Annotated in this window: 36 protein-coding genes and 3 pseudogenes; 34 read left to right on the top strand and 5 right to left on the bottom strand. The window is 38.2% G+C overall.

Annotation, left to right across the window (positions count from 1 at the left end):
- The 18 genes and pseudogenes from ACPC58_RS06975 to ACPC58_RS07060 all read left to right on the top strand — a co-directional run.
- Positions 1-621 (top strand): DNA cytosine methyltransferase (locus tag ACPC58_RS06975; protein WP_434065615.1); only part of this gene is annotated, 621 nt, incomplete at its 5' end.
- Positions 605-1033, top strand: a complete 429-nt coding sequence (locus tag ACPC58_RS06980) for a hypothetical protein (protein WP_265644178.1) — start codon at positions 605-607, stop codon at positions 1031-1033. The genes ACPC58_RS06975 and ACPC58_RS06980, both read left to right, overlap by 17 nt.
- Positions 1034-1042: 9 nt before the next feature.
- Positions 1043-1426 carry a hypothetical protein gene (locus ACPC58_RS06985; RefSeq protein WP_265644179.1) on the top strand — a complete coding sequence of 128 codons (384 nt, stop codon included), beginning with the start codon at positions 1043-1045 and terminating at the stop codon, positions 1424-1426.
- A 9-nt stretch (positions 1427-1435) separates the two neighbouring features.
- Positions 1436-1669, top strand: a complete 234-nt coding sequence (locus ACPC58_RS06990) for a transcriptional regulator (RefSeq protein WP_265644181.1) — start codon at positions 1436-1438, stop codon at positions 1667-1669.
- Positions 1670-1671: 2 nt separating this feature from the next.
- The gene (locus ACPC58_RS06995) at positions 1672-2253 is read left to right on the top strand and encodes a CPBP family intramembrane glutamic endopeptidase (RefSeq protein ID WP_265644182.1); all 582 of its coding nucleotides are present in this window, start codon (positions 1672-1674) and stop codon (positions 2251-2253) included.
- A gap of 76 nt (positions 2254-2329) precedes the next feature.
- Complete coding sequence (locus ACPC58_RS07000; protein WP_265644183.1) at positions 2330-2818, top strand: hypothetical protein; 489 nt, start codon at positions 2330-2332, stop codon at positions 2816-2818.
- Complete coding sequence (locus ACPC58_RS07005) at positions 2818-4638, top strand: VirD4-like conjugal transfer protein, CD1115 family (RefSeq protein ID WP_434065616.1); 1821 nt, start codon at positions 2818-2820, stop codon at positions 4636-4638. Before ACPC58_RS07000 ends, ACPC58_RS07005 begins: the two co-directional genes overlap by 1 nt.
- Before the next feature lie 17 nt (positions 4639-4655).
- On the top strand, positions 4656-4898 hold the full coding sequence (locus ACPC58_RS07010; protein ID WP_001072129.1) for a hypothetical protein: 243 nt from the start codon (positions 4656-4658) through the stop codon (positions 4896-4898).
- Positions 4899-4914: 16 nt separating this feature from the next.
- Positions 4915-5769, top strand: a complete 855-nt coding sequence (locus tag ACPC58_RS07015; protein WP_434065617.1) for a type IV secretion system protein — start codon at positions 4915-4917, stop codon at positions 5767-5769.
- Between the two features lie 61 nt (positions 5770-5830).
- Positions 5831-6184, top strand: a complete 354-nt coding sequence (locus ACPC58_RS07020; RefSeq protein WP_434065618.1) for a PrgI family protein — start codon at positions 5831-5833, stop codon at positions 6182-6184.
- On the top strand, positions 6141-8492 hold the full coding sequence (locus tag ACPC58_RS07025; RefSeq protein ID WP_434065619.1) for a VirB4-like conjugal transfer ATPase, CD1110 family: 2352 nt from the start codon (positions 6141-6143) through the stop codon (positions 8490-8492). Before ACPC58_RS07020 ends, ACPC58_RS07025 begins: the two co-directional genes overlap by 44 nt.
- Positions 8489-11293: a phage tail tip lysozyme gene (locus ACPC58_RS07030; protein WP_434065620.1), complete on the top strand. Its 2805-nt coding sequence runs from the start codon at positions 8489-8491 to the stop codon at positions 11291-11293. The genes ACPC58_RS07025 and ACPC58_RS07030 overlap by 4 nt, the downstream gene beginning before the upstream one ends.
- A 244-nt stretch (positions 11294-11537) precedes the next feature.
- Positions 11538-12131 carry a PBECR4 domain-containing protein gene (locus ACPC58_RS07035; RefSeq protein ID WP_434065634.1) on the top strand — a complete coding sequence of 198 codons (594 nt, stop codon included), beginning with the start codon at positions 11538-11540 and terminating at the stop codon, positions 12129-12131.
- 242 nt (positions 12132-12373) lie between these two features.
- Positions 12374-17278: an SspB-related isopeptide-forming adhesin gene (locus ACPC58_RS07040; protein ID WP_434065621.1), complete on the top strand. Its 4905-nt coding sequence runs from the start codon at positions 12374-12376 to the stop codon at positions 17276-17278.
- Positions 17279-17470 carry a thrombospondin type 3 repeat-containing protein gene (locus tag ACPC58_RS07045; protein WP_411297667.1) on the top strand — a complete coding sequence of 64 codons (192 nt, stop codon included), beginning with the start codon at positions 17279-17281 and terminating at the stop codon, positions 17468-17470.
- Entirely contained in the window at positions 17454-18005 is a 552-nt protein-coding gene (locus tag ACPC58_RS07050) for a hypothetical protein (protein ID WP_411297666.1), read from the top strand. Before ACPC58_RS07045 ends, ACPC58_RS07050 begins: the two co-directional genes overlap by 17 nt.
- A gap of 50 nt (positions 18006-18055) precedes the next feature.
- Positions 18056-18569, top strand: a pseudogene (locus tag ACPC58_RS07055) (hypothetical protein); the annotation flags it as partial.
- Between the two features lie 68 nt (positions 18570-18637).
- A pseudogene (locus ACPC58_RS07060) lies at positions 18638-24874 on the top strand (DEAD/DEAH box helicase family protein); the annotation flags it as partial.
- Between the two features lie 58 nt (positions 24875-24932).
- Here the strand turns inward: ACPC58_RS07060 and ACPC58_RS07065 are convergent.
- From ACPC58_RS07065 to ACPC58_RS07075, 3 genes are read right to left on the bottom strand one after another with little or no spacing between them, the layout of a single operon-like run.
- Entirely contained in the window at positions 24933-25802 is an 870-nt protein-coding gene (locus ACPC58_RS07065) for a DMT family transporter (protein ID WP_155997217.1), read from the bottom strand.
- Positions 25803-25825: 23 nt separating this feature from the next.
- On the bottom strand, positions 25826-26677 hold the full coding sequence (locus ACPC58_RS07070; protein WP_434065622.1) for a serine O-acetyltransferase: 852 nt from the start codon (positions 26675-26677) through the stop codon (positions 25826-25828).
- A 20-nt stretch (positions 26678-26697) separates the two neighbouring features.
- Entirely contained in the window at positions 26698-27597 is a 900-nt protein-coding gene (locus ACPC58_RS07075; RefSeq protein WP_434065623.1) for a PLP-dependent cysteine synthase family protein, read from the bottom strand.
- 96 nt (positions 27598-27693) lie between these two features.
- Between ACPC58_RS07075 and ACPC58_RS07080 the strand changes: the two genes are divergently transcribed.
- Genes ACPC58_RS07080 through ACPC58_RS07090 form a run of 3 tightly spaced genes read left to right on the top strand, consistent with a single transcriptional unit; the run spans position 27694 to position 29789 of the window.
- Positions 27694-29127, top strand: a complete 1434-nt coding sequence (locus ACPC58_RS07080; protein ID WP_434065624.1) for a PLP-dependent aminotransferase family protein — start codon at positions 27694-27696, stop codon at positions 29125-29127.
- Between the two features lie 57 nt (positions 29128-29184).
- On the top strand, positions 29185-29484 hold the full coding sequence (locus ACPC58_RS07085; RefSeq protein WP_277943552.1) for a DUF5962 family protein: 300 nt from the start codon (positions 29185-29187) through the stop codon (positions 29482-29484).
- A gap of 14 nt (positions 29485-29498) precedes the next feature.
- Positions 29499-29789, top strand: coding sequence for a DUF5966 family protein (locus tag ACPC58_RS07090; protein ID WP_024382152.1), 291 nt, complete (start codon positions 29499-29501; stop codon positions 29787-29789).
- Positions 29790-29936: 147 nt separating this feature from the next.
- On the opposite strand, the gene ACPC58_RS07095 is transcribed toward ACPC58_RS07090, so the two are convergent.
- The gene (locus ACPC58_RS07095) at positions 29937-30824 is read right to left on the bottom strand and encodes a tyrosine-type recombinase/integrase (RefSeq protein ID WP_277943554.1); all 888 of its coding nucleotides are present in this window, start codon (positions 30822-30824) and stop codon (positions 29937-29939) included.
- Between the two features lie 93 nt (positions 30825-30917).
- On the opposite strand from ACPC58_RS07095, the gene ACPC58_RS07100 reads away from it, so the two are divergent.
- Genes ACPC58_RS07100 through ACPC58_RS07110 form a run of 3 tightly spaced genes read left to right on the top strand, consistent with a single transcriptional unit; the run spans position 30918 to position 32902 of the window.
- Complete coding sequence (locus ACPC58_RS07100; protein ID WP_001060373.1) at positions 30918-31481, top strand: hypothetical protein; 564 nt, start codon at positions 30918-30920, stop codon at positions 31479-31481.
- A 52-nt stretch (positions 31482-31533) separates the two neighbouring features.
- Complete coding sequence (locus tag ACPC58_RS07105; RefSeq protein WP_434065625.1) at positions 31534-31911, top strand: TIR domain-containing protein; 378 nt, start codon at positions 31534-31536, stop codon at positions 31909-31911.
- Positions 31912-31921: 10 nt separating this feature from the next.
- The gene (locus ACPC58_RS07110) at positions 31922-32902 is read left to right on the top strand and encodes a caspase family protein (RefSeq protein WP_434065626.1); all 981 of its coding nucleotides are present in this window, start codon (positions 31922-31924) and stop codon (positions 32900-32902) included.
- Positions 32903-32923: 21 nt separating this feature from the next.
- On the opposite strand, the gene ACPC58_RS07115 is transcribed toward ACPC58_RS07110, so the two are convergent.
- On the bottom strand, positions 32924-34165 hold the full coding sequence (locus ACPC58_RS07115; protein WP_434065627.1) for a hypothetical protein: 1242 nt from the start codon (positions 34163-34165) through the stop codon (positions 32924-32926).
- Positions 34166-34297: 132 nt separating this feature from the next.
- Here ACPC58_RS07115 and ACPC58_RS07120 point away from each other — a divergent pair, with 132 nt between their 5' ends.
- The 10 genes and pseudogenes from ACPC58_RS07120 (at position 34298) to ACPC58_RS07165 (ending at position 41821) form a co-directional block, all read left to right on the top strand.
- Positions 34298-34936: a hypothetical protein gene (locus tag ACPC58_RS07120; protein WP_017370838.1), complete on the top strand. Its 639-nt coding sequence runs from the start codon at positions 34298-34300 to the stop codon at positions 34934-34936.
- A 39-nt stretch (positions 34937-34975) separates the two neighbouring features.
- Positions 34976-36052 carry a DNA primase gene (locus ACPC58_RS07125; RefSeq protein WP_434065628.1) on the top strand — a complete coding sequence of 359 codons (1077 nt, stop codon included), beginning with the start codon at positions 34976-34978 and terminating at the stop codon, positions 36050-36052.
- Positions 36053-36105: 53 nt separating this feature from the next.
- Positions 36106-36333 (top strand): DUF5965 family protein, encoded by a 228-nt coding sequence (locus ACPC58_RS07130; RefSeq protein ID WP_434065629.1) that lies wholly within the window; start codon positions 36106-36108, stop codon positions 36331-36333.
- The gene (locus tag ACPC58_RS07135) at positions 36330-36719 is read left to right on the top strand and encodes a DUF5945 family protein (RefSeq protein WP_367007456.1); all 390 of its coding nucleotides are present in this window, start codon (positions 36330-36332) and stop codon (positions 36717-36719) included. The genes ACPC58_RS07130 and ACPC58_RS07135 overlap by 4 nt, the downstream gene beginning before the upstream one ends.
- Positions 36720-36768: 49 nt before the next feature.
- Positions 36769-37050, top strand: a pseudogene (locus ACPC58_RS07140) (hypothetical protein); the annotation flags it as partial.
- 79 nt (positions 37051-37129) lie between these two features.
- Positions 37130-37606, top strand: coding sequence for a type II toxin-antitoxin system antitoxin PezA (gene pezA / locus ACPC58_RS07145; RefSeq protein ID WP_434065630.1), 477 nt, complete (start codon positions 37130-37132; stop codon positions 37604-37606).
- The gene (gene pezT, locus ACPC58_RS07150; protein WP_434065631.1) at positions 37606-38394 is read left to right on the top strand and encodes a type II toxin-antitoxin system toxin PezT; all 789 of its coding nucleotides are present in this window, start codon (positions 37606-37608) and stop codon (positions 38392-38394) included. The genes pezA and pezT overlap by 1 nt, the downstream gene beginning before the upstream one ends.
- The gene (locus ACPC58_RS07155; RefSeq protein ID WP_428714074.1) at positions 38384-40138 is read left to right on the top strand and encodes an ATP-dependent nuclease; all 1755 of its coding nucleotides are present in this window, start codon (positions 38384-38386) and stop codon (positions 40136-40138) included. Before pezT ends, ACPC58_RS07155 begins: the two co-directional genes overlap by 11 nt.
- Positions 40131-41672 carry a UvrD-helicase domain-containing protein gene (locus ACPC58_RS07160; protein WP_434065632.1) on the top strand — a complete coding sequence of 514 codons (1542 nt, stop codon included), beginning with the start codon at positions 40131-40133 and terminating at the stop codon, positions 41670-41672. Before ACPC58_RS07155 ends, ACPC58_RS07160 begins: the two co-directional genes overlap by 8 nt.
- Positions 41669-41821: a hypothetical protein gene (locus ACPC58_RS07165; protein ID WP_434065633.1), complete on the top strand. Its 153-nt coding sequence runs from the start codon at positions 41669-41671 to the stop codon at positions 41819-41821. The genes ACPC58_RS07160 and ACPC58_RS07165 overlap by 4 nt, the downstream gene beginning before the upstream one ends.
- Positions 41822-41861: the final 40 nt, after the last annotated feature.

Here is a 41861-nt window from a genome sequence, read left to right on the forward strand (position 1 = left end):
GGGAACGATGATCCGATGTTTACTTTAACTAGCCAAGATCGGCATGGTGTAGTTGTCGCAGGAACTTTACCAACTTCTTTTATCCAAACTGGACGAGTCTATGACCTTTCAGGGCTTTCTCCAACACTGACCACGATGCAAGGAGGGGATAAAGTTCCTAAGATTCTTTGCCGTGAAGAAGCGCCACATTTGAAAATTAGGGAAGCGACCAAACTAGGCTATGCCAAGGCAATAGTGGGAGATTCTGTCAACCTTGCTTACCCAGAGTCTACCAAACGTAGAGGTCGAGTGGGAAAAGGAATTTCAAATACTTTAACCACTTCTGACAATATGGGAGTGGTTGTTGCTGCTTTGGAATACCGTAAGGACAAGTGGTATGAAGTGACTGGAATAATCCTAGATGGAAAACTGTATCGTTTGAGAATCAGACGCCTAACCCCAAGAGAGTGTTTTAGGTTACAAGGATTTCCTGACTGGGCTTTTGAGAGGGCAGAAAGTGTTTCAAGTAAAAGTCAGTTGTATAAACAAGCAGGCAATAGCGTAACCGTCACTGTTATCGAGGCTATTGCTAGAGAATTTAGAAAGATTGAAGAGGAAGAAAAACATGAAATTATTACATAGTAAAAGTATTAGGAACTGCACGGAGCTAGAAGAAGCCATACATCAAGCAGAAGTGGAGAGATTTTCAGAGATGATTGCTTCTTTACCCAATTATGATTGTGACATTGATGTCACTTTTGAAGATGACTACCACAAAGAAATGAATTATCCGTTAGCTTATGAGTCCAACTTACATCGTATTTTTGAGTTTATTGAAACACAAGATATTAAAAATGGTGTTGATACCTATCTAACTGATGAGAATGACCTCGCTTTTAGGGCATATGGGCAAGGCTATTCTTGGAATGATAAGAATGATGTCGTCACCACATTAATAACAGTGAAGTGCTTTGGTGAAGGCAGGTCACCCATCGATATGAGTAAGGTGTTTACGCCACCAACTCAAGCATTAGAGAAGGATTTATCCATGTAGGAGAATGAGATGTTAGAAATCTATTTAAGTCGAAATAACAGTCGGAATCAAAAACTTCTGTCTTTTTGTGACTCACATGGTATTTCCTACACCTGTAAAGAAGTGAGTCATCTATCACGTGAAGACTTATTGGGCTTGTTTACCAAAAGCAGTGATTGTTTTACGCTCTTATCCTCCTCGCTACAACGATTTAAAGGTCATAGAGAGATGAAATTGAGTGAGTTAGTGACGTTAGTTCTACGGAAACCTGACCAGAATCTTCGTCTCCCAATTGTGGTTTGTGAGGACAACGTGTATCCCGATATGAGTTTAGAAGAAGCGAGGACCTTTCTTCCGAGAAGTCAAAAAGAGGTTTCCTTTCGTGAACATCTTTTTAAGGATCTGGTGACATAAGGAGGAGTTATGAACGATCGTTTTTGGGAAAATTTAGAAATTATCGTTATGGAAAAAGGACTGTCATGGGCTGACCTTGCTCGACAGATGTTTAAGGGCCAATACGTCTACCCTAGTGAGTTTAAGCGCCTCTACCAAACCTTTCGCCACTACAAATCTCATCGTCTCATGCCACAAAGCAAATGGGTGGAGAAAATAGTGAGCATCTTAGAGATTGACTATGAAGACTTGTTTAGGAGATAGCGATGAAACGACTAGTAGTGATGTACGGAGCCATTCATGTCAATGTCCTCCTTGTGAGTTTGTACCTAGTTGGTTGGCTAAATGGGGCATGGTTACCTGTTTTACAAGTGACGTTTCTAGCCCTGATATTGTGGAGCTGGAAAAGGTACCAGATACCTAAAAGAAACCTATCCTTGAAGGAGAGAGGGCTTTGGTTACTTGGTAGTCTAGGTGTCATGGTAAGTATTGCACTTATTATGAGTGCTCTATTTTCAGGAAGCGAACCAAACCAAGAAACGTTAGTGACTGTTCAAGACCGGATTCCTGTTCTGTCCTTTATTCTTTTTCTCCTTAATGCCAGTGTTGTGGAAGAAGCCTTTTATAGAGAGGTGTTGTGGGGAGTCTTGTCTCAACCAGTGGTTCAAGTTTTGTTAACGAGTTCCCTTTTTGCTTTAGCTCATCACCCATCCAGTCTATTCACTTGGGTGCTTTATGGGAGTTTAGGACTCACACTTGGTGTGGTTAGAAGGCAAACAGACTGCTTGACGTCCACACTTATTCACCTGTCTTGGAATGGAATCGTCTTTTTCCTATCTTTATTGTGATACCAAAATCAAGGGTGCTTTCGTATCATGAAAGCACCCTATTATTTTGATGGGGAATCACATGAAGGAGGGAATGATGTCATCCGAACAACAGGAACGCCAAGCGATTCAATATGCAGAACGTAGTACCATGTTTACGGTAAAGGTGCTTCTCAAACTCTTAGAGTGGTCAGCCAGACACGCCCTAGTACAAGACTCGGCTTATAAAATTGGGGTTCAAAAGTTAGAAGAACTCCTTCAAAGTCCTTATGCCATTGAGTCGCTGAATATCTCAAAAGACATTTTGGATAAACCCGTTGATGTCGAGAAATTCAAGGAATTGGTGGAATCAGAAAACCTTCCTATTGCCATTAGTTGGCAAGGAGATTACCTGCATTTCTATGCTAAGGATAAGTCGCTCTTAGACAAGCACTTAGATGAGTTGCTTCAGAAGTTGGTTTCCAATCCAGAAAAACTGAAAGGGCTAACTATGGATAAACCCCTTGATGAGGAAATCGCACAAGCCAAGGAACAGATTGTGATGTCAGAACCCTCTGCTGTGAAAACAAAGGAGGTCATTCTCTAATGGTCTCAGGGAAAAAAGTTTTTATCTTTGGTATTTTAGGGCTTGCTCTTGGCTATTTCTGCCATCGACTAGTCTTGCTTTACGATAGTCTTCCTAATCAACCGCCCTTGGAACGCCTTGCCTATCTCTTAGGCGAAGGACAGAATCAGGTCTTAAATCCCTTGTGGAATGGCAACTTTACAGGTAAATCAGTTTTGGGCTTTTGCTTTGGATTTGTGACGATGGGCCTAGTCTATCTTTATGTCTCAACTGGTCAAAAGGTTTACCGAGAAGGGGCTGAGTATGGCTCTGCACGTTTTGGAAACAGTCACGAACGCAAAGCCTTTCTCAGTAAGAATCCTTTCAATGACACCATTTTGTCACGTAATGTTAGGCTAACCCTGTTAGAAAAGAAAGCTCCTCAATTTGACCGAAACAAGAACCTTGTGGTCATCGGTGGGTCTGGTAGCGGGAAGACCTTTCGGTTTGTCAAACCCAATCTGATTCAGCTCAACTGTTCCAATATTGTCGTTGACCCTAAGGATCACTTAGCTGAAAAGACAGGGAAGCTCTTTTTAGAGCATGGCTATCAGGTCAAGGTCTTAGACCTCGTAAACATGACCAACTCAGATGGTTTTAATCCTTTTCGCTATGTGGAAACGGAGAATGATTTGAACCGTATGCTTACGGTCTATTTCAATAATACCAAAGGCAATGGCAGTCGCAGTGATCCCTTTTGGGATGAGGCGTCCATGACCTTAGTCCGTGCGATTTCCTCTTACTTGGTGGATTTTTACAATCCTCCAGGTAGTACAAAGGAGGAAGCAGACAGTCGCCGTAAGCGTGGGCGTTACCCCTCTTTTTCTGAAATCGGAAAACTCATCAAGCTCTTATCCAAAGGAGAAAATCAAGATAAGAGTGTCTTAGAAGTGATGTTTGAGACTTATGCCAAGACAAATGGTACAGAAAACTTCACCATGCGTAACTGGGCAGACTTCCAAAACTACAAGGATAAGACCTTGGATTCGGTGATTGCCGTCACAACAGCTAAGTTTGCCCTCTTTAATATCCAATCTGTCATTGATTTAACCAAACGTGACACCTTGGACTTAAAAACATGGGGAACGCAGAAAACCATGGTCTATCTCGTTATTCCAGATAATGACACCACCTTTCGCTTTCTCTCAGCCCTCTTTTTCTCCACTGTCTTTTCAACTTTAACGAGACAAGCTGATGTGGACTTTAAGGGACAACTACCTATCCACGTCAGAAGTTATTTAGATGAATTTGCGAATGTCGGTGAAATTCCAGACTTTGCGGAACAAACCTCAACAGTTCGCTCACGGAACATGAGTCTCGTACCCATTCTTCAAAACATTGCCCAACTTCAAGGGCTCTATAAGGAGAAGGAGGCTTGGAAAACCATTCTAGGAAACTGTGACAGTTTGCTTTATCTTGGAGGTAATGATGAAGAGACCTTTAAGTTTATGAGTGGTCTCTTAGGCAAACAAACCATTGATGTGAGAAGTACCAGTCGGTCGTATGGCCAAACAGGGTCTGGGTCAACGTCCCATCAAAAAATCGCAAGGGATCTCATGACTCCTGATGAAGTTGGAAACATGAAACGTGATGAGTGCTTGGTGAGAATTGCAGGGGTTCCAGTCTTTAAGGAAAAAAAGTATTTCCCCTTGAAACACAAGAACTGGAAATACTTAGCGGACAAGGAGTCAGATGAACGTTGGTGGCATTACCACATTGACCCCCTCAAAACAGAGGAAGTTCCGTTTGAACCCTATGACCACAAGGTTAGGGATTTAAGCACAGAAAGCACACTACACTAATAGAAAAGAGGAATCGTATGAACCAAAAATTTACAGGCTTTGTTTATGGCGTGGACGCCAGTTCCATGTTTGCCCAAGCCATGGCGCTTTTACAAAAAGGAATGGTTGCGACAGGTGCCTTTCTTGTCGTCATGGGCATTATTAACCTGTCAACCAATATCAAAGATGGTGGACCTGGTGTCCGCAATGCCATCTTAGAAATTGTGGGTGGTGTTATGGTAGGTGCCGCTGGTGCCTTTATCACTCAAATTACCATTTAGGAGGGCTAAGTATGACATGATAAACACATTACCTTCAGCTTTTGTCTTTCTAGCCTCGGAGAAAATTTCGAGCGATAGCCTTTTTGAAGGCTTTAACGTTGACTTGGAATCGATGGCCAACTTGGTCAAATCCCTTGCGGATTATAACCCAACCGTGTGGTCTTATATGTCAGCGATCACAAAAGGAGTGATGCAGCCGTTGGGAGTGGCTATTTTAGCCGTTGTGTTAGTCCTTGAGTTTTCTAAGATGGCTAAGAAAATCGCCAACTCAGGTGGTGCCATGACCTTTGAAGCTATTGCCCCTATGATTGTCTCTTATATCATGGTGGCAGTAGTGATTACAAACACCACTGTTATTGTAGAAGCCATCTTAGCTGTTGCTTCTCACATCATTGAAGGTGTAGCTGGTGTCGTTTCTCATGGAGGAACGACTTATGAGACCGTTTCAGGACTTAAAGGGTCAGGAATTATTGGAAAACTCATTGTTGGCTTTTTTGCCATTCTGATATGGTTAGTGCGGTTGGTGAGTGTGATGGTGGTGAATATCCTCATTACCATTCGCTTTATCCAACTTTACCTCATGATTCCATTTGCGCCTTTAACGATTCCGACTTTCCTTAGTGATGACTGGCGAAGTGTTGGGATTGGCTACCTGAAAAACATCATGGTCTATGCCCTTCAAGGGGTCTTGATTTTCTTAATCATCTCCCTTGTTCCCCTCTTTGAATCAGCTGGGAAATTGGCTCTCTCAAATGGTGCGGGAGTGATGGAGACGCTAGCGACTGCCTTTGGTGGTTTAGTTCAGGCTATTTTATTGATCATTGCCTTGGTGGGCAGTCAACGGACTGCCAGAAGTATCCTAGGCATGTAAGGAGGATTGGGAAGGACGTTCCTCCCAATCTTTTTTCATATTCATCTTAGATTGGAGTCTTATGAGTACACGTGTTTTTAAGGACATCACAAAAGTCCAACATAGGGCTTGGCTAGGCTTTACCACACGACAAGTTATTTTTGTCTTACCAGCCGTTGCTATTACCATCCTGATTTTATGGTTAAACCTCTTTTATTGGCAATTTGGGGATTGGTTTGTCTATGGTCTTATCTTTACCTTTACCATCCCCCTCATGTTATTTGGGGTCTATCGCCCTAATGACTTACCATTTGAAACGTATCTTAATTATAGATGGCATTATGAAATGACCATACCAGACCGTACACTAACTGGACAGAAAGGAATACAACGTGAAAAAAACAAATCGCTCAATGAAACCAAAGACCTCTTCTAAACACAAGAAGACACGTAAACCAAAAGAAGAAGTGCTGCCAACAACTGTTAATACGCTTCTTTACCAAGGCCTTTTTCCTAATGGTCTCATGCAGGTTACCCCAGGTTATTTTTCCCAGTCCTATCTTTTAGGAGATGTCAATTACCAAACGGTTGGTTTGGAGGATAAGGGAGCCATTATGGAAACCTATTCGGACTTGATTAACAGTTTGGATGACAAGACCAATTTCCAACTCACTATTTTTAACCAAAGGGTCAACTTGGATAAATTTAGAAAGGGTGTCTTGTATCCTTTTCATGAGGATGGGTATGATACCTATCGTGAAGAACTCAATCGTATCATGGAGAATAACTTAGAAGCTGGTGAAAATAACTTTTCAGCGGTTAAGCTCATTTCTTTTGGGAAGTCAGACCAAAATCCGAAACTCGCTTATCGATCCCTGTCTCAGATTGGGGAATACTTCAAGAGTGGTTTTTCTGAAATTGATGCGAACTTTACCCTCCTCAGTGGAGAAAGCCGTGTGAATCACTTGGCTGATATGTTGCGAGGGGAAAATCATTTGCCCTTTACTTATCAAGACCTGGTGCGTTCAGGACAAACAACCAAGCACTTTATTGCCCCAACCAGTTTATCTTTCAAACATAAGAATTATGTAGAGATTGACGATAGACTGCTTCAGATTGTCTATGTTCGTGACTATGGAATGGAGTTGGGAGATAAGTTCTTACGAGAACTCATGCAGTCGGATTTGGAAGTGATGATTAGTCTCCATGCCAAAGGGTCAGCCAAGTCAGAAGCCATGACCAAGCTCCGCACCAAGAAGACTTTGATGGAATCGCAAAAAATTGGGGAACAACAAAAGATGGCACGATCTGGCGTTTATCTTGAAAAGGTTAGTCAGGTCCTAGAAAGTAACATCGATGAAGCCGATGAGCTGATTAAAACCATGACGCAAACAGGCGACAAGCTCTTTGACACCCTCTTTGTGATTGGGGTCATTGCGGATAACGAAGACCAATTGAAGCACTCCCTTGATATTATCAAACAAGTTGCAGGTTCTAATGACCTTGTGATTGATAATCTGACCTATATGCAAGAAGCTGCCTTTAATAGCTTATTGCCATTTGGGAAGAACTACCTTGAGGGTGTGTCTCGGTCTCTTTTGACCTCAAACATTGCCGTCAACTCCCCATGGACCTCTGTTGACCTACAAGATAAGGGCGGGAAGTTTTATGGGATAAACCAGATTTCAAGTAATATCATCACCATTGACCGTGGGAAACTCAATACCCCATCAGGATTGATTCTAGGGACATCAGGTGCTGGTAAAGGGATGGCGACTAAGCATGAAATCATCTCAACCAAGTTAAAAGAAGAAGAGAGTGATACCGAAATCATCATTGTAGACCCTGAAAATGAGTACAGTATCATTGGTCAAGCCTTTGGTGGGGAGAGCATTGATATTGCGCCTGACTCTACTACTTTCTTAAACGTTTTAGACTTATCCGATGACAATATGGATGAAGACCCTATTAAGGTCAAATCTGAATTTCTACTTTCTTGGATTGGGAAACTCTTAGACCGGAAAATGGACGGTCGAGAAAAGTCCCTAATTGACCGTGTAACTCGGTTAACCTATAAGCATTTTGAGACACCATCTCTCGTGGAATGGGTCTTTGTTCTCTCTAAACAACCTGAACAAGAAGCCAAGGACTTAGCACTTGACATGGAGCTTTATGTGGAAGGCTCACTCGATATTTTCTCACACCGAACCAACATCAAAACGGATAGCCATTTTCTCATTTACAATGTCAAAAAGTTAGGGGATGAGTTGAAGCAGATTGCCCTCATGGTCATCTTTGACCAGATTTGGAATCGTGTGGTTAAAAACCAAAAACGTGGCAAGAAGACCTGGATTTACTTTGATGAAATGCAGCTTCTGTTGTTGGATAAGTACGCTTCTGATTTCTTCTTCAAATTATGGAGCCGTGTCCGTAAGTATGGGGCCATTCCAACAGGCATTACTCAAAACGTAGAAACCTTACTTCTTGATGCCAATGGTAGACGCATTATCGCTAATAGCGAGTTTATGATACTTCTAAAACAAGCTAAAAGTGACCGAGAAGAATTGGTTCATCTTTTGGGCTTATCTAAAGAACTTGAGAAATACTTGGTCAATCCTGAAAAGGGAGCTGGGTTGATTAAGGCAGGCTCAACGGTTGTTCCCTTTAGAAATAAAATCCCACTTCAAACCCAACTCTTTGACATCATGAGTACCGATCCAGAAAAGATGAGGGGTGAATCATGACAAGAGAGCAACAGAAGGTCAAGGTTGCCCGTAAAACCTTTCAGAGTAGTTTAAAGGCTAGTCGTATCCATTATCGCAGGGAGAAGAAGGGGTTAAAACGCTCACTTCCTAAGCGACGCTTTATCATGCGCCGAGCTGAGAAAGCTGAAACAAGGGAACAAGGTCAGGCTCTGAAGCAAACCTATCAGGAGGAGAAAGACCTAGCGACAGATACCTTTAAGGAAGCGATCGCCTATGTGTCTCCCAGATGGGTAAAGGATAGGGAAATTAAGAAGTATCGGCTTCCTCAAGCTAGACAGCGCCTAGCAGTAGCAAGAAAACACTTGGCAGAGGTCAAGATGGCCGAAAAAGAGGAGAAAGCCACTTCTAAGTTTACCGATCAGAAAAAGCCAACAGAATCAAAAACGTTACGGTTTCAGTTTCAAAAAGAAAAACCTCTTGAACGCCTTCAGGCAGAAAAAGAGGTCAAATCAGCTAAGCGTGACGTGAAACAACTGAAAAAAGCACATCAGTTTAAGAACCCCTCGACTAAGGTCAAACGAGGATTACGCTATGTCACTTCAGAATCACTGGATGTAGTCGCTCAAGATGATGACTTGGAGGGAATTAGAACCCTAAAAGAGTCTGTGATTAAAGGAAGACGCTATGGGAGATTTACTTATCAGTCAGGAAAACTCCTTGTCAAAAGTGGGCAGACAGGTCTTCGGTTTACTAAGACGAAAGCCGCTCATAGTAAGGAGCGGTATCAGAACTTTAAAAAGGGAAAAGGGTTCACCCGACAGAAGCCCTTAAAGCCCAAAAGGCGATACCACACCTTTCTCAAGCAAGCTAAAAGGCACAGTGTGTCAGGAATAACAGGGGTTATTCAAGCGATTAAGAATAGCCTGACCTTATTTTCATCGATTGCCCTTAATCCTATGACTTGGGTCGTGTCAGGCCTCTTGTTTTTCTTGCTTTTGATGATGAGTTTTGTTATAGGAATTTCAGGAACCACTCTCATTCAACAGGATGAGAGTGAACTGACAAAAGCCTATACGCACATGACGTGGGAAGATGCGGAAAACACCCGGACCAACCCCACTGGCATTACCTACTACACTAAGATTGATGACGTCATGGGCTTTATGAATCTCAAGTATCAAGATTATGCTTTAGAAGAAATCATGGAAGAAGGGGATAAAACCTATCAAGCCTATTTGAGTCAACTTTGGCAGGACTTAAACGGTGGGGATTCTTTAAAATCCATGCTTGAGTTAAGTAAGGAGCCTGCCTATAAGCTCTTTGATGACGATAGAGAAGATTTAAAGGAATTAAGTGAGGAAGGCACCTACCTTGCCCTCCAAGAATTGGATAATCCATTTCAGGGACAGACTGAAGACGATGCGCTTACCATGACAGTCCGCTATGGCTATGAGGTGATTGATGACAAGCCAACGCTTCATCATCATATCATTTTAGAAGCTAAAGAAAATCAAGTGATTGTGGCTCCCATGAATGGTAAGGTTTCCCTAGATGGAGAGAACATTATCATCACGTCAGGTAAGGGACTAAACAAGTCTCAATTGACCTTGTTTAATATCCATACTGGTCGAGTGAGCGATGGCCAAAAAGTCCAAGCAGGAGAAGTGATTGGTCAAACCAAGGATGGATCTGGTCTAAAAGTGACCTATCAAAAGGTTGACGATGATTCAGAGAAACTGGTTTACGCCAATCCAGCCTTTTACTTTCCTAAAGTCATTCAACTCCAAACGACGATTCTCCCTACCATTGGTCAATTTGGAGGCGATGAGTTTGCGAGAGCCAAAGCTATCTATGAGTATTTGAAAAGCCAGGGAGCAACCAATCAAGCCATTGCGGCTATTTTAGGAAACTGGTCAGTAGAATCATCAATTAATCCTAAACGGGCAGAAGGTGATTACTTATCACCTCCTGTTGGGGCAAGTGCCAGTTCTTGGGACGATGAGGGCTGGTTGTCTCTAAATGGTCCAGCTATCTATAATGGCAGGTACCCGAATATTCTAAGACGTGGCTTAGGCTTAGGGCAGTGGACAGATACAGCAGATGGGTCACGCAGACATACCTTATTATTAGAGTATGCCAAAGGGAAAAATCAGAAGTGGTATGACTTAGGCTTACAACTGGATTTTATGCTCCATGGGGACAATCCTTACTATACCAACTGGTTAAAAGACTTTTTCAAAAATTCAGGTAGCCCAGCCAGTCTTGCCCAAGTCTTTCTCATTTATTGGGAGGGAAATAGTGGTGATAAACTCCTAGAACGTCAAACGAGAGCTACAGAGTGGTATTACCAAATTGAGAAAGGCTTTAGCCAACCAAATGGTGGAACTGCTCAAAGTGATCCAAAAGCGCTGGAAGCAGTTCGAGGAGACCTTTATGACAACTCCATTCCAGGTGGAGGTGACGGTATGGGCTATGCCTATGGGCAATGTACGTGGGGAGTAGCTGCTCGTATCAACCAATTGGGATTGAAACTCAAAGGCCGAAACGGTGAGAAAATCCCAATCATCAGTACCATGGGTAATGGTCAAGATTGGGTGGCAACAGCAGCACGTCTTGGTGGAGATACAGGCAAGCAACCAAAAGCAGGAGCGATTATTTCCTTTGCGGGAGGAGGTCATGGATCGCCAACAGAATACGGTCATGTCGCCTTTGTCGAGAAGGTTTACCCTGATGGTTCTTTCCTCATCTCAGAGACCAATGTTAATGGTAATCCTAACTATACCTTCCGTAAATTATCAGGAGTCGATAGTACAATTAGCTTTGCCTATACAACGAAATAAATTTTTTGGAAGAATACATCTTTAGATAAATCTTTATATGATGTTTTAATTGACATTAGGAAGTAGTTAGGTTATACTATATGTGTAGATAACAAGAGTATTTACTAAGCGTTAAGCATTATTGGTCGGTTGGTTTGACTGGTAGTGTTTGCTTTAGTAGGGTTGTGTGTGAACACCTCGAGCCAACAATGAAAACACTCGATGAAAGGATTCGTATGAATCCTTTTTTCGTAGAAAGATTACTATCAATGGTGACTTATTAAAATTAGCAGCAAAAAATTTTGAACCTTTATTAAATAAGAAAATTACAATTGAACTTGGTAGAAAAGGACAGAAAACGGTTTTAGATATTCTGTTTTCAAAAGACCATTTCTTTCACTTAGCTGGACTTCATAAACTAAACGATATACATTTTAGCCATAAAAAATCTTCTCTAGTTTTTGATGATATTTTAGACGACCGGATTAACTCTGACTTATTAGAATCTTCGTTGTATTATGATAAAAAAGGGGTTAGGTCACGTTTAGAAATTTTGTCGTATTTATATGATGGCTTTACAAAGCCTAATCTTGTCGTTAGAAAAGCAAAGAATTTCCCCATCAAAGGTAGTAAATTAAGATGGAGTTATTTGGTGGAATTTTACATTGATGACATCCGTCTAGGTGAGTTTTTTATTGATAACTATCGAAGTGGTCATTCTAATGAATTTATTGGTGTTAGTATTTTTGAAAAATCTGAAAAAGATTATACTGTGAATCAAACAAAGTTTACAATACTTTCAATTTATGAAACAGATATTGTGTCAGGAAATGTAGAGGTTCTTTTCACTAGAATGTAGTTCTCTTAGTTATATATAATATCATGTTGTTATCGAATTGGGGCGTGCTAATCACATCTGGGAGGGTCTTATGCGTCAGGCCCCCTTTTTTTATAAGCAATTTTCAGAGGTTATCGGTAGTCCTACCGATAGCTTTTTTCTTTGTCCTTCTTTGATGTGATACCAAAATCAAGTCGTCTTTTTTATGATGAGGAGAGAGTGACAGATTGTTACTACTTATCAAAAGAAAAGAAGGACTTTTTATGACCAAACAATGTCATCATCACTTTTTAGTCAATCAGGAAAAAGCAGAAAAGCATGTCTTCCGTAAAAGTAAGAAGTACCGTACGCTCTGTTCGGTAGCTCTTGGAACCATGGTGACAGCTGTTGTCGCTTGGGGTGGCCAAGTAGCACAAGCTGACGAAGTGGTAACACCTTCCCAAGGTAAAACCGTTCAGCTAACAGAAAATCCTGCTACCAACTTACCAGAAGCTCAGCCAACTCCAGTTGCTGAACAAACGAATAGTCTTGCCTCAACGGGTCAATCAGATGGGGCTATTACAGTCACCGTTCCTCATGATGTTGTGACACAAGCTGTCAATCAAGCAACTGCTGAAGGGGTTACGACCATTCAGGATAAACCTATGGATTTAGGAAACACAACCTCTGCGAGTGAGACCAGTAAGCAATTAGATACCGCTGAGGCGGATGCTGCTAGGCAGGCTGAAGCCATCACTCAGGTGACCAATACCTATAAAGCTGACAAAGCGACTTATGAACAAGATAAAACACGTGTTGAACAGGGGAATGCTGCGTTGGCTGCTAGTCATAAAGAAGCCACTCAAGCAGGAAAGGCCTTGAATAGTTTAGTAGATAGCACAGCTTCAAAAATCAAAGACCAAGATCCGTCGGCTAATGTGACCGTCACAACTCAAACCGTAACATCAGGAGATGGTTCAACGGTTTCAGGCTATCAGGATTATACCTCTGCGGTAGCTGCTATTGATAAGCAAAATAAGGACAATCTATCTGAATACGAATCAAAGAAAAAAGATGCAGATGCTATTGTCGCAAAGAATCTCTTAATCCAAAAGGCAAATGAGGACGGGGTTGCCAAAGCAAAGGATGATAATGAAGCAATTGATAAACGCAATCAAGCCGGACAAAAAGCAGTGGATGATGAAAACAAGGCAGGTCAAGCTGCTGTTGATGCCTATAATAAAGACCAACAGAAATTAGTCACAGACCGTGAAGCTGAGATTGCTTCTATCACGAAACGCAATAAGGAAAAAGAAGAAGCCGCCAAGAAAGAAAATGACGCCATTGATGCCTATAACACCAAGGAAATGGAGCGCTATAAACGTGATTTAGCTGAGATTTCAAAAGGGGAAGAAGGCTATATCTCTCAAGCTCTTGCTCAGGCTCTCAATTTGAATAATGGAGAACCCCAAGCCCGTCATTCAGCTGATACCAGAAATCCTAATCGTATCGTTGCTAGGGGTGACGCTATGCTTGGTGGGTATTCTAAAATCCTAGATTCTACTGGTTTCTTCGTCTACGACACCTTTAAAACAGGAGAAACCCTTTCCTTTACCTATCAAAATCTTCAAAATGCTCGCTTTGATGGTAAGAAAATCACAAAAGTAGCCTATGACATTACTAACCTTGTTTCTCCAGCTGGAACTAATGCCGTGCAGTTAGTCGTACCAAATGACCCAACAGAAGGCTTTATCGCCTACCGTAATGATGGGACAGGCAATTGGCGAACAGACAAGATGGAGTTTCGTGTCAAGGCCAAGTATTTCTTAGAAGATGGCTCTCAAGTCAGCTTCACCAAGGAAAAACCAGGTGTCTTTACTCATTCCTCACTCAACCACAATCACATCGGTTTAGAGTATGTAAAAGACACATCAGGTAAGTTTGTTCCTATCAATGGCTCAACCATTCAAGTGACTAACGAAGGTTTGGCTCGTTCACTTGGGTCAAACCGTGCCAGTGATTTGAAGCTTCCTGAAGAATGGGATACTTCTTACAGTAAGTATGCCTATAAAGGAGCAATTGTCTCAACGGTTACATCAGGCAACACCTATACAGTGACCTTTGGTCAAGGGGATATGCCCCAAAATGTTGGTCTCTCTTATTGGTTTGCCTTAAACACCCTACCAGTTGCACGGACGGTTAAACCTTATAGTCCAAAACCACATGTGACACCAAAGTTAGAGCCAGTTCCAGAACCAGTTAAAGTCGTGCCAAAAACCTTTACCCCAAAGACCTTTACGCCAGAGCCACCTGTGAGCTTTAAGGAAAAACCATTAGAGAAAGTCACTCAGCCTAGTTTGACACTCACCAAGGTGACCTTGCCTAAAGAACCTAAACCAGAACCGTTACCAAAAGCACCACAAGTGCCAACGGTTCATTATCACGACTATCGTCTGACAACGACTCCTGAAATTGTTAAGGAAGTTATCAATACCGACCAAGTGAACCTTCATGACAAAACGGTCGCAAAAGATTCAACGGTCATTTACCCTTTAACCGTAGACGCTTTTTCTCCAAATCGAGCCAAAACCACAAGCCTCACCTTTGAAGATTACCTTCCAGCAGGCTACGCTTTTGACAAGGAAAAAACGCAGGCAGAAAATGGAAATTATACCCTTAGCTTTGATGCTGCTAAGAACTTTGTGACCTTGACCGCCAAGGAAGCCTTGCTTCAAGAGGTCAACGAAGACCTCACCAAGTCTTACCAACTGATGGCTCCGAAACTTTACGGTAGCCTTCAAAATGATGGAGCAACCTATTCCAACAGTTATAAGCTCCTCATCAATAAGGGGACCCCAAATGCCTATACAGTGACTTCTAATGTTGTGACAGTGCGTACGCCTGGTGATGGGACAACCACTAGCCGTATTGACCCTCAAAAACGCAATGAAAATGAAGACGGTGTGGTTATTAACGATACGGTAGCGGCTTTAGGAACAACTAATCATTACCGTTTGACCTGGGATTTAGATCAATATAAAGGCGATAGGTCTTCTAAAGAGACAATTGCTCGTGGTTTCTTCTTTGTAGATGACTACCCAGAAGAAGTTCTTGACTTGGTAGACAAGGGAACAAGTATCACCACTCCTGATGGCAAAGCCGTATCAGGGATTACTGTCAAGGCTTATGAGTCGCTGTCAGAAGCGCCTAAAGACCTTCAAGATAAACTCGCTCATGCCAAGATTTCTCTTAAAGGGGCTTTCCAAGTCTTTATGCCTAATGACAATCAAGACTTTTATGACCAGTATGTCAAAACAGGCACCTCTTTGAACCTTCTCACCAAAATGACCGTCAAAGACAGCCTTTATGGTCAGACGAAGACTTATCGAAACAAAGCCTACCAAGTGGATTTTGGGAATGGCTATGAAACCGATGAGGTGACGAATACCCTTGTTAGCCCAACACCTAAAAAACAAAACCTTAATAAGGATAAGGTGGACATCAATGGAAAACCGATGGTAGTCGGTTCACAGAACCACTATACCTTGTCATGGGACTTAGACCAATACCGAGGAATTAAGGCCGATAAGGCTCAGATTGCACAAGGGTTTTACTTTGTGGATGACTATCCCGAAGAAGCTCTATTACCAGATGAAACAGCGATTCAACTTGTGACATCTGATGGTAAAGCTGTCACAGGAGTTACAGTAAAAACTTATTCGAGCCTATCAGAAGTTCCTGAAACCTTAAAAGCAGCCTTTTCGAAACGCAAGATTGTACCTAAAGGAGCTTTCCAAGTCTTTATGGCAGAAAATCCACAAGCCTTCTATGATTCTTATGTAACGAAAGGTCAAAACATCACCATCGTCACTCCTATGACTGTCCGTGAGTCTATGCTTAATTCAGGAAAGTCTTATGACAATGTGGCTTATCAGGTAGACTTTGGACAAGCCTACGAAACCAATACGGTAACGAATCACGTGCCAAAAGTAACACCACATAAAACTAATACTAATAAAGAAGGCGTGTCTATTGATGGCAAGACCGTTCTTCCAAATACCGTTAATTACTACAAAATTATTCTGGATTACAGTCAGTACAAGGATTTGGTGGTGACAGATGATGTCTTTGCCAAAGGTTTTTACATGGTGGATGATTACCCTGAAGAAGCGCTTAGCGTAAATGCAGATGGTGTCCAAGTGATGGATAAGGCTGGAAATCTTGTCAAAGGGATTTCGGTGAAAGCCTATGCCTCATTGTCAGAAGCGCCTAAAGTGGTTCAAGACGCTATGGCCAAACGCCAGTTCACACCCAAAGGAGCCATTCAAGTTTTAAGTGCTGAAGATCCAAAAGCGTTCTACGAGGCTTATGTTAAAACTGGTCAAACCTTAGTGGTGACCCTTCCAATGACCATTAAGAATGAGCTGACAAAGACTGGTGGGAAGTATGAAAACACCGCTTATCAGATTGACTTTGGTTTGGCTTATGTGACTGAGACAGTGGTCAATAATGTGCCAAAACTAGACCCACAAAAAGATGTGGTGATTGATTTATCACAAAATGAGAAAAGCCTTGATGGAAAAGAAGTTGCCTTGAATCAGGTCTTTAACTACCGTTTGGTGGGAGCACTCATTCCTGGTAATCGTGCGACACCACTCATCGAATACCGCTTTGACGATGATTACGATGAAAGCCATGATGACTATAATGGTGTTTACAAGTCTTATACTGTAGTAGATGTCACTCTAAAAGATGGAACGGTTTTACCAAAAGGGACAGAAGTTACCAAGTACACGCTACAACACGTAGACACGTCAAAAGGAACGGTTACCATCAGTTTTGATCAGGAATTCCTTGAAAAACTAGCAGAAGAATCCGAGTTTCAAGCAGATGTTTACTTGCAAATGAAACGAATCGCTTCAGGTGAAGTAGAAAATACGGTATTACATACTGTCATTGGCTACACCATCAGTTCAAATACAGTTAAAACGACTACCCCTGAACCAGAGTCACCAACTCCGAATCAACCAACCCCACCACAACCACCTATCCCAACACAAGAACCACCAGTTCCAGCAAGTGTCTTACCAAATACAGGAGAGAGTCAATCCCTCTTGGCGCTTGTCGGTGGAGGACTTCTTCTTGGCTTTGCTTACGGACTTTCTAAACGCAAAATGGAGGACAACTAAATGGAACCCAAAAACATTTACACAATGGATTCAGACCAAGATGGCTTAACGGATGCTCAAGAGTTAGCTCTAGGCACCAACCCTTTTAGCAGTGATTCGGATAGTGACGGACTGTCAGACCTTGAAGAAGTCCAACAAGGCTTGAATCCAATTCAACAGCGTAAGGAGAGCAGTTATGGCTTGGAATTATGACACGATTTCAAAAACTCTCTCTGATATGGCACGAGAAAACTATGAAGACATGGTTAAAGCCTTTTTAGCCATGGAGTTGAGTATCAAAAACAAGTCACTTCTTGATACGCTCTATCAAGACTTTATGGGCATTGATGACTTGTCTTTAGTTAGTGATGACCTGCGCCTAAGAGCAGACGGTTATCAGGAACAGCTTCAAGAAGAAGTGACGGACCTCTTGGATAAACTCTATCGAACAGGTGAGGGAGCTAGTTTCATTATGGAAGTGATTGTGTCCAACAATATTTCTGAGTCCCTTGCTCAGTATGAGGCTTTGAATGAGGAGGATTACTCGTCTCTCACCTTAGAGACCTTGCAGGACATTATCCAAAAGGAGTTGTCTTTAACGAGTCAAGATTATTTTGGAGATGTGACCTATCTCGCCTTGCAGAAGGATTTGTTAGACCAGAAAAGCCATTTCTTACAACAGTATGTGACAACTTTGATGGATAAGTTGCCACAAGAAAAAGACCAAAGAGACTTGGTCCTAGACTAAAGCAGTGGGCTGAGAATACCTCTCAGCTCCTTTTTTAATTGGAGGAACATATGACTCAAGAACAATTACTTGAGATGTTGCGGGCGAGATTGCCACGTGACCAGATTCTTTTGGAATCCTTTTTACGCTATCAAGCAGTCCATTTTGATGAGGATTGGGATAGCCTTATCCAAAATTTTACAACTCAAAGAGGAGTAGTCACCTCACCTGTTCAAGTGGTTCGCTTTGAAACAGAGGTTTCTGCTTTTGTCAAGGCGAGCCCTTTTAATGAAGCGACAGACCTGAGCAGCTACACACAGACCTTTGGTCAAGCTGGATTAAAGAAGTTACCTCAATTAAACAGTGATGAGAAAGCCTTGGTGATTGAAGTAGCCCTCTTTAACCTAGCCACTCGCTTTCAGCTCTTAGACCAAGAAGGCGCCTATCAATCCATTTCGGTAGCTTCTCTTTTGGATAAAAGCAAAGCTGCTAATTTGGTTAATGTCTACCGAGTGGCCAATAATTTGTCTGACCGTATTAGCCGTGATATTGAACAGTTTCTTCTCACTTATGAACCTGAACTAATAAGCACCCAGGAAACGTTGGAGGAAAGAGAGGGTGCAGCTGAAGAAAAAATAGTTCCAGAACCTCCTCAAGACATCACCTTTCGTGAAGAAGGGGGTATCGTCATTGCAAGTCTTGAAGAAGATTTATCACAACTAGATTTACGAACAGGGCAAACAGAACATTTACCAGCCTATGAACATCTAAACTTGTCCCAAAAATTTGAGATATTAAGTCACTTTGACCAAGTGCGAAATAGCCGTCCAAAACTACCAAACTTGAGACGTGGGGAGTTTGACCATGAAATGGAAATGATACCAATCTATGAGGACAATGAGCTATTAAGCTATTTAGAAGCTGATGGGACAGTCTATGACATGCAACGTCCCCTAACACCTCAAGAAGAAGTGATCTTAACTGAAATGGGTCAAACCATTTTGGCTGAAAATACCGAAAAACTGACTCGTTTAGAGATAAACTTAGATGACTTGGATGAGCAACAACGTGGGATACTGATAGATGCTGCAGGGCGTTTTCATTTGAAGAATGCGGACCTAGCCTTATTAGGGGGCTATCCTAAAGCAACCGTTACTCAATTAGCCCTTGCGACAGAATTGCTTCAGATGGGATTAACGCATGACAAGACAGAATTTTTCTTGACCAGTCTGCTAGACTTAGAAGAAGCAAGACCCATTGCCTATGCCTTCTTGCATGAAGAACTCACTCTTGAAGAAGCTAGAACCTTTGAAAGGGACAAACAGTCCCAACCTGACCTATCCATTAGGGAATGGCGAGAACACATCTCACAAACAAAACCTGAAATCATGACTCAATCACTACCTCAAAATCCTATCGTAGAGGAAGCCCTTAAACGCTATCCGATTGCTTCGATTGTGACTTATAAGGGGCAAGAGTTTCAGGTAATGGCCATTTAGGAGTCAGGCGTTAATAACCTGATTCGGATTGAACTACAAAATGATTTCACCGATGTGATTGAACAAAATCCAGTTCTTTTCTTACGGACACTAGAAGACATCACTCAAGCTCTTCATGTTCCTTCTGTCGAAGAAAAAGAGGAAGTGGAAGAACCAAGCCAAGAATTAGACCTCTTTTCTTTTATGGATATGGAAGAATCTCAAGAGCCGGTTTCTCAAGTGACAACATCTCTATCATCAAATAAGAGAGAGGCTAAACAAGAAAAAGCATTGATAGAAGATGAGTTGGAACCAGAAGTCACTGAGACGCCCCCGGCTACTGATTTTCACTTCCCAGAAAATCTAACAGACTTTTACCCTAAGACAACAAGAGATAAGGTTGAAACCAACGTGGCTGCTGTTCGTTTGGTGAAAAGTCTTGAATCTGAACACCGTCAAGCCACACCTAGAGAACAAGAACTCCTTGCCAAATACGTGGGCTGGGGAGGATTAGCTAACGAGTTCTTTGACGATTACAATCCAAAGTTTTCTAAGGAACGTGAGGAATTAAAAACGCTAGTCACAGAGAAAGAGTATTCAGACATGAAACAGTCCTCTCTGACTGCCTACTACACGGATCCCACTCTTATTCGTCAGATGTGGGAGAAATTGGAACGTGATGGCTTTACTGGTGGTAAAATCCTAGACCCGTCTATGGGAACAGGGAATTTCTTTGCGGCAATGCCTAAACACCTGAGAGAAAATAGTGAGTTGTATGGTGTAGAGCTAGACACGATTACAGGGGCTATTGCCAAACACCTTCATCCAAATAGCCATATTGAAGTAAAGGGCTTTGAGACTGTTGCCTTTAATGACAATAGTTTTGATTTGGTTCTCTCAAATGTGCCTTTTGCCAATATCAGGATTGCGGATAGTCGCTATGACAAACCCTATATGATTCATGATTATTTTGTTAAAAAATCCCTTGATTTGGTGCATGACGGTGGACAAGTGGCCATTATTTCCTCCACAGGAACCATGGATAAACGGACAGAAAACATTCTCCAGGACATTCGTGAGACGACTGATTTTCTCGGTGGTGTGCGTTTACCAGATAGCGCCTTTAAGGCCATTGCAGGTACCAATGTCACAACAGATATGTTGTTCTTCCAAAAACATATGGATAAGGGATATGTGGCAGATGATTTAGCTTTTTCAGGTTCTATTCGCTATGACAAGGATGACCGTATTTGGCTGAATCCTTACTTTGACGGAGACTACAACAGTCAGGTTCTTGGGAGCTATGAGGTTAGAAACTTTAACGGAGGGACACTTTCTGTAAAAGGCACTTCTGATAACCTAATAGAAGCTGTTCAGACGGCTCTTAAACAAGTTAAAGCGCCTAGAAGTGTTGACCCTTCTGATATCCTTATCACTCCTGATGTGATGAGAAGACAAGTCATTGATACCTCGATTCCTTCTGACATCAGAGAAAGCTTAGACCAGTATAGCTTTGGCTATAAAGATTCTACGGTTTACTACCGTGATCATAAGGGCATTCGTGTAGGGACAAAGACAGAGGAGATTAGCTATTATGTGGACGAGGAGGGGACCTTTAAGGGTTGGGATACCAAGCATTCGCAAAAACAGATTGACCGTTTTAATGCTTTAGAAGTGATTGATAGCACCGCTCTTGATGTGTATGTGACAGAAGAAGCCGCTAAACGTGGACAATTTAAAGGCTACTTCAAAAAGACTGTTTTCTATGAAGCTCCCTTGTCTGAGAAAGAAGTAGCACGGATTAAAGGGATGATTGATATTCGGAACGCCTACCAAGAGGTGATTGCTATACAGCGCTACTATAACTATGACAAAGACGAGTTCAATCACTTGTTAGGACATCTCAATCGCACCTATGATACTTTTGTGAAACGCTTTGGCTATGTCAATAGTACTGTGAATCGTAACCTCTTTGATAGTGATGATAAGTATTCGCTCCTTGCGAGTTTAGAAGATGAAAGTCTTGATCCAAGTGGGAAGACAGTTATCTATACCAAGTCACTTGCCTTTGAAAAAGCCTTGGTTCGTCCTGAAAAGGAAGTGATGGCAGTTTCTTCTTCCCTTGACGCTCTCAATTCTAGTCTAGCAGATGGTCGTGGGGTCGATTTGGATTACATGATGTCTATTTATCAGACGGATTCTAAAGCGTCTTTGATTGAAGAATTAGGAGACGCTATTATTCCAGACCCAGAACGCTATCTAAACGATAGGGAAGTGGTCTATGTATCTCGCCAGGATTTCTTATCAGGGGATGTGATGACTAAGTTAGAGGTCGTGGACTTACTCATTAAAGAAGACAATTCTGATTTTCCGTGGCAACACTATCAAAACCTCTTAGAAGAAGTGAGACCGCCTCGTGTTACTTTGGCTGATATTGATTATCGGATTGGTTCACGCTGGATTCCTCTAGCTGTTTATGGGAAATTTGCCCAAGAAACCTTTATGGGACAAACTTTTGACTTGACTGATCAAGAAGTATCAACTGTTCTTGAAGTCAGTCCAATTGATGGGACGATGTCCTATCAATCCAAGTTTGCCTTTAGGTATTCTACCGCAACGGATAGAAGTTTGGGGGTGCCTGGGTCTCGGTATGATAGTGGTCGTAAAATCTTTGAAAACCTGCTTAATTCCAATCAACCAATCATTACCAAACAAGTGGAAGATGGGGATAAGAAAAAGCATGTGACGGACGTGGAGAAGACAACGGTTCTTCGTGCTAAGGAAACACAACTTCAAGAACTCTTCCAAGATTTTGTGGCTAGTTACCCAGAGGTGCAACAGATGATTGAAGAGACCTATAATAGCCTTTATAATCGTACAGTCTCAAAAGTTTATGATGGCAGCCATTTAACCATTGATGGGCTTGCCCAGAATATTTCCTTACGCCCTCACCAGAAGAATGCCATTCAACGTATCGTGGAAGAAAAACGAGCGCTTCTAGCTCATGAAGTGGGTTCAGGTAAGACCTTAACCATGCTTGGGGCAGGCTTCAAACTGAAAGAACTGGGAATGGTTCATAAACCTCTTTATGTGGTGCCATCAAGTCTGACCGCTCAGTTTGGCCAAGAAATCATGAAGTTCTTCCCAACAAAGAATGTCTATGTGACGACCAAGAAAGATTTTGCGAAAGCCAAACGCAAGCAGTTTGTCTCACGGATTATCACAGGGGACTACGATGCCATTGTCATTGGGGATTCCCAGTTTGAGAAAATTCCCATGAGTCATGAAAAGCAAGTGACCTATATTCAAGATAAGTTACAACAACTTCGTGACATCAAGCAAGGTAGTGATAGTGATTATACTGTTAAAGAAGCAGAGCGTTCTATTAAGGGCTTAGAGCACCAATTGGAAGAACTTCAAAAGTTGGAACGTGATACCTTTATTGAATTTGAAAACCTTGGGATTGACTTCCTCTTTGTGGACGAAGCTCACCATTTTAAGAATATCAGACCCATTACAGGCCTTGGGAATGTCGCAGGGATTACCAACACGACTTCTAAAAAGAACGTGGATATGGAAATGAAGGTCAGACAGGTTCAAGGAGAACACGACTATCGTAATGTGGTCTTTGCGACAGGAACACCAGTCTCTAACTCTATTAGTGAACTCTATACCATGATGAGCTATATCCAACCCGATGTCCTAGAACGATACCAGGTCTCTAATTTTGATTCATGGGTAGGGGCTTTTGGGAATATCGAAAATTCTATGGAACTAGCACCGACAGGGGATAAATACCAACCCAAGAAACGCTTTAAGAAGTTTGTGAACCTGCCTGAACTCATGCGGATTTATAAGGAAACAGCTGATATTCAGACCTCAGATATGCTTGATTTACCTGTTCCTGAAGCTAAAGTCATTGCGGTAGAGAGTGAACTCACAGAAGCTCAGAAATACTACCTTGAAGAGTTGGTTGACCGTTCAGACGCCATTAAGTCAGGTAGCGTTGACCCTAGTGTCGATAACATGTTAAAAATCACTGGGGAAGCTAGAAAATTAGCCATTGACATGCGTCTTATTGACCCAGCCTATACCTTATCTGACAATCAGAAGATTCTTCAAGTGGTGGATAACGTGGAACGGATTTACCGTGAGGGTGAGCTTGATAAGGCTACCCAGATGATTTTCTCTGATATTGGCACCCCTAAAAGCAAGGAAGAAGGGTTTGATGTTTACAATGAATTGAAAGACCTCTTAGTGGATAGAGGGATTCCCAAAGAAGCAATTGCCTTTGTTCATGCCGCTAATACGGATGAGAAGAAAAACTCTCTCTCACGCAAGGTCAATAGTGGGGAAGTCAGGATTCTCATGGCTTCAACAGAAAAAGGTGGAACAGGTCTAAACGTCCAGTCACGTATGAAAGCAGTCCACCATTTAGACGTTCCCTGGAGACCAAGTGATATTGTCCAACGCAATGGTAGGTTAATTCGTCAAGGCAATATGCACCAAGAGGTAGATATTTACCATTACATTACGAAAGGGAGCTTCGATAACTACCTCTGGCAAACACAGGAGAATAAACTCAAATACATCACGCAAATCATGACCTCTAAAGACCCAGTACGGTCAGCAGAAGACATTGATGAACAAACCATGACTGCTTCAGACTTTAAGGCTTTAGCGACAGGTAATCCTTATCTCAAACTAAAAATGGAACTAGAGAATGAGTTGACGGTATTGGACAATCAAAAGCGTGCCTTTAATCGCTCCAAAGATGAGTATCGCCATACCATTTCTTACTGTGAGCAGAACCTCCCTGCCCTTGAGAAACGCCTTAGCCAATATGACCGTGATATTGCCGAATCTTTGGCAACTAAGTCACAAGATTTTATCATGCGGTTTGACAATCAGACAATGGATAACCGTGCAGAAGCTGGAGACTATCTACGTAAACTCATTACCTATAACCGTTCGGAAACCAAAGAAGTCAGAACGCTGGCTCATTTTAGAGGATTTGAGCTTAAAATGGCAACCAGAAGTCCTAGTGAGCCCTTGCCAGATATGGTGTCTTTAACCATTTCAGGCAGCAACCAGTATTCTGTTTCTTTAGACTTGAAATCAGATGTGGGAACGATTCAACGTATTACCAATGCCATTGACCATATTCTAGATGACCAAGAAAAGACAGAAGAGATGGCTAACAATTTAAAAGATAAGCTGTCAGTCGCAAGGGTTGAAGTGGAAAAGGTCTTTCCTAAAGAAGAGGATTATCAGCTGGTTAAAGCCAAATATGACATCCTTGCCCCTTTGGTTGAACAAGAAGCAGAGGTTGAGGAAATTGATGCAGCCCTAGCTAAGTTCAATGAAACGATCCAACCACAACAGGACCAACAACTTTCGCTTGATTTTTAAGAAAAAGAGTGGGATTACTACAAAAAAACAAGCAATTTTCAGCTTGTTTTTTACTATATTATTGTTTAGTTTGTGTTTTAGCTAAGTAGACTCCTACCAAAGTAATCATAATAGCAATGATAGATTGTATGTTTAAACTTTCCTGAAATACAATCCAAGCATAGATAGCAGCGACTACTGGTTGGGATAATGTAATCAATGACGAAAGGCTAGCATTTACTTTTCCAAGGCAAAAAGCTAATAGTCCCTGACCGAGAATTTGAGAAATAAGCGCAAGAGACAATAATGGCCAAAGTTCAGAAAAATTATGAGGAATATAGAATCCCTCAGTAAAAAAGATTACAACTCCAAGAATTAGTAGACTTCCAAAGGCACTAATAAACATAATCACATTGCTTTTAATATAATCTCTGAGTTTATAAACTGTTAGCATAAACATAGCGTAGAAGACTGAAGTACTGAGACTCAGCATATCTCCTAATAATCTATCTGATGTTAGTGTCAACCTATTTCCCATTAAAATAATTACACCTAGAAAGGTGATAAAGGCTCCCAGAAAAAAACGCTTAGTCATTTTTTCTTTGAAGAAAAAATAACTAAAAGGGATTACTGTAAAGGGGGTTAAGTTAGCAAGTAGATTTGCGTTTGCTACACTTGTATAAGAGAAGGAAATATTCCATAGTGCTAAATCTCCTGCTAGAAACGCTCCCGCTAAAAGAATAGTTGCTATCTGTTTTTTATCTAATTGGATATCTTCCTTTTTTATAAAAGGGAGTAGCATAGGGATAGAAAAAAGTACACGGTAAAATCCAGTATTTATAGGAGGTAGAGAACTTAATTTTACGAATATACCCCCTGTTGCTAAAAAACAAATAGCTACAAAAATTAAAAATATATAGATAGTTGCGTTTGAACGATTAGATTTCATTGTATAGGTAACCTTTCATTTTGTTAAATATGGATAATCATTTCACTGATAATGTGATTATTTTCTAGGAACTGCAGTTTGAGTGGTAAAATAAAATCATTATTTTCTATAGTTATCTGATTTGTATTTAATTTAGATGGTTTAAAAATATTGCTTTTAGATAAATATTGAACATCACTTACACTACTTTCATTGAGTTTATCAAAGTAGATAATAATTTTGTTATTCATTACTTGATAACCAGTATATTTAATATTACTTTGATTTCTTTCGATTTGAAAATAGGATGAAACGACAATTCTGGAATTATCGTCAATATCTTTAGTAATGATTGAATTAGGTGAAATTTTTACATTATTTCCAATTCGAATATTGCCTAATATCTTGCTGAAGGCGCCAATTTCTACATTATTACCAATCTTAGGATGTCTATCGTGTTTTTTATGGTCAGTAATACTATTGGAACCTAAAATAACGCTTTGTAAAATATAACAATCTTGCCCTATTACAGTAGTTTCACCAATAACTGTACCTAAACCATGGTCAATGACGAAGTTATCACCAATTTGAGCTGCGGGATGAATTTCAATACCAGTTTTTAGTTTTGCGAACTCAGAGATACTCATGGCTAAATCCTTATGATCCTTGTAGTATAAACAATTTGCTATTCTATATAGTAATACAGCTTGGTAAGGGAGATTACATTTAATTATGATTATAAATTCACCTCCATTACTAGGATCCTTTGCAAGGAAAGTATTTAAGTCTGATAGAGTTTTTTGGAATATATTTTGAAACTCAACAGGAGTGAAATCATAATTAAAGTATTTTAAATATGAATTAATTTTTTCTTTTAAAAATTTCTCTTTTTCCATATTGCTCCTATCTATGTGCTTTATTGATTAAAAAGTTCTAGGTAGCTTCTACCACTATCAGGTGCTATAGTAACTATTGTCTTTGAAGAATCCCATTTTTTTGATTCATTAAAAGCAGCTAGAACATTAGCACCTGATGAAATACCGACAAAAATTCCTTGATTGAAACTAAGGTAATTTCTGATTTTTTGTACTTCTTCAAAGTCAACGCTGACCATTTCATTTATCATTGATTTATCGAAAAAGTTTCCTACTTTACCTACTGCGGTTGCTTGAATCTTATGTGGAATATAAATATTATTTAGAATATTACATCCTTTTGGCTCTACACCAATTATTTTGATTTCGGGATTGTATTCCTTTAATCGTTTTGATATCCCTGTTATTGTTCCTCCGCTACCGATTACTGACACAAAACAATCAATAGGAGTATTTAATTGTTCAATAATTTCATTAGCAGTATATAGATAGTGAGCTTTAGGATTTGAAGGGTTTTCAAATTGATTTAAACAAATCCAATCAGGATTATCTTTGAGTAATTCTCTGGCTTTCTTAATGTGACAATCATTTCCTATTCTATGGTCAGCAAGAGTAACTTTGGCACCATATTTTTTTGATACTTCAATTTTTTCAGCACTAAAATTATCTGGAATTGTTAAAACTAATTGATAACCTTTTAGTGAACAGGCCACAGCTAGGCCAATCCCAGTGTTACCACCTGTTGGCTCAATTAGTGTAGCACCAGGATTTAAGATACCAGCAATTTCTGCATCCTCAATCATCTGTAAAGCAACACGTGATTTTATGCTGCCACCGGGATTGAATTCTTCCATTTTTAAATAAACTTGAGCATAATTATCGCCAAATGGATTTTTTAATTTTACTAAGGGTGTATTTCCCATATCGTTAAGAATAGACATTATTACTTTACCTCCTTTTTTAAAATTTTAAATAATAAGTGGTATAATAAAAAGTACCAGCATAGAAAAATTTTTAGGTGCCACTGTGGAGGGATTATGATTAATCTGAATAAAAATAAAGGGGATGGACATCAACCATTATATGAACAAATTTATAATCAGATAAAGTTAGATATTATAAATGGCTATTTATCACCGAATGAAAGAATTTTAGGAACAAGAACATTAGCTAGAATGCTTGATGTCAGTAGGAATACCGTTGATAGAGCCTATCTTCAATTAACGTTAGAAGGTTATATTGAAAGTAGAAAAAATGCAGGATTTTATGTCTTAGAACTTCCCAAAGTGTTCTATACTGAAAGAAAGCAGATTTTATTCGATAAAAGAAAGATAGACGAGGAGTTATTGAATCGAGAGAACATCATCTATGATTTAACTAATAGTAGTCATACGAGTAACTTATTTCCAAAAAAAGAGTGGAAGAGACACTATATTGCTGCACTTGATCAACTTGAATTAGCAGAAAAGTTATCTAGTTTACAACTTTTTCAGGGGGACATAGCCTTAAGAAAGGAAATCTCTCGTTACTTAGAACGAATAAGAGGAGTTGTGTGTCATCCTAGACAGATTATCATCACAAGTGGTTTACAACAATCATTAGATTATTTATGTCAGTTTTTAGGAAAAAGTAAAAATGTACTAATGGAGGAGCCGAGTTATCCAAAAGCACGAGAAATATTTGTAAAGAATTCTTGGAATATTAGTACAGAAAAGGTGGATAATAAAGGACTAGATATTTGTAATTTTTCTAATGAAATTAATATTGATATGATTTATACGACCCCATCACATCAATTTCCTTTAGGAATGATTATGCCAATTTCTAGACGCCAAAAATTGTTAGAATTTGCTGAGCAAAATGATTCGTTTATCATTGAGGATGATTATGATAGTGAATTACGCTATTATGAAAAACCTGTACCTGCATTGAAATCAATAGACTATCCTGATCGTGTTATTTATCTTGGGACTTTCTCAAAAATTTTATCACCCTCTTTCAGAATGAGTTATATTGTACTACCTGAACAATTTACTGAAGATTTTTTAGAAAGATTTAAAATGCATAATAGTACGGTGAATCTAATTAATCAGATTGCACTGGCTAATGTATTGAGTAGCGGGGACTACGATAGATTGGTTAGAAAAATGAATCATATTTTTAAAAAACGATATGAGGCATTTCAAAATGGATTTGATAGTTTTAAAGTTCCTATTAAGGTTTCTCATAACGTGAGTGGTCAATATTTCTTGGTTAATTTTCCAACAAAAATCAATCAATATGAAATGATAAAGCGTGCTCTTGATGTAGGGGTTAAAGTTTATGATACGATGCAGTTTTGGCAAGAAGAAGCTGAGTGTCCTCATGAGCATTTGTTTTTAGGGTTTAGTAAAATTGAATTGGAAAATATTCCTGATTGCATTGAGAGATTAAAGAAAGCTTGGGATATAATTGAAATTGAAAAAAGCTGACAAAAAATAATGAACGCGGTAAAATGAAGTCAAGAAATCATCAAAGGAGAATTGATTATGACCCAGACAGTAGAAGATATACGTTACCAATTAGAAGAATGGTTAGCACAAGGTTTTACAAGCCCTGAAGATAGGGCTAACTATCAAGCCTTAAAGGAACAGTATGAGGATGAAACCCTTGATTATAGCTTTTCAAAGCGAGAAATTATTGGTCAATTAGAAGTTATTATCACGACTCGTGAGAATGATTTTCCAGACTTAGATGAGGTCACCAAAGAAGAGTATCTTGACCTGGTTGAACAACTTGATAATCTAGATAAGGGACAGGCAGATTATTATCGTAAGCAATTAGCGTAGAAAGAGGTACAGATATGATTGAACAAATTATTCAAAGTCTTTTCATTATCGCAGCAACAGGGCTGATTTTGCTTGTCCTTTACCAGATTGCGAAGATGCTTGGAAGCTTATTTGTCATTGGATTAATTGGATTTTTAGCTTTCACAGAAGTCTATGGAATTTACCTCTTTTTTACAGAACGATATCTCTATGTGGAAGATTTAGCCACCAATGGAATTTTCAGCTTTACCACTTTCTATATTATTTTTAATCTTTTACTTGTCTTTGGGCTTGTTAGAAAAGTTGTTAGAAGTCGGATGGCATAAAACATATTGAGTTAAGGAAAAACTTATAAAGCAGTAAAAGGCATACATTCAGTGTTTTGATAACACGTGAGTATATGCCTTTTTAGAGTACTCATTTTTCGAAAATTAGCACTGAAATTAATATTTTGATTTAACTACAATTTAGTTTTAGGTATGAATAGAAGCGATAGGATTACAAGAAGTCAATATTTCCTTTTGTTTAGATTGTGATACATGAGTATAAATTTGAGTTATGGAGATGGAACTATGTCCAAGTATTTGCTGAATATATCGAATATCCACATCGTTATCTAACAGCATTGTTGCAAAACTATGCCTAAACATATGAGGAGTGATGGAATTAGCAAGATTCATTTGTTCTCGTACTGTTTTTAAGACGAGACGAACGCTTTGTTCTGTCAGAGGCTTTTGAGAGATTTTTCCTGGAAAAAGATATTTATCTGATTGCTTGCAATAGTTTGCTAGATATGTTTTTAGTAGTAAAACAGTTGTTTCATCGCCTAAAAAAATAATACGTTCTTTTTTCCCTTTTCCTAGAATGTGGAGTGTTTGATTTTGAAGATTGATGTTTTTTATTTGAATGTGACAAAGCTCGGAAATTCGAATGCCAGTGGAAAGCAACAAAGAAACTATTAAGAGATTCCTTTCAGCCTTTTGTCGTTGAAAGTTGGTTTTAGAGGTGATGACTCTTTGCTTAAGATAGACATAAATTTTTTTTAAGATATTATGAGGAATTATTTTAGGTAGTGTTTTTTCTGTTCGATATTGAAAACGTAACTGATTAAATGGATTTTCAGTGATGAGATTCTGTGTCATTAGGTAGCTATAAAAGACTTTTAGACTTGCAATTTTTCGCCGTAAAGTATTGGTTTTAATAGTTGAATCTGTCAAATATTCAATATAACTTACTACACAATCGTGGTCTGAATGGCAAAACTGCATAAGATCATTTTTGTAAGCACGAAGTGTATGCGAGCTTAAACGTTTATGAGTTTTGCAATAATCTAAGTATGTAGAAATAATAATGTAATCCATGAATGTCTCCTTTATCAATAATTACGCTATTATAAACTGATTTAGTCAATTTGTATAGTGATAATAAATTGTTATCGGTAGGAGAAATCTGGTGTGAATAATAAAAAAATAAGAGTTTTTTTGAGTAGACCCAATCCATTTACTAAAGAACAACAGTACTTTATCGAAAAATTAAAAAGTACCTTAGATAAGTACAATATTGAAAGTATAACATTGCAAGCAAAAGATTATTCACCATATGAATCTTTAACTGTTTTGAATGAAATGATAAAAAGATGTTACGGTATGGTCATCTTAGCTTTTGGACATACATATATTCAATCTGGTATTTTAAAAAAAGGAGCAGTTAAGAATAAAAATTTTTTTGAAGCTGAAGAACAATCATTAGATGGAAAATGGATTACTAGTTCTTTTTGTCAAATTGAAGGTGCTATGGCAATTTCAAATAATATTCCCATTTTAATTATTAAGCAAAAAAATTTACGTATTGATGGTATTTTAAAGGATGATCAAAAAATTGTATCTGTATCAGATTTTACTTTAGAAAACACTTCACAAATTGATTTCTTTTTTGAAAAAATTTTAGAAAAAGAAATATACTGTTGGAAAAAATCACTAGAGAAAATATTTAATAAAATTGAAGGAAAAATAGTATAAAGCGTTTTCTAAAGTGGTATAATAAAGTCAAAACTTTTATAGGAGAAAATAGATGAAAAGAATTTTTATAAGCTTTGCAATTGAAGATGAAAATCTTCGAGATTTACTAAGGGGACAATCGCAAAATACGAACTCCCCATTTGAATTTGTAGATATGTCTGTTAAGCAACCGTGGGATTCTCAATGGAAAACTAAATGTAGAACAAGAATTAGAGGGTGTGACGGTATGATTTCTATCATTACTAGGAATACCAAGAATGCCGATGGGCAAATTTGGGAAATGAACTGTGCCAAAGATGAGGGTATCCCACTTCTTGCAATTTATGGTAATAATAGTCATATCGGTGCTACTATTCCAAATGAATGTGGCTATCTTCCTGTAGTAGATTGGAATTGGGAAAAGATTAGCGCTTGGATAAAACAATTGTGAGGAATAATTTATGTTAAAAAATAAGGCATTAATTGTTGGTATCGACGCATATTCTCAGGCACCATTAGTGGGGTGTGTAAATGATGCAGAGGAGATAGCGAAATTATTGGGAGAAAACGAGGATGGTTCCCCTAATTTCAGTGTTAAGCTAAAACGTAATGTACAAACAAAAGCAGAGTTATTGGAGGACCTTCATTCTTTATTTAAAAAAGGAGAATCCGATATTGCACTTTTTTATTTCTCAGGACACGGGACAGGTGAGATGGCTGGTCAAATCGTAACACCAGATTTTAATGGCTATGATATGGGAATTTCTATGAATGATATACTTCAACTGGCAAACACTTCTAAAAGTCGAAATAAAATTATCATCTTAGATTGTTGTTATTCTGGAAAGTTAGGAGATTTTAGTGCTATAGACTCATCGGATGCCAATATTGGAAAAGGTGTTACTATTCTAACAGCAAGCAATCGTGATGAAGTTGCTATTGAAGATGGAATAACTGGTCATGGTGTGTTTACTGAATTACTAATTCAGGGGCTAAAAGGTGGAGCAGCAGATGTTAGCGGGAATGTCACTCCTGCTAGTTTGTATTCTTTTGTCGATCAGGCACTTGGAGTATGGGAACAAAGGCCTCTATTTAAAACAAATATAACAGGATTTTTACCTATCAGAACTGTTGAAGCTAAAGTATCCAAAAAGGTATTACGAAAACTTCATCATTACTTTGTGGAACCAACTTCTGAATTTCAATTAGACCCATCATTTGAATTTACCAATACACCTGATATTACTCATGAATATAAAGAGCCGTTTGCTCAGCAAACAAATGTAGACAAATTTAAAGAATTGCAACTATATGAAAGTGTTGGTTTGATCGAACCTGTTGGGGAGGAACACATGTATTTTGCTGCTATGAACAGCAAGTCTTGTCGTTTGACACCACTAGGTTTACATTATTGGAAATTATCAAGAGATAAGAGATTTTAAAAGGGAAGTGAGTAAATTGACTCACTTCCCTTTTATTATTTTTAGAGTTTCGTAATAATCTTCCTTTAGCTCTTTACGACCTGAGGTAACAGTCTCTTCTTGCCTTTTTGTAATAGGCTTAAATTTAATAATTGATTCGTCAGTACCAAATGCAATTAAAGTCAAATCTTTAACATTTTCATTAAACCAAGTATCATCGAGCTCAGTTTCCTCTCGTTTGAGAAATTGTAATTCTGTTAAGCAAGTTTTAGCAAAATGAACAGCAGAGTAATAGTATTCTTTTACTGATTCGATGTCCTTAGATATACGATATTGTTTTAATAAAAGAGCACAGTAATTTCTAGCACAATAGAGATTCCCACTCTCAAAATTTGAACCATTTTTGTAATATCTTCTAGCTTGTTCTAAGAACTTACATTCTCTATTAAGTGCAAAAATTTGCTTATTTATAGCTGCAACAATACCTAGCAAGTTTTCATTTGTAGAGGTGGTTAAGTCTATTTTTTTATCAATGTATGATAAGGTCGAAAGTAGATTTTCTATGGTTATATCTTTTTTATAGCGACATAAAATGTATTGAGACAACATGTCTTCATCAAAAGATAAGTTTAAAATCTGAAGATACTTTTTCTCGGCTTCTTCAAACTGCATATTTTCCTTCAAATTTTCAGCTTCTTGAATCATAGTCCTTATCGAGTCGCCTTCTGTATCTTCGTTTTTTGACAATTGAATTAATGGTTCAATTCTATATAAATTATAATCAAATACAGGACTATCAATGTATTCTGGATTAGAATTTAAACAAGCGATTAAAGTTTTTTCCAATTGCTCCTGAACGGATTTTCTATAGTTTTCATCCGATAATATTTTCTTTCTATGATATCTTATCTGTGGAGTCATTGAGATATCAAAAAATGGATATTTGCGAATGGTAATTTCCTCACAAAGAATAATTGTAGACTTAGGTTTCATTGCATGACGAAGTCCTAACTCATAGATCGCATTTTGATTCAGAGTACTTATATCAGCAATTACTATATCAGCTAAAAAAATAGTTGTAATGAAATTTTTGTTAATAGCTACTGAAGTAGGGACTTCATCACCTCGATATGCATTTGTGGAGTAAATGGAGTTCAAATTATTCCGTGATAAAACTGGCTTTATAAACTTAAAATATATATCATCTAAGTTTAGCTTCACCAACGTCCCAGGAATTTTCTTTACTCCGTAACCCATAACTACAAAGCATATTTTATCATCCATTTTTCATACTCCTACTGATAACAATTTATTATCACTAGTATACCATAATTTGTAGTTAATCATATTTTCTTGTGATAAAATCTCCAAGCTAATCTTGATATGATGTGGTTATCACTAATAAAGGAGTAAGCCATGTTAAATAAAGTAAAGGCTAGATTTCTGATTGGAGTAGGAGGTTTAATCGCAGTCAGTTTTATGGTCATGATTGGCTACACGATTGGCTCACAATCCGTTTCAAAACAAACAGAGAACCAAATACGAGCAGAAGCTAATAAACTTGTGACAAAGGAAAAGCAGGAGGAAATAGCAACAGTCCTATCAGATGAGCTTGTCAAAGAATTTCTCACTCAATATTTCACCAAGGTTCAGCTGGGTGAAAATAACGCTCGTATCAAACCTTACATGACGGACTCGGCATTTTCAGAAGAGGAAGCAAATCAGAATAAAGCGATCAATCAAGTTTATAAAGATTATATGCTGGACTACCGATTTGAATCAGCCAGTATCTATGTCAATACAGAAAGCAATGTTGCACTTGCGGAAGTTACCTATCAAGTGACCTATGTTTCTGATTTGAGTGAGCAACAACAGCGAACCACTCAGACAGAAACCAAGACGGTTATGTTGTCCTACTCCAAAGTTTCCGACAAGCTCCTAGTTAATCAGTTGACCATTTGGAATGGGAAACTGGAGGACATGAAAGAATTCACAGATGGTGCTAATTCCAGCATACCAACGATCCAAGGAACTACAACAAGTGAGAACAACTAGCAGGAGACAGTCTTCTGCTTTTTTTGATAGGGAGACAAGATGACACGAATTAAAGCAGTAAAACAAAAGGCCATTTTATATGTGGCTGAAAGTCTAGGTTATTCCTTTAGACGTTTATCAGGACACATTTATGAACACCCAGATCATGATTCCTTTCGGATTTTTGCGGATACTAATACTTTCAAATGGTTTTCAAGAGATATACAAGGGGATGTGATTGACTTTGTTCAATTAGTAGCAGGTGTTACTTTTAAAGAGGCTGTATCCTATCTTGAAACTGGGGATTTTGAACAAGCTAAGGTGATAGAAGAAACTTATCAACCGTTTCAATATTATTTGCATGAAGAACCCTTTCAGCAAGCACGTACTTACTTGAATGAAGTTCGTGGCCTAAGTAATCAGACTATCAATACCTTTGGTAGACAAGGATTGCTTGCTCAAGCTACTTATCAAGTGGAGTCGGTTTTAGTGTTTAAAAGCTATGACCATAATGGGATCTTACAGGCCGCAAGCCTTCAAGGTCTCATCAAAAATGAAGAAAGACACAAACGTGGTTATTTGAAGAAAATCATGAAAGGCTCTCATGGCCATGTTGGTATTAGTTTTGATATTGGTAAACCCAAGCGACTCATTTTTTGTGAATCAGTTATCGATATGATGAGTTATTATCAGCTTCACCAAAAGCAATTATCCGATGTTCGCCTGGTGTCAATGGAAGGCTTAAAACTTTCTGTGATTGTTTATCAGACCTTGCGTCTAGCGGCAGAAGAACAAGGGAAATTGGCATTTCTAGATACAGTAAAACCAAGCAGACTTAACCATTATCTTCAGGCAATACAAGAGACGACAACCTTTTTTCAAACTCATTCAAACGGGTTAACTTTGGCTATTGATAATGATGAAGCAGGAAGAGAATTTTTTCAGAAACTGTCAGATAAAGGACTTCCAATCACCAAAGATTTACCACCATTGCAGGGACTTGAAACAAAGTCAGATTGGAATGATATTGTGAAACAACAGAAAGAAATATCCTTAAGCAATCTTATTCAGTCAGCCCATATACAAGCCATTAAGAATCATCCTCCACCTAAATGGGAGCATGCATTGGAATTGTGATAACAAAATCAAGTCCGCTATCATAATCTAGAATGTGACAAGGAGGACACCCTATGAGTGTGATTGAGCGTCTAGCTGAAAAAGTAGCTAGGCAAGAAGAAAAGGTCTCACGTGAGACGGAGAAATTGGAAAACTATCGTGACCAACTACAAACTGCAATGTATAGCACCTTTATCAAACGGCAACAATATAGTCAGTTGTCATTTCATGAAGCACTAGAGCAAGCCTTTGGTAAAGAAACCACACTATACCCAGATTACAGAAATGAGGATACAGAATGAGTAAAACATGGAATTTTGATCAGCCACTAGATGATGTGAAACCAACATCCTCCCATGAAGAACGAGCTAAAATCGCAGCACTTTTCCATAAACCGGATGAAAAACCAATTGAAGAAGTAGATTATGTGGCTGCTTTTGAACAGCAACAAAAGGAGTCAAAATCTAAAGAGGTACAGACTCCCGAATCAAAAGTTAAACAAAGTCAGCCGAAGAAAGTAAATATCACAAGTGACTACAAACAGCACTTGGCAGACACCATTGCACAAAACAACAAGGATATTTCCGCCTGTCAGAAGCAAATTGAAGAACTTCATCAATTGATTGATGAAAAGAAAATCCAAAATAAAAAGTTACAGGCTATTTCAGTAGCCATTGATGATTTATAAGTCAGTTAGTCCTATGCGGGCTACCTTTTTACAATGTAAGGAGAAGATAATGAGATTTTTTCAAAAGAAAATACAGAATCAAGACCGATTTAAACAACTGATTCATCGATTATCAGAGATGTCAGATAGTGAATTAACTAAAGTAGAGCAACTCCTAGATGTGGTTTTTGATACAAAGTTCAATCCTGATAGGAGCGTTGAAATATCTCAAAGCGTTATAACCGATGAGGAACAAAGTCTTGATAAGTCGATTCAGGAAGCGAAAAATAAACTGAATACTGAGCAGTTGGAGAAGCGAATAGAGCAGTTTAAGCAATCGAAAAAACCAAAAAAACGGATAACGCACCATATTTGGTGCGTTATCCGTTTTTTATGGTATAATGAAAGCAAATATGAGGAGGTCTTTATCTATGATTGGAGACAATATCAAATCACTACGTCGAACACACGATTTAACACAGCCAGAATTTGCGAAAATGGTCGGTATTTCACGCAATAGCCTGAGTCGCTATGAAAATGGAACTAGTAAAGTTTCAACAGAACTCATCGACCGCATTTGTCAGAAATTTAACGTTTCTTATGTCGATATTGTAGGGGAGGATAAGATGCTAACACCTGTTGAAGATTATCAACTGACTTTAAAAGTAGAAGTGATAAAAGAACGTGGAGCAGCCATTTTATCAAAGCTTTATAGATATCAGGATAGTCAGGATATTGCTTTTGATGATGAAACAAATCCTTGGATTCTCATGAGTGATGATTTGGCTGAATTGATTAATACGAAGATTTACCTTGTCAATACTTTCGATGAAATCGAGCGTTACAATGGCTATTTAGACGGTATTGAGCGGATGTTAGACATGGTGCATCATCGGGTGGTAGCCTAATGAGATTGGAAGAATTTATTGAGACTGACTTTCAGAAGGCCTTACAGCGAACCATTCGGGCCGTAACCCGAGGAAAGACGATTCCAGATAAACCGAAAGCTATCTTGCTTGGTGGACAAAGCGGAGTAGGTAAGACGACTATTCATCGAATTAAACAAAAAGAATTTCAAGGCAATATCATTATCATCGATGGTGACAGCTACCGTTCTCAACACCCCAATTACCTAACCTTGCAAGAAAAATATGGCAAGGACAGCGTGGACTATACCAAGGGATTTGCAGGAAAAATGGTAGAGCATCTGGTTGATGAACTTAGCACGCAAGGCTATCATTTGCTGATTGAAGGGACTTTGCGTACCACTCAAGTTCCTCGTCAGACTGCTCAATTATTAGGTTCGAAAGGATATCAAGTTTCCTTAGCTGTGATTGGTACCAAACCAGAATTGTCCTATCTCAGCACTCTGATTCGTTATGAAGAGCTTTATGCCATCGATCCCAATCAGGCCAGAGCAACACCAAAAGAACACCATGATGGGATTGTTGAGAACTTGGTTGATAACTTGAGGGAGTTAGAAAGTGAGAAACTCTTTGAACAAATTCAAATTTACCAAAGAGATAGGGCTTGTATCTATGATTCTGAAACTGATAATGCTTCCGCCGCAGTAGTGTTACGAGAATGCCTTTTTGGAAAATGGAGTAAAGTCGAGGAAGAGATGATGAGGTTAGGTCGGGATCGGTTAGTTAAACTGAATAATAAGAATTTGCTGGAGAGTAACTATGGAATTTAAAAAGTTAGTAATTGAAAACTTTCGTAATTTTAGTTCTGTTGAAATTGACTTATCAAATAAAAATGTGATATTCGGGATGAACGATTCGGGAAAAACAAATCTTTTATTTGCAATAAGATATTTGTTAGATAGAAGTATCAGAAATAAAGGTTTTATTAAATCAGATTATCATAAACATGATATTAGTAAACCTATAAAAATACAGCTTGAAATTGATTTGTCTGATAGGGAAGAGGATGATGAAGAGTCACTAAAGTCTTCACATTCACGTTTATTAATTTCAACAGTTGCTGGAGCAAGAAAAAATGCAAGTTTAGATACATTCCTCATTTCCTTGGAGGCGATGTATGATGAGAAAGAGTTGTTTGGAAATCCGGTATTAAGTTGGGGCTCTACTTTAGATGATTTAGTGGAAGTACCTCAATATGGTACAAGGAGTGATATTGATAAGATTTTCCAAATAGTCTATGTAAATCCTGCGATAGAGTTGGATGCATTTTTTAAGCGAAATAGAAAATTATTGTTCTCAGATGATACTAAAACTGATGAAGATGTAGCACTTGAGAAAGCGATTGAGAGTAGTATTATTGATTTAAATACAAATATTTCTAATCTAAGTTTAATTACTAGTGTTCAGTCACAACTGACAGATGCCTATAAAAGCTATCGTAAAGAAGATTTAGAGATAAAAATCCAATCAGAAATTTCAATTTCGGGTTATTTGGATAATCTTACTCCGTATATAAATTGGAATGGAGACACTCAAAATTATCCAACATCTGGGGATGGACGAAAAAAACTTTTATCATATGCTATTAATCATCTGATTTCAGAAAAACAGTACAGTAGTAAAGTGATAATTTATCTAATAGAGGAACCAGAGAATAGTCTGCACAGATCAGTACAAGTATCACTTTCTAAACAGCTTTTCATTCAGAATATATACGAATACTTCTTCTTAACAACTCATTCAGCAGAAGTGCTTTATGAAATGAATAATACTCAGCTCATAAAGATAACTAATCAACAGGAGGCAACAGGACATTCTTCATACTACAAGGTACCAAGTGAGTTTTCAAATTTAAAGAAAAAATTAAATAAATCATTAGCGCAGTCTATCTTCTATGATAGAGTTCTTTTGGTTGAAGGTCCATCAGAATACTACTTGTTTTCTTCTATTTTTGAATATATTAGTCCTGATTTTGAAGTAGAAGGAAAATACTTGTTACAAGTCAACGGTATAAATTTTAAACCTTATGCAAAGCTGTATAGAGAATTAGGTATAGAATTCTTTGTGAAGACAGATAATGATTTAAAGGCTAGTAGAGGTGATAAACATGAATTTTCTCCAATAGGATTCAATCGATGTATTGAGATTCTTGATGACAATATAGTTGCTGAATTAAATAATTATCGTATCGATTTCTCTTCAAAGGAAGAGAGAAATCAGAATATAAAAGCTAAAAAGAAAGAATTGTATATTATGGAATGTACTTTAGTATCTCAATTGAATTCAAAGAGGCTATATATATCAGAGATTGATTTAGAAAACGATTTAGCTAAGGTACTGTCCGAAAGTGAGAGAAATGGAATGAATATATCAGATTTTGTGAATTGGTTACAAAGTAGTAAGCAGTATAATATGTTGGAATATATTGATAGAGACCTTACTCAAGAAATTGCACACAAAATTGTGAAATCAGAGCATTTTAAAGTTTTAGCGGAGTTTTTAGACTATGAGTGATATTGCTATACGAGATGAAACTATCAAAAAAGAGTTATTAGAGTATCAAGGAAATATTCTAATTTTAGCTAACGCAGGTTCGGGAAAAACAACTTTTTTAGCTGAAAAGCTAAAAAGCGATTCTAAAAAGCTAGATAATTATCAAAAACTAGCAGCGATAACTTTCACTCGGAACGCAACTGAAGAAATAAAACAGAAATTAGTTGAAATTCCAGAAAATGTTGTTGTATCTACTATTGATTCATTTTTAGATAATGAGATTATTCTCCCTTTCCTTGATCAAAGATATAAAGTTGCAACGCCGTTACAGTTTAGTTTTCAGCAAGAATACAAGTTTAATAATTTCGATATTGGACTAAGTCAAATAATGCAAAATGGTATTTTTGCTACTTATGATAATTCGACCGCTCGGCAAGGTAAGAATTTTAAATGTGAAGTTGCTTTAGATATACTAAAAAATATTGTGTCTGCATCAGAGTATCTAAAGTATAAATTCAATTCACTTTATATCGATGAGTTTCAGGATTGTGATCAATCTATGAATAATTTATTCATGTATTTAAAAGATGAACTGGGAATTCGATTATTTATTGTAGGAGATGATAAACAATCAATTTATCAATGGAGAGGGGCTTCGCCTAGATATATTAAAAATTTATGGGAAAACGAAAATAATTTAAAAAAAGAGAGGTTTATTGGTAATTTTAGGAGTTTACCTAAAATTGTAGATTTTTCATTAGCTCTAACTCCAGAAGTAAAAATTGATTCTATTAATGAAACAGGTTCTATTTTATATATAGAGACTGAGCAATTTGCTTTAAAAGAAGATATTATCAGATCTCTGGTAGATAATGGTGATATAAATTTAGATGAAAAAAATTATTTTTTAATTGGAAACAATCAACATATTGAAGAAACTGTAACACAATTAGGTGGAATATTCCCAAATGAATTTGATTATGTCAGAAAAAATCCTTTTATAGAGTGTACCAATGGTCGTTTTTTACAATCTTTAGCTCAATATTATTTTCTTGAAAGTTTTTCTGAGTATGATGTGTTGAACAATCTTTTTCCTGATTATAATGACGATTTTAGGAAAGACTTATTAAAAAAATTGAAAATCTTGCGTCAAAATCCTGACCGATTACTTATCGAAGATATAGCGTCATATCTTGGTGTACCCATTACACAATTTGGTAATAAATTAGAAAGTCAAATATTACTTGAAGTTTTAATTGATGTAGAGAATAGAATCTTATTTGATACTAGTTCATTGAAAAATAACTTATTAATGACAACACATAATTCAAAGGGACTAGCTGCAGATACGGTGATAATTTTTGTTGAATATTTGATTGACAGATATAAAAATACATTAAAATTCGAGGACCATTATGTTGCAATCACTAGAGCAAAATCAAAAATAATTCTTATTGATAACAAGACAAACTATGTTAGCGAAATAAATAGATTATTATGCAATAATAATGGTAATTTTTCATTTGATAATTTCATAGAAAGAAGGAATTTATGATTACTTTGCATCACGATGTACTGAAATTTGATATTACTGGTATTTTGGGTTTTGAAATTAATCAACATATTGATTTTTATAATGATGGGGTTAATGAAGCCTATATTGCAATTGACCTAGTCAAGCATTTTTGTAACACTAGTGTATAAAATTTCTTACGCTGCACGACATCGTGCAGCATAAGGTGTA

The organism is Streptococcus sp. VTCC 12905, assembly GCF_049893385.1.
GTDB lineage: Bacteria > Bacillota > Bacilli > Lactobacillales > Streptococcaceae > Streptococcus > Streptococcus suis_AA.

Excerpts from the sequence above, each read along its gene's own strand:
- ACPC58_RS06980 (WP_265644178.1), top strand. The coding sequence starts at position 605 with ATGAAATTATTACATAGTAAAAGTATTAGGAACTGCACGGAGCTAGAA.
- ACPC58_RS06985 (WP_265644179.1), top strand. The coding sequence starts at position 1,043 with ATGTTAGAAATCTATTTAAGTCGAAATAACAGTCGGAATCAAAAACTT.
- ACPC58_RS06990 (WP_265644181.1), top strand. The coding sequence starts at position 1,436 with ATGAACGATCGTTTTTGGGAAAATTTAGAAATTATCGTTATGGAAAAA.
- ACPC58_RS06995 (WP_265644182.1), top strand. The coding sequence starts at position 1,672 with ATGAAACGACTAGTAGTGATGTACGGAGCCATTCATGTCAATGTCCTC.
- ACPC58_RS07000 (WP_265644183.1), top strand. The coding sequence starts at position 2,330 with ATGTCATCCGAACAACAGGAACGCCAAGCGATTCAATATGCAGAACGT.
- ACPC58_RS07005 (WP_434065616.1), top strand. The coding sequence starts at position 2,818 with ATGGTCTCAGGGAAAAAAGTTTTTATCTTTGGTATTTTAGGGCTTGCT.
- ACPC58_RS07010 (WP_001072129.1), top strand. The coding sequence starts at position 4,656 with ATGAACCAAAAATTTACAGGCTTTGTTTATGGCGTGGACGCCAGTTCC.
- ACPC58_RS07015 (WP_434065617.1), top strand. The coding sequence starts at position 4,915 with ATGATAAACACATTACCTTCAGCTTTTGTCTTTCTAGCCTCGGAGAAA.
- ACPC58_RS07020 (WP_434065618.1), top strand. The coding sequence starts at position 5,831 with ATGAGTACACGTGTTTTTAAGGACATCACAAAAGTCCAACATAGGGCT.
- ACPC58_RS07030 (WP_434065620.1), top strand. The coding sequence starts at position 8,489 with ATGACAAGAGAGCAACAGAAGGTCAAGGTTGCCCGTAAAACCTTTCAG.
- ACPC58_RS07040 (WP_434065621.1), top strand. The coding sequence starts at position 12,374 with ATGACCAAACAATGTCATCATCACTTTTTAGTCAATCAGGAAAAAGCA.
- ACPC58_RS07045 (WP_411297667.1), top strand. The coding sequence starts at position 17,279 with ATGGAACCCAAAAACATTTACACAATGGATTCAGACCAAGATGGCTTA.
- ACPC58_RS07050 (WP_411297666.1), top strand. The coding sequence starts at position 17,454 with ATGGCTTGGAATTATGACACGATTTCAAAAACTCTCTCTGATATGGCA.
- ACPC58_RS07065 (WP_155997217.1), bottom strand. The coding sequence starts at position 25,802 with ATGAAATCTAATCGTTCAAACGCAACTATCTATATATTTTTAATTTTT.
- ACPC58_RS07070 (WP_434065622.1), bottom strand. The coding sequence starts at position 26,677 with ATGGAAAAAGAGAAATTTTTAAAAGAAAAAATTAATTCATATTTAAAA.
- ACPC58_RS07075 (WP_434065623.1), bottom strand. The coding sequence starts at position 27,597 with ATGTCTATTCTTAACGATATGGGAAATACACCCTTAGTAAAATTAAAA.
- ACPC58_RS07080 (WP_434065624.1), top strand. The coding sequence starts at position 27,694 with ATGATTAATCTGAATAAAAATAAAGGGGATGGACATCAACCATTATAT.
- ACPC58_RS07085 (WP_277943552.1), top strand. The coding sequence starts at position 29,185 with ATGACCCAGACAGTAGAAGATATACGTTACCAATTAGAAGAATGGTTA.
- ACPC58_RS07090 (WP_024382152.1), top strand. The coding sequence starts at position 29,499 with ATGATTGAACAAATTATTCAAAGTCTTTTCATTATCGCAGCAACAGGG.
- ACPC58_RS07095 (WP_277943554.1), bottom strand. The coding sequence starts at position 30,824 with ATGGATTACATTATTATTTCTACATACTTAGATTATTGCAAAACTCAT.
- ACPC58_RS07105 (WP_434065625.1), top strand. The coding sequence starts at position 31,534 with ATGAAAAGAATTTTTATAAGCTTTGCAATTGAAGATGAAAATCTTCGA.
- ACPC58_RS07110 (WP_434065626.1), top strand. The coding sequence starts at position 31,922 with ATGTTAAAAAATAAGGCATTAATTGTTGGTATCGACGCATATTCTCAG.
- ACPC58_RS07115 (WP_434065627.1), bottom strand. The coding sequence starts at position 34,165 with ATGGATGATAAAATATGCTTTGTAGTTATGGGTTACGGAGTAAAGAAA.
- ACPC58_RS07120 (WP_017370838.1), top strand. The coding sequence starts at position 34,298 with ATGTTAAATAAAGTAAAGGCTAGATTTCTGATTGGAGTAGGAGGTTTA.
- ACPC58_RS07125 (WP_434065628.1), top strand. The coding sequence starts at position 34,976 with ATGACACGAATTAAAGCAGTAAAACAAAAGGCCATTTTATATGTGGCT.
- ACPC58_RS07130 (WP_434065629.1), top strand. The coding sequence starts at position 36,106 with ATGAGTGTGATTGAGCGTCTAGCTGAAAAAGTAGCTAGGCAAGAAGAA.
- ACPC58_RS07135 (WP_367007456.1), top strand. The coding sequence starts at position 36,330 with ATGAGTAAAACATGGAATTTTGATCAGCCACTAGATGATGTGAAACCA.
- pezA (WP_434065630.1), top strand. The coding sequence starts at position 37,130 with ATGATTGGAGACAATATCAAATCACTACGTCGAACACACGATTTAACA.
- pezT (WP_434065631.1), top strand. The coding sequence starts at position 37,606 with ATGAGATTGGAAGAATTTATTGAGACTGACTTTCAGAAGGCCTTACAG.
- ACPC58_RS07155 (WP_428714074.1), top strand. The coding sequence starts at position 38,384 with ATGGAATTTAAAAAGTTAGTAATTGAAAACTTTCGTAATTTTAGTTCT.
- ACPC58_RS07160 (WP_434065632.1), top strand. The coding sequence starts at position 40,131 with ATGAGTGATATTGCTATACGAGATGAAACTATCAAAAAAGAGTTATTA.
- ACPC58_RS07165 (WP_434065633.1), top strand. The coding sequence starts at position 41,669 with ATGATTACTTTGCATCACGATGTACTGAAATTTGATATTACTGGTATT.